Genomic DNA, 57671 nt, shown 5'->3' with positions numbered 1-57671 from the left:
ACGGGCGGGTCATCGTCGAGGGCTTTATCGACTTCGACTACGAGATCACCCTGCTCACCGTGCGCGCCTTGGGCGCTACGGGCGCGGTGGAAACCCACTTTTGCGAGCCCATCGGCCACATCCAGGTCAGCGGCGACTACGTGGAAAGCTGGCAGCCGCACCCCATGCCCAGCCTGGCGCTGCAACGCTCGCAGGCCATCGCCAAGGCAGTGACCGACAACCTGGGTGGCCAGGGGTTATTCGGCGTGGAGCTGTTTGTGAAGGGCGACGCGGTGTGGTTCAGCGAGGTCAGCCCGCGCCCGCACGACACCGGCATGGTCACGCTGTGCACCCAATGGCAAAACGAGTTCGAGCTGCACGCCCGCGCCATCCTGGGCCTGCCGGTCAACACGGCCCTCAAGTCGCCCGGTGCCAGCGCGGTGATCTACGGCGGTGTGGATGCGCAGGGCATCGTGTTCGACGGCGTGGCCGAGGCGCTGCGCGTACCCAACACCGATATCCGCCTGTTCGGCAAGCCCGAGAGCTTTGTGAAGCGCCGCATGGGCGTGGCCCTGGCCTTTGATGCCGATGTGGAAGTCGCCCGCACGCACGCCAAGCAAGCGGCAGCGCGGGTCAAGCCCCGCAGCGCTTGATGCCGTTCAACCAGTTGATTGCCTGGGCCGACGACTCGGCGCTGCGGATTTTGCTGTCTGCGGGTACGGCGATTGTGCTGGCGCTGGTGTTGCATGCCATCGGGGCGGCGCTGGTGCGCAAGGTCACGCGCAGCCTGCCACTGGCTTCGCGCATCGCCGATGCCTGCCATGCGCCCACGCGTTTTGTGCTGCCGCTGATTGCGCTGCAGGCGGTGTGGCAGATTGCGCCGCGCAACTTCCCGCTGATTGCCGAAGTGCGCCACGCCAACGTGCTGTTGCTGCTGGCCTGCCTGACCTGGCTGGGCCTGCGCGTGGTGCGCGGCACCGTCCAGGGGCTGGTCGCCCAGTACCCGCTGGAGGCCGAAGACAACCTGAACGCCCGCCGCGTGCACACCCAGGCCAAGGTGCTGGCCAATATCCTGGCCATCGGCATTCTGGTGACCGGGCTGGGGGCGATGCTGATGACCTTTCCCGAGGCCCGGCAGTTCGGGGCCAGCCTGCTGGCATCGGCCGGGGTGGTGGGCATCATCGTAGGCATGGCGGCGCGGCCCGTGCTGGGCAACCTGGTGGCGGGCCTGCAGATCGCCCTGAGCCAGCCACTGCGCATCGACGACGTGCTGATCGTGCAAGGCGAGTGGGGCCGGGTCGAAGAAATCACCGGCACCTACGTGGTGCTGAAAATCTGGGACCAGCGCCGCCTGGTCATCCCGCTGCAATGGTTCATCGAGAACCCGTTCCAGAACTGGTCGCGGCGCAACCCCGAGCTGATCGGCACCGTGTTTTTGTGGGTGGACTACACCACGCCCGTCCCCGCGCTGCGCACCGCGCTGGAGCGCATCTGCGACGCCTCGCTCGCCTGGGACCGCCGCTACTGCAAACTGGACGTGACCGACACCGCCGCCCACGGCATCCAGCTGCGGGTAGAGGTAACCGCCGCCAACGCCGACCTGCTGTGGCGCGTGCGCTGCGATGTGCGCGAGGGCATGGTGGACTTCCTGCAGCGCGAATACCCGCAAAACCTGCCCCGCATGCGCGCCGAGCTGCATCCTTCGCCCCAGATGGCGGAAGCGAAAAACTACTAAATTTATAGCACCTCACGCTGATGGAATAAGCACAAGAGGCCGAAATGTCCTAAAAATAGGGGATGACACCGCAAGGGCCCCCACGGTAAGCTCGGGGGAAGAATCTCTCTTGGAAGAACTGCCCCGATGATCCGTTTTGCGACCGCCAACCTGGCCCGTTTGGCATTGACCACCAGCCTGCTGTTCACACCCGCCTGGGCGGCCACCCCCGCCACCCCGTTCACGGCAGATGCCCAGGTCCAGGGCACGCCCCTGGTGCTCAACGGCGCAGGCACCCGCTACCGGGCGGTGTTCAAGGTCTACGACATGGCCTTGTACACCCCGCGCAAGGTTGGCACGCCGGACGAACTGCTGGCTTTGCCCGGCCCCAAGCTGCTGCGCTTCACCGCCTTGCGCGACATCCCCGGCACCGACCTGGGCCTGGCTTTCATCAAAGGCCTGTCGGCCAACGCCCCCAAAGAGCTGGCACTGAAGCACACCGTGTCGTCCAACCGCCTGATCGAAATCTTCTCGGGCCGCAGCAAGCTCAGCCCTGGCGACAGCTTCGCCATGCAGTTCATCCCCGGCCAGGGCACGCTGTTTTTCATCGGCGACCAGCCCCAGGGCAACCCGGTAGGTGATGCCGAGTTTTTTGCCATGGTGCTCAACATCTGGGTGGGCGGCAGCCCGGCAGATTACGGGTTGAAGGCGGCTTTGCTGGGGCAAGTGCCAGCCGCAAAGTAGCCAGGTTACCCCCGCACCAGCGCCAGGCCCAGCGCCGTCAGCGCCGCCACCTCCTGGTCGGTGGTGCCGGGCTCCACCACCAGGCCGGTGGCATCGGTGCAGGGGGCAATCACGTAGGGCGAGGCGGCGTGCAGCTTTTCTGCTGAGGCCAGCACCCAGGTTTCGGCCGACTGGGCCATCAGCGCACGCTTCACATGCGCTTCTTCCATGTCGCCGGTGCTCAGGCCCACGCGGGCGCTGATGCCGGTCACGCCCATGAAGTACAGGTCGGCGCGCACGCGGCCAATGGCTTCTACCGCCGCCGCGCCCACGGCCACCACCGAGTGCTTGAACAAGCGCCCGCCCACCAGTTGCACCTCGATGCGCGGGTGCTCCACCAGGGCCAGGGCGATGGTCGGGCTGTGCGTGACCACGGTGGCCTGCAAGGTGGGCGACAGGCGCAGGGCCAGCTGCTGGCAGGTGGTGCCGCCGTCGATGAACACCACCTGGCCGGGCTGCACCATGGCCGCAGCGGCGGCGGCAATCGCCTGCTTACCCGGCATCTGCAACTGGCTGCGCGCGGCAAAGTTGGCTACCGCAGGCGATGCAGGCAGGGCCCCGCCGTGCACCCGCTGCAGCAGCCCCTGGGCAGCCAGGGCGCGCAGGTCGCGGCGGATGGTGTCTTCCGACAAGCCCAGTGCCACGCTGAGGTCGGCGGCCACGATGCGGCCCTCGCGGCGCAGGGTGTCGAGCAGCAGGTGTTTGCGTTGTTGGGTCAGCATATTTGCACGATTATCATTGAAATTGCACGAAACTGCATGATTGCGCTAAACTTTCGGCACCACCACCGGAGCCCCCATGTACGCGCTAGACAGCATCCGCATCCTTGAACAAAAAGTTTTGTCGCACGACTGGTATTTGCTGAAGAAAAACACCTTCGAGCTGCGCCGCCGCGACGGCAGTTGGCAGCGCCAGAGCCGCGAAACCTACGACCGGGGCAACGGTGCCACCATCCTGCTGTACAACGCCGCCCAGGGCACGGTGGTGCTGACACGGCAGTTCCGCTTTCCCACCTATGTGAACGGCAACGCCAGCGGGCAGCTCATCGAAGCCTGCGCCGGCCTGCTGGACCAGGACGATGCAGCCACCTGCATCCGCCGCGAGGTGGAAGAAGAAACCGGCTTTCGCATCGACGGCGTGCGCAAGATTTTTGAGGCCTACATGAGCCCCGGCTCAGTGACGGAGAAGGTGTTTTTCTTCGTCGGGGCCTACACCGCCGCCGACAAGGTGTCGGACGGCGGTGGCGAGCACCACGAGGGAGAAGACATCGAGGTGCTGGAACTGCCTTTTGCGGTGGCGCTGGAGATGGTGGCCGACGGGCGCATTTGCGATGGCAAGACGATCATGCTGCTGCAGTACGCGCAACTGCAGGGACTGCTGCAAGTCGGCTAAATCACCGTCAACCCGGCCCCGCCACCCGACTGCACCAGCTGCCCCCGGCCCGCCTTTTTGGCCTCGTACAGCGCGGCATCGGCGCGGGCAATGAGGCCGGACAGGGTGGAGTCGCCATCCTTGAGCACACCCACCCCGGCGCTGTAGTCCAGGGGAAAGCCCAGCTCTTTCTCCGCCGTTTGCTGCAGCACGGTGCGCAGGCGCAGGTCGAAGCCGATGCTGGCCGAGCGGTGGGTGTTGGCCAGCACAATGCAGAACTCCTCGCCGCCCAAACGGCCCACCAGGTCGCCGGTGCGGCGGCTCTCGCGCAGCAGGCGGGCAAACAGCTTGAGGGCGGAATCGCCCATCTCGTGGCCATAGGTGTCGTTGACGCGCTTGAAGTGGTCGATGTCCAGCATCATCAAGGTCAGCGGCTGCTGGTAGCGCATGGCGTTGGCAAACATGGCCTCGGCACGCTCCGTCCAGCCGCGGCGGTTCAGCAGGCCGGTCAGGCCGTCGGTCATGGCCAGGCTGTGCAGGCGGGCCTTGGCCTCGTCGCGCCAGGCGGCCAATAGTGCCACCATGGCCGCGACAAAGACCATGTTCAGCACCAGCGCCAGGGCCAGATCCACCAGGTGCAGCACATCCGCACGCCACACGCCCAGCAGGCCGCGCACCAGCAGCACCAGCGCCAGGACCAGCAAGCACGTGCACAGCACCCAGCGCCAGGCGCGGCCCACGTGCCGCAGCGGGAACATGGTGGCCCCCGCCACCAGCACCAGCATGGCCGCCAGGCACAGGTGGGCCCAGCCCCACTGGAAGGCCGGGCTGCCCGCACCCAGCGAATGGCCCAGCACATAGCCCAGCGGCGTGGCCACCAGCAGGCTGCGCAGGCCGCGCTCGCTCCAGCGGTAGTCCAACCCGTAAAACACGCCTGGGCGGCGCGGCTTGCGCGACTTTTTGCGCTGGGTGGGCGGGCGCGTGCGGTGGCCCAGCCAACTGCCCAGCGCCCGGTGCCACAGCCACAGCCCCAGGCTGAAAAGCAGCAGGGCCAGCGGTGCCAATGCCACCGTCCAGGCGCTGCCTGCCGTAATGGCGGCCATGCCACCCAACAGAAAGGCCGCCAGCGCGATTTGCACACAGCGCGTGGGCGCACTGGCACCGGTGCCCATGATGGCCAGCAAAGCCAGCGATACCACGCCGACGTTGGCGGTGGCAATGACCAACAGGGTCTGTGGGTCGAGCTGCATCGGGGCGGTTACTGGAACGCCACTTCCGCAAAACTGCGCAGTTTGCGGCTGTGCAACTGGTTCATGCCCTGGGCGCGCAGCAGCTCGATCGCGCGGATGCCGATGCGCAGGTGCTGGTCTACCCGCTCACGGTAAAAGTGGTTGGCCATGCCGGGCAGCTTGATCTCGCCGTGCAGCGGCTTGTCGCTGACGCACAGCAGCGTGCCGTAGGGCACCCGGAAGCGGAAGCCATTGGCGGCGATGGTGGCGCTTTCCATGTCCAGCGCCACCGCGCGGCTCTGGCTGAAGCGGCGCTGCGGCTGGTTGTTGGGCAGCAGCTCCCAGTTGCGGTTGTCGGTACTGGCCACGGTGCCGGTGCGCATGATGCTCTTCAACGCCACGCCCTGCACCTGGGTGACATCGGCTACCGCCTGCTCCAGCGCCATTTGCACCTCGGCCAGCGCGGGGATGGGCACCCACAGCGGCAGCTCTTCGTCCAGAACATGGTCTTCGCGCACATAGCCGTGGGCCAGCACGTAGTCGCCCAGTTGCTGGGTGTTGCGCAAGCCCGCGCAGTGGCCCACCATGATCCAGGCATGCGGGCGCAGCACGGCTATGTGGTCGGTGATGTTCTTGGCGTTGGCCGGGCCCACGCCGATGTTGACCATGGTGATGCCTGCGCTGTCGGCGCGCACCAGGTGGTAGGCGGGCATTTGCGGCAGGCGCGGCGGTGCAGCCCCCAGGGCATCGCGCTCCTCGGCGGGCAGGCCCACGCGGCGGGTGATCACATTGCCGGGCTCCACAAAGGCGCAGTACTCGCTGGCGGGGTCGGCCATGGCGGCGTGCCCCATGCGCACGAACTCGTCGATGTAGAACTGGTAATTGGTGAACAGCACGAAGTTCTGAAAATGGTCGGGCCCGGTGCCGGTGTAGTGGCGCAGGCGGTGCAGCGAATAGTCCACCCGGGGCGCGGTAAACAGCGCCAGCGGCTGCGGGTCGCCAGGGCGCGGTTCGTAGGTGCCGTTGGCAATGCCGTCGTCCATCGCGCCCAGGTCGGGCAGGTCGAACACGTCGCGCATCAGCATGCGGCGGCTGGCATCCATGTGGCCTTCGACGTGGTCGTGCTCGGCAAACGAGAAATGCACGGGAATCGGCAGCGCGCTGGTGCCGATTTCCAGCTCGACCTGGTGGTTTTGCAGCAGCAGGCGGAACTGCTCCAGCAGGTAGCCGTTGAACAAATCGGGCCGCGTGAGCGTGGTTTCGAACCGGCCAGGGCCGGCCACAAAACCGTAGCTCAGGTGCGCACCCTCCAGGTCGGCGGCGCGGGCCACGGTCTCGGTGTGCAGGCGCACAAACGGGTAACAGGCCCGCACATGGCCGGGCAGGGTTTCACCGGCTACAAAGCGCTGCATAGCCGCCCGCAGATGCGCAATCTGCTGGTCGTAAATCAGGTGCACCTGGGCCAGTGCGGCAACCGGGTCGGTAAAACGGGTGGGGGCAATGAAGTCAGGTAGATAGGGCATATGCCTATTGTGCAGTGCTGGGTTCGCGCATGGTCACGAATTCTTCCGCTGCTGTGGGGTGGATGCCAATGGTGCTGTCAAACACCGCCTTGGTGGCCCCGGCCTTCATGGCCACGGCAAAGCCCTGTACGACTTCGCCCGCATCCGCGCCCACCATGTGCAGGCCGACCACGCGGTCGGTGGCATCGTCCACCACCAGCTTCATCAGCGTGCGCTCGGTGCTGCCGCTCAGCGTATGGCGCAGGGCCTTGAATTCGCTGCGGTAAATGCTCACCTGGCCAAACTGCTTGCGCGCCGCCGCTTCCGACAGACCCACGGTGCCGATGTTGGGGTGGGTGAATACGGCGGTGGGGATGAGTTCGTAGTCCATCTGCCGCGCGGTCTTGCCGGTTTTGGGGCCGAGCAAATGGTCAACCAGCACCATGGCCTCGCCCAGTGCCACCGGGGTGAGCTGGATGCGGGCGGTCACGTCGCCCAGCGCGTAGATGCTGGGCACCGAGGTCTGGTAGTGGGCATTGACCTCAATGGCACCGTCTTTGCCCTGCGCCACGCCCGCCGCCTCCAGGCCCAGGCCTTGCACGTTGGGCACGCGGCCAATGGCGTACAGCACCTGGTCTACCGTGAGCGTGTCGCCACCCACCAGCCGCACCTCCAGCCCGGCGGGGGTGTGCAGGATGCTGGCCACGTCGGTCTCCAGCCGCAGATCGACCCCGGCCTTGCGCACCTCCTGGGCCAGAAAGTTACGCACATCATCGTCGAAGCCGCGCAGCACCTGGGTGCCCCGGTACACCTGGGTGACCTGGGAGCCCAGGCCGTTGAAGATGCTGGCAAATTCGCAGGCGATGTAGCCGCCGCCCACCACCAGCAGGCGCTGGGGGAAGGGCTCCAGGTCGAACATCGCGTCCGACACCACTGCGTGCGCACCGCCGGGAATGCCGGGCACCGTGGGCGTGCCGCCGGTGGCCAGCAAGATGTTTTCGGCGGTGTAGGTTTGCTCGCCCACCCGCACCGTGTGCGCGTCCACCAGCGTGGCCCAGCCGGGGATGAGCTGTACGCCCGCACCCACCAGCAGTTGGCGGTAGATGCCATTGAGCCGGGTGATCTCGGTGGCGCGGTTAGTCTTAAGCTTGGCCCAGTCGAAGGTGGGGTGCTCCACCTGCCAGCCAAAGCCTGCTGCTTCTTCAAACGCCTCGGCGTAGCCCGCGGCAAAGCTGTAGAGCTTTTTGGGGATGCAGCCCACATTTACGCAGGTGCCGCCCAGGGCCCCGACCTCGGCCAGCGCCACCCGGGCACCGCGCTGGGCGGCCATGCGGGCGGCGCGCACCCCGCCGCTGCCGCCACCTACCACCACAAGATCAAACTGGAACGAGGACATAGAGGTTTCCTTTACGGTATTCGGGGATCTTATGTGCTATTAAATATATAGCCCTGGGTACACACGGTAACTGCGCTATCCCCCTTTTTGGGGACGCAGACGCAAAGACCCCACCAGAAACCGCAATAATGGATGGAATCCAATCCAACCCCGAAAGTTTTTAGTGAAATTCGCCCTGACCACTGCCGCGTTCTGTCTGCTTGCCACTACGGCCACCTGGGCCCAAACCAACGACGCGGCCACGGCTGCCAAAGAACCCGGTGCCACGGTCACCTCCAGCGGACTGGTGTACCGCTCCCTGAAAGACGGCACCGGCGCCAGCCCGTCCGCCTCCGACAAGGTCAAAGTGCATTACCGGGGCACCTTCCTCGACGGCAAGGAGTTCGACAGCTCGTACAAACGCAACGAACCCATCGAGTTCCCGCTGAGCGGCGTGATCAAGTGCTGGACCGAAGGCGTGCAGAAAATGAAGATCGGCGGCAAAGCCAAGCTCACCTGCCCACCGGCCATTGCCTATGGCGAACGCGGCGCAGGCGGGGTGATTCCGGCCAATGCCACCTTGCAGTTCGAAGTTGAGCTGCTGGGCATCAACGGTAAATAAGCCGGACCACGTTTTTCTGGATTCCCCATGGCACCCACCCGACCCAGCGCCTCCAACTTTGGAGCGTCCAATTTCAATACTTCCCAACCGGGGGCGCTGTCCAACTTTGGCAGCAAGGGCACCAGCGCGGCGCACGACCACATCGCCTTCATTGGCGGCGGCAACATGGCCAGCGCCATCATTGGCGGCCTGGTCAAAAAAGGTGTGCCCGCCAACCACATCGTGGTGATCGAGCCCTGGGCCGACGCGCGTGCCAAGCTGCTGGCCGACTTTGCGATTACCGCCCATGAGATGCCCGGCCCGGCACTGGACCAGGCGCGTACCGTGGTGTGGGCCGTCAAACCGCAGATGTTCAAGGACGCGGCCCTGCAAACCCGCTTCTACACCAAGAACGCCCTGCACCTGAGCGTGGCCGCAGGCATCCGCAGCGACAGCATCGCCCACTGGCTGGGGACAGAGCGCATCGTGCGCGCCATGCCCAACACCCCGGCGCTGATCGGCAAGGGCATGACCGCCTTGTACGCCCGCCCCGCCGTGTCCGACCCCGACCGCAAGCTGATCGACAAAGTGCTGTCGGCCACCGGCGAAACCCTGTGGGTGGGCGAAGAAGTGCAGCTGGATGCCGTCACGGCCTTGTCCGGCTCCGGCCCGGCCTATGTGTTTTTGTTCATCGAAGCCATGACCCAGGCCGGTGCCGACATGGGCCTGAGCCGCGACCAGGCGCACAAGCTGGCCGTGGGCACGTTTGTGGGGGCATCCGCCCTGGCCCGCCAGTCGAAAGAGCCGCCCGAAATATTGCGCCAGCGCGTCACCTCCAAAGGCGGCACCACGCATGCGGCCATCACCTCGATGGAGCAGGACGGCATCAAGAACATCATCATGCGCGCCGTGCACGCGGCCAAGCACCGCGCCCGTGAGCTGGGCGACGAGTTCGGCGACTGAATGCAAAAACCCCCGGGCATCGACGCTGCGGGGGGTTTATATCTTTTAGGCCTCTAGCGCTTATGGAATGGGCGGTAGAAGCTACTGAATGCATAGCACCCAGTAGCGGCTGGTTTACGCGGTGGCCAGCTGCCCGTGCGGGTCAATCACAAACTTCTTGGGCACACCGGCATCAAATTCGGCGTAGCCGCTGGGGGCCTGGTCCAGGGTGATGACCTGCACGCCCACGATGTCGGCGATGTGGATGCGGTCCCACAAAATCGCCTGCATCAGCGCACGGTTGTACTTCATCACCGGGGTCTGGCCGGTGTGGAAGCTGTGCGACTTGGCCCAGCCCAGGCCGAAGCGCAGGCTCAGGGCACCGCTCTTGGCGGCTTTGTCCACACCACCTGGATCGTCCGTCACGTACAGGCCGGGGATGCCGATCTTGCCTGCGGCGCGGGTGATTTCCATCAGCGAGTTCAGCACCGTGGCGGGCGCTTCGCCTTGCGAACCGGCGTGTCCGTGGCCACGGGCTTCAAAGCCCACGGCATCCACCGCGCTGTCCACCTCGGGTGTGCCCAGGATGGCGGCGATCTGGTCGGCCAGCGTCGCGTCCTGCGACAAATCGACCGTTTCAAAGCCCACCTTGCGCGCATGCACCAGCCGCGCCGGGTTCACGTCGCCCACGATCACCACCGCCGCGCCCAGCAGGCGGGCCGAAGCAGCGGCCGCCAGACCCACAGGACCGGCACCGGCCACGTACACCGTGCTGCCCGGGCCCACACCAGCCGTGACCGCACCGTGGTAGCCGGTAGGCAGGATGTCGGACAGGCAGGTCAGGTCGCGGATTTTTTCCATCGCGCGGTCGCGGTCGGGGAACTTCAGCAGATTGAAGTCGGCATACGGCACCATCACAAACTCGGCCTGGCCGCCGATCCAACCGCCCATGTCCACATAGCCGTAGGCACCGCCTGCGCGCGAGGGGTTGACGTTCAGGCACACGCCGGTGTGCTGCTCTTTGCAGGTGCGGCAGCGGCCACAGGCCACGTTGAACGGCACAGAGACGATGTCACCCTTTTTGAGGGTTTCCACATCGCGGCCCAGCTCCACAATTTCACCCGTGATTTCATGGCCCAGCACCAGGCCGGATTGGGCGGTGGTGCGGCCCCGCACCATGTGCTGGTCGGAGCCGCAGATGTTGGTGGTCAGCACGCGCAGAATCACGCCGTGCTCCGCCGCCTGGCCCAGCGGGTTGACTAATTTGGGAAAGGGGATGGATTGCACCTCCACCTGGCCTTGGCCTACGTACACGACACCTCGGTTGCTTGACATGGGTTTTGTCTCCTTGTTGGGCATGGGAATTGGGGGGACTTGCGCAGCCCCTCAGAAGCGGCTTGCAAGCCAGCATCTTGGAACAGTATCGACGCGGCACTGGCCAAATTGCGACACGCTTCGGTATTTGCAGGTCGGCCAAGGGTAAGCACGGGGGTCTGCGGGTTTACTATATTTTCAATAGCTACTCACGCCCATTGAATAAGCGCTGGAGGCTGTTTTGGCTTAAAAATGCTGCGGGGGCCTGCAGCTTTACAAGGGCTTTGCCTGCATGCCGCAAAGCCCGCACGCAGGCTATGTAAAGTAGGTCAAGGCGCTTTACTTGCCTCACTCCTTACATGCCCAAGCACAAACTTCTGCGTTACACCCTGCTGGTTCTGGCCCTGGTGGCCCTTGGCGTGGCCGCCAAGCTGGTTTTCTTCCCCCAGGCCAAGCCCCCCGCCTATGTGACCGCCACGGCCGAACTGGCCGACCTGGAGCAGGCGGTGCTGGCCACCGGCACGGTGCAGGCTTTCAAGCAGGTCAGCGTGGGGGCGCAGGCCTCGGGGCAGATCAAGTCGCTGAAGGTGGCCCTGGGCGACACGGTCAAGAAAGGCCAGTTGGTGGCCGAGATCGATTCGCTCACCCAGCAAAACAGCCTGCGCAATGCCGAGGCCGCGCTGGCCAATGTGCAGGCCCAGTTGCTGGCCAAGCAGGCCAGCCTGCAACAGGCCGAGCTGGCCTTTGCGCGCGAAAAAACCCTGCTGGCCGCCGATGCCAGCGCCCGCGCCACGCTGGAGGCCGCCGATGCCACGCTGAAAACCGCCCGCGCCGACGTGGCCGTGGTGCAGGCGCAAATCGCCCAGGCCAAGCTGACCGTCAACACCGCGCAATTGAACCTGGGCTACACCCAGATCCTCGCCCCCATCGACGGGGTGGTGGTAGCCATCGTGGCGCAAGAAGGCCAGACGGTGAACGCCAACCAGACCACGCCCACCATCATCAAGCTGGCGCGGCTGGACACGGTCACCGTCAAGGCGCAAATCTCCGAGGCCGATGTGGTGCGCGTCAAGCCGGGGCAAAAGGTGTACTTCACCATCCTGGGTGCGCCCAACCAGCGCTACACCACCACCCTGCGCACGGTAGAGCCCGCGCCCGACTCCATCCTGACCGACACCACGGCCAGCACCTCCACCAGTGCCAGCGCCATCTACTACAACGGCCTGCTGGACGTGCCCAACCCCGAGGGGCAGCTGCGCATCTCGATGACGGCGCAGGTCAGCATCGTGCAAAAAGAAGCCCAGCAGGTGCTGACCATCCCCTCGGCGGCTTTGGGCGAGCGCAGCCGTAAGAAGGATGCCAAGGGCAGTGAAGCCACCGTGCGGGTGGTCAACGCCGCGGGCCAGGCCGAGCCGCGCCAGGTCACCACCGGGCTGAACAACAACATCAACGTGCAGATTCTGGAAGGCCTGGCCGTGGGCGACCGGGTGGTGGTGAGCGAAGCGCCTGCGGCAGGGGCTGCGGGTAGCAGCAGCACAGGCAGCGCCCGCTCCGCCATGCGTCCGCCCCCGGGGATGTGAGCATGGAGTCCACACCCACCAGCCCCCTGCTGGAGTTGACCGCCCTGCGCCGGGAATTCCCCGCGGGCGAAGAAACCATTGCCGTCCTGAAAGACGTGAACCTGCGCATCCACGCGGGCGAGATGATTGCCATCGTCGGCGCGTCCGGGTCGGGCAAGTCCACTCTGATGAACATCCTGGGCTGCCTGGACCGGCCCACCACCGGCTCCTACCGCGTGGCCGGGGTCGAAACCGGCCAGCTGGATGCCGATGCCCTGGCCGCCCTGCGGCGCGAGCACTTTGGCTTCATCTTCCAGCGCTACCACCTGCTGGGCGACCTGAGCGCGCTGGGCAATGTGGAAGTGCCCGCCGTCTACGCAGGCAAAGATAGCGCCGCCCGGCATGAACGCGCCGCCGCCCTGCTGGGCCGCCTGGGCATGGCCGACCGCATGCGCCACAAGCCCGGCCAGCTCTCGGGCGGGCAGCAGCAGCGGGTGAGCATTGCGCGCGCGCTGATGAACGGCGGCAGCGTGATCCTGGCCGACGAGCCCACCGGCGCGCTCGACAAGCACAGCGGTGCCGAGGTGATGAAGATCCTGCAGGAGCTGCACGCCGAGGGCCACACCATCATCTTGGTGACGCACGACATGCAGGTGGCCGAGCACGCCCAGCGCATCATCGAAATCAGCGACGGCGAGATCGTGGCCGACCGCCAGATCCAGGCCGCCAGCGCCGCCCCGGTACTGCCCACGCCCCCCGCAGGCAGCGGTGGCCTCGGCGCTATGTGGGGCCGTTTCAGCGAAGCCTTCCGCATGGCGTTGCTGGCCATGCGGGCGCACCCGCTACGCAGCTTTTTGACCATGCTGGGCATCATCATCGGCATCGCATCCGTGGTGTCGGTGGTGGCGCTGGGCGAGGGCTCGCGCCTGCAGGTGCTGAAGAACATCAGCTCCATCGGTACCAACACCATCGAGATTTTTTCGGGCAGCGGCTTTGGCGACCAGCGCGCCGGGCGGGTGCGCACCCTGGTGCCCGCCGATGCGGATGCACTGGCCCAGCAGGTGTATGTAGACAGCGCCACGCCCATGGCCTCCAGTTCGGCCACGCTGCGTTATGGCAACGTGGCCGTGACCGGCAACATCAACGGCGTGGGCGAGCAGTACTACCGCGTCAAGGGCATCACGTTGGCGCAGGGCGCGTTTTTCGATGCCGCCAGCGTGGCCAGCCTGGCGCAAGAGGTGGTGATCGACGACAACACCCGCAAGCAGCTCTTTCCCACCACACCCAACCCGCTGGGCCAGGTGATTTTGCTGGGCAGTGTGCCGTTTCGGGTGGTGGGTGTGGCGCAAAAGAGCGAGTCGGGCTTTGGCAACCGCGAGGCGCTGAACGTCTACATCCCCTACACCGCCGCCATGCGCCGCGTGCTGGGCCAAAGCTACCTGCGCTCGATCTCGGTGCGGGTGAGTGACGATGCCTCCAGCGAAGCCGCCGAGGCGGGCATCAACCGCCTGCTCAAGCAGCGCCACGGCACGCAGGACTTCTACACCCTGAACACCGACACCATCCGCCAAACGATTGAGAGCACCACCCAGACCATGACCCTGCTGGTGTCGGCCATTGCGCTGATCTCGCTGGTGGTGGGCGGCATCGGGGTGATGAACATCATGCTGGTGTCCGTGACCGAGCGCACCCGCGAGATCGGCGTGCGCATGGCCGTGGGCGCGCGCCAGAGCGACATCCGCCAGCAATTCTTGATCGAAGCCGTGCTGGTCTGCCTGCTGGGCGGCGTGCTGGGCATAGGCTTGTCACTGCTGATCGGCTGGGGCTTTGGCCAGAGCGGCAGCAGCTTCCAGATGGTCTATTCCACGGCCTCCATGGCGGCGGCGTTTGCCTGCTCCACCCTGATCGGCGTGGTGTTTGGCTACCTGCCCGCCAGCAATGCGGCCCAGCTCAACCCGGTGGACGCACTTTCGCGTGAATAAAACGATGCACTCTTTCAAACCCTTGCTTCTTGCCGTGCTGGTCCTGTCGGGCTGCGCCACTTCGCAAGCCCCGTACACCGTTCCCGCTACCAGTCTGCCCGCCCAATGGCAGTACGGCACGGCCAGCACGGCCGCCAGCACCGATGCCTGGTGGAAGGGCTTTAACGACCCGGTGCTCGACCAACTCATAGACCAGGCCCTGCTGCGCAACAACAACCTGGCCGCCGCCACCATCAAGGTGCGCCAGGCCCAGCTGCAGGCCGGGCTGGCCGAGAACCGGCCCAACTTCAGCGGCAGCCTGAACACCGGTGCCAGCCGCGCCCTGGAGGGCAACGCGAACACCAGCCGCAGCAGCGGTGCCAGCCTGGGCGTGGGCTATGAGATCGACCTGTGGAACAAGCTGGGCAGCCAGCGCGACGTGGCCCTGTGGGAAGCCCGCGCCACCGAACAAGACCGGGCGGCGACCGCCCTGGCCCTGGTGGGCACCACGGCCCAGCTCTACTGGCAACTGGGCTACCTGCACCAGCGCCTGGCCGCCAACCAAAGCAACATCGCCACTGCCGAAAAAACCCTGCAACTGGTGCAAGTCCAGGCCAACGCCGGTGCCGTGGGCGGGCTGGAGCTGGCCGAAGCCCGCCAAAGCCTGCTCAACCTGCAGGCCAGCGACACCACCCTGCAACAGCAGGCGGTGGCCGCCAACACCGCCCTGGCCTTGTTGTTTGACACCGCCCCCGGCTCCCCACCGGCCCAGCCGCAAACCCTGCCCACCAGCACCCTGCCCGAGGTGGCTGCAGGCCTGCCCGCCGAGCTGCTGGCCCGCCGCCCCGACCTGCGCGCCGCCGAGCTGCGCCTGCGCGAGAGCCACGCGCAAATCACCGCCACCCGCGCCAGCTACTACCCGGCGCTGACGCTCACCGGCGCTTTGGGCACCAGCAGCACCTCGCTGCAGAACCTGCTGAGCAACCCGGTGGCCAGCCTGGGCTTGGGCCTCAGCCTGCCGTTTTTGAACCAGAAAGAGATGGACCTGAACATCCAGGTCGCCCAGGCGCAGAGCGAGGCCGCAGTGGTGAACTTCCGCCAGACCTTGTACACCGCGCTGGGCGATGTAGACAACGCCTTGTCCGCCCGCCAACAGTACCGCGCCCAGGCCGTGCTGCTGGCCCAGGTGCTGCAAGCCGCTACCGAGGCGGAGCGCCTGTATGGCGTGCGCTACCGCGCCGGAGCCGTGGCCCTGAAGCCCTGGCTGGACGCCCAAACCGCCCGCCGCAACGCCGAGATCGCCCTGGCCGAGAACCGCCTGAACCAGTTCACCAACCACGCCACCCTGGTGCTGGCGCTGGGTGGGGATGCGGTGCTGCCGGAGTGATGATTGCTACACTTTAGATAGCTTCTTACGCTGATGGAATAAGCACAGGAGGCTGATTTCTTATAAATCCACCTGCGCCAACACCAGCCCCACCATGGCCTGCGCCGCCACCGAGAGCGCCTCGCCCTTGCGCTGCGCCAGCACCAGGGGGCGGTGCAAGGCGGCGTCCCGCACCGGGCAGGCGTGCAGCCCGGCGCGCTGGAAGTGGAACAGCGTCAGCTCCGGCACGATGCTGATGCCCAGGCCCTGCGCCACCAGGGCGGCCAACGTGGCCAGGTGCTCTACCTCCAGCGCCGAGGTGGGCAGACCCTCCAGCCCAGGCACCTGCGCCAGGTGCTGGCGCACGCTGCTGTTGCGGGCCATGTGCAGCATCGGGGTGTTGTACTCGGCCAGTTGCTCCAGATGGATCTGCGTGTGCGCGGCCAGCGGGTGGTCGGGGCGGCAGACCAGCCAGTAGCGCTCGTCGCGCAGCACGCGGGTGTCGAATTCGCGCAAATCGCCCCCGGCGGTGATGGCAAAGTCCACCCGTCCCTCGCGCAGCAGCGCCAGGCTGGCAGCGGCCAGGGTGTCGAAGAGTTGGATGCTGATCTGCGGGTACTGGCGGCGGTAGGCAGCGATGGCGGGCGGCATCCACACCGCCGCCACCGAGGGCAGAGCCGCCACCGCCACCCGGCCCACCCGGCGCGCCGCCAGGTCTTGCAGGTTGCCCAGGGCGCTGCGCAAATCCTGCTCGATGCGGCCCACCTCGTCGGCAAACACCTGGCCTTCGGGGGTGAGCGCCACGTGGCGGGTCGAGCGCTCAAACAGCTTCAACCCCGCCGTGTCCTCAATGCGCCGGATGCGCTGGCTGAACGCGCTTTGCGACAGGTTGCAGCGCTCAGCCGCGCGGGTGAAGTGCCGCGTTTGCGCCAGGGCCATGAAGGCCTCCAGGTCGCGCACCGAGAAATTGATTGGCTTCATGGATGAATCAAGACGTTTTTCCCATTTTACAAATGAGAGGCGGGCCCCAATACTCCGCCCACTGCTTTGAAGAAGGACCACCATGCCCCTTGAAATTCCCCCGCCCCTGCGCATAGGCTGCGCCGCCGGGTTCTCCGGCGACCGGGTCGATGCAGCGCAGGCGGTGGTGGACAGCCTGATTGCCCAAGGCGGCCCGGCGTTCCTGATTTTCGAAACCCTGGCCGAACGCACCTTGGCCCTGGCCCAGTTGCGCCGCCGGATCGACCCGCAGGCCGGGTACGAGCCGTTGCTGGACGCGCTGCTGCGCCCGGTGCTGGCGCGCTGCCTGGCGCACGGCATCCGCATCGTGAGCAACTTTGGCGCGGCCCACCCGCTGGCGGCGGCGCAGCACATCCAGCGTATGGCGCACGAGCTGGGCCTGGCCGCACCGCGAGTGGCGGTGGTGTGGGGCGACGACGTGTCGGGGCCTGAGCATCAATCCGCTTTGCGTGCCGAGCTGGGGCCGGTGTTCGACACATTGGCCGTCGTCAGCGCCAATGCCTACATCGGGGCCGAGCCGATTGCCGATGCGCTGCTGGCGGGCGCGCAGATCGTGGTGTGTGGCCGCGTAGCCGACCCCTCGCTCACCGTGGGCCCGGCGCTGGCGCATTTTGGCTGGGCGCGCGACGACTGGCCCCGCTTAGGCGCAGCCACCATGGCCGGGCATTTGCTGGAGTGCGGCGCGCAGGTCTGCGGCGGCTACTTTGCCGACCCCGGCTTCAAAGACGTGCCCCACCTGGCCGCCGTGGGCTACCCCATCGCCACGCTGCAGGCCGATGGCAGCTGCCGCATCACCAAGGCCGATGGCACGGGCGGCCTGGTGACCCTGGCCACGGTGAAAGAACAACTGCTGTACGAGGTACACGACCCCGCCGCCTATCTGACCCCCGACGTGGTGGCCGACATCAGCGCCGCACGCGTGGACCAGACCGGCCCGGACGTGGTGGCCCTGCACGGTGTGCAAGGCCACGCCCGCCCCGCCGCGCTGAAGGTCAACGTCTGCTACGAGGGTGGCTGGCTGGCCGAGGGCGAAATCTCCTACGCCGGACCCCGCGCCGAGGGCCGCGCCCGGCTGGCCGCCGACATACTGCGCCAGCGCCTGCCGCAACTGGCGCTGCGGGTGGACCTGATCGGCGTGCTCAGCGTGCTGGCCGACGATAGCGGCAGCTTGCTGGCCCAAACCTCTGCGGGTAACGCGAGGGATGTGCGCCTGCGCGTCGCCGCCAGCCATGCCGACAAAGCCCAGGCCGAGTGCCTGTGCCGCGAAGTCACCGCCTTGTACACCTGCGGCCCGGCGGGCGGCGGGGGCGTGCGCACCACGCTCACCGCACGGCTCAACACCCTGTCGTGCCTGCTGCCCCGCAGCCTGGTGCCCACCGGATTCACCTTGCTGGAGGCCGCATGAACATCACCGTCCCGCTCTACCGTGCCGCCCACAGCCGCACCGGCGACAAAGGCAACCGCTCCAACTTGAGCGTGATCGCCTACCGCCCCGAACTGTTTGCCCTGCTGGAACAGCAGGTCACCGCCGAAGCCGTGGCCGCCCACTTTGCCCACAAACAGCCACACCACGTGGAACGCCATGTTCTACCTGCCCTGCAAGCCATGAATTTTGTATTGGACGAGGTACTGGACGGCGGCGTGAACGACGCGCTGAACCTGGACAGCCACGGCAAAGCCCTGTCGTTTTGGCTGCTGGATTTGCCACTGACAATCCCTTTAGCCCTACAGCCTTTTCTACAACCAGAAAATTAACCGAGACACCCTTATGCGCCGCACTTTCCTGACCCTTGCCGTCACCGCCCTGTTCGCCACCGCCAGCCAGGCCGACACCTTCCCCGACAAGACCATCACCTTCATCGTGCCGTTTGCCGCGGGCAGCGCCACCGACCAGCTGGCCCGCGCCCTGGCCCAGGCGGTCACGCTGGATGCCAAGGTCAGCGTGGTGGTGGACAACAAGCCCGGCGGCAACGCCTTCATCGGCGCGCAGGCGGCGGCCAAGGCCAAGCCCGACGGCTACACCGTGCTGATCGCCACCAACACCACCCACGCCGCCAACGAGCACCTGTACAAAAAGCTGCCCTACGACCCGGTGAAAGACTTTGAACCCCTGACCCTGCTGGGCCGGGGCGGCCAGATCATGCTGGTCAACCCCAGCCTGGGCGTGAACACCGTGGCCGAGTTCGTCAAGCTGGCCAAGTCCAAGCCCGGCAAGCTCAGCTTTGGCTCGGGCAGCTCGTCCAGCCGCATCGCGGGCGAGCTGTTCAAGCAAATGGCCGGGGCCTACATCGTGGCCATTCCCTACCGCAGCAATCCGCCCGCCGTGACCGACCTGATCGGCGGACAGATCGACGTGATGATCACCGACATGGCCACCGGCCTGCCCCAGGTCAAGGGCGGCAAGCTCAAGGCGCTGGGCGTATCCACCCTGCAGCGCAGCCCGCTGGCCCCCGACGTGCCCACCATCAGCGAGGCCGGGGTCAAAGGCTACGAGATGACCTACTGGTTTGCCGCCTACGCCCCCGCCGGTACGCCCGCGCCGATGGTGGCCCGGCTGAACGAACTGCTGGTCAAGGCCGCCAAGAGCAGCACCGCCGCCAGCTTCTACCAGGGCACCGGCACCGAAATCACCACCACCACACCCGACGGCCTGCGCAAGGTGCAGGCCGATGAATCGGTGAAGTGGGGCAAGATCATCCAGGCCGCGGGAATGCAGCCGGAGTAAGCGGCATTTGCTACGTTTTTAGTAGCTTCTTGCGCTTATGGGATGGGCGGTAGCGGCCTAAAAAGCGTCTTAAATCCAGCCCATATGTCGTCTGCTCGGCTTGTCAATGCCATCACCCTCATTAAGTTAAAGTTTGCACGCTGAAATAGGCTTTAAACCAAGGAATTAACTTTATGGCGGGTGAGTTACTGGACAGTAATCAACAGACTGGATGTGACGAGCCACTCCTACTTTGGGCTGTTCGTGATGCTAATCAACGAAAGTTCGTTCACATTGGCATGCTCACCCCGGCTGAGAAAGGTGCCGCCTGCAGATGTCTTTGCCGCAATTGCGGAGAACGCCTCATTGCCATCAATGTCGACAAACCTAAGTCCCACTTTGAGAGGCCACGCACCCAGCGACGGCATTTCAAGCACAAGCACCTAGATTCGGAACAAAGCAAATGTCTTAGTGCGGTCGCTCGGCTCTTAGCACTACAACTATTTGTCGAACAAGATGCCATTTACCTTCCGCCACGTCGCCGGATTGTTTCAAAGGTTTCTCCTACAGGGACCATTATTGAAGCCCACCAAGAGACTCCTGGTGGGTTTGCGGGGGTTAAGAGTCGGACTTGGATCGATGAAGTAAGCGCGCTACTGTTGCTAGAAGATGGTCGCGAATTACTCGTAACCGTGCGCACTCACCAAAACGTTAATGAGAACCGGCATTCGACATGCGTTCTATCTTTAGCCAAGGTTAGCGACCCCGAAATTGCCGGTTGGGACTCTGAAAAAATATTGCAGCATCTTCGCCTACCTATCTCTGGCATGAACTGGGAAAAGCATTGGAACGATGCCGAACTAGACGCACAGAAAGATAAAAACTTAGCTGAGCAAGAAGACTTATTTTTTGGTGGTATTCCCCATGAGTGGTTGGAAAATTTAAACGGGAAACAGGTCAGCGAAACAATCCTTCACTGGCTCATAAAGAAAGCCGTGGCAGAACAACGAACTCTTCGTGTGCCTGCATTTTCTATACATGTTCGCCAAGAAATGCCAGACGGAACTATCGCTGAAGAAGTGGCTAGCTGCGGGGAAGATGTTCTTGAACTGACCGAAGTTCGCCTCGAACGACGACTCAATGCGATGGTGCCAGACGTAATTTGCCGGGCACGCAGCATGGTATCCAATCGCCCGATTGTTGATCTGCTAATTGAGGCTGCAGTCACCAATTACATCAACGATGACAAGCGCCAGAAAATCATGGCATCTGGTGCCGCATGTATTCAGATTCGAGCCAACCTTTTTTCCGAAACTGGTTCGGTTCGTGTTTCAGAGATCTCGCGCACTGTCATCTCCGATACCTCCATTAAAGAATGGATCGTCCATCCTTGGATAGCAGATGAGGTGACAAAAGCAAAACGTCGCTTGGCAATTAAAGAAGGGCGAATTTACGCTCAAATTTCGATTCAAACCGCCGCAGAAAAAAAACGTACAGATGATAGAAATCGTTTGAAAGCTTGGCTGGGAAATGCCGAAGATTTATCCCTTGCAAAAGGCTATTTGAAAGCACTAAAGGCGTTTTGGGCTGGCCAGCCAGCCCTACAGTCTGGCGATGAACCCGTTTCTCTTGATGATTTGTGGCACGAACTGGACCGCCGTCAGATTGTCCGAGGCAACCGCCAGATGGTTGAAACCAAAGGGAGTCTGTTAAGCCAGTTAGCAAGCTTTAAAGAAGCGCCTTCAGAGCTTCACGTCAATGCTTTGCTTGACCTGCTCACCCAAGCCGTGGAACGGCTGTGGACGATGACATCCAACGCGCTCATAACTGTGTTTTTCCTAGAAGCCAATGAGACGTCGATGACTAGGCGACAAAACGAACAGTTTCAAGCATGCAATCTGAAGTTACGCGCCCTTGTCCAAAAGGGGGAGGAGCGTTCACGTCGATTCACCGAGCACGACCACTTGTACGCTTTACTTTTCCCCGAAATGGCTTCGCGCCTCAAATCGGACTACGGCACTGTCACTTACATGTCCAAGTTGCGTCAGGAACTTGCCGCGCAAGAAAACGAGAAGCAACGACGGCAGAAGCTTAGAAGTGATCGTGTCACGTTGGCTAAAAAACTCCGGAGTAAGAAAGTCCAGAATGAATTGAACCAGGCAATAGAAACAGAACTAGCGGCTGTCGCGGGAAAACTTCGGTGGATCAAATCTGTTGGGGACGATAAGGGGCCTGCTTTGTTATATGGGTTATACGGAGGCCAAGTTCGTTTGCAAAACATCGGTGCCATGGATGTTTTTAAAAAGGCAATAGACCACCGTACCAAAAACATCAGCGTAGATGCGGCCCTCAGAGCTATGTGCTTTAGGTATGCGCCCGATGTCGCCGCGTCGGTCAAATTGCTCCAATTGGCAAGAGTCTGCTCCACGCCAAAATGAGCAGTCTATGCCAAGTCCTTGTACGAAGTACGCTGGTGCATTCAAGCCATTGCCGCCAAAGCCTTCGCTGAAAACCGCCTGAACGAGCTGCTGGTCAAGGCTGCCAAGAACAGCACCGCCGCCAGCTTCTACCAAGGCACCGGCACCGAAGTCACCACCACCACGCCCGAAGGCCTGCGCAAGGAGCAGGCCGACGACTCGGTGAAGTGGGGCAAGATTATTCAGGCGGAGGGCATTGCGCCGGAGTAGGCGGAATTTGCTATTTTCTTAGTAGCATCTAGCGCTTATCCGATGGGCGGTGAGTGCCTAAAAAGCTTGTAACCCCCCCCCCGCCCGCCATATCGCGGCCTACAGGCCAAACGGCCAGATGTCCTGGACGGTTTTGGACAGGACTTGCTGGCGCTCGGCGGCGGGCAGAAAACCCAGGTTGCCGCGGTACACGGCGACCATCTTGTCGTAGGGCAGTTCACTCAGCGAGATCGGCCAGTCGGTGCCCCACATCAGGCGCTTGGCACCAAAGCGGTCGTAAACACGCTTCACCTGGTCGAAGGCATCGGCGTAGGGATAGGCCTGCTTGGACAGGCGTGGCACGTGCGAGATCTTCACGTACACCTGGGGGAAGCGCGACAGCGCCAGCAGGGGCTCCAGCAGCTGCGGCTGGTCGGGTGGCACATCGGCCATATGGTCGATGACCACGGTCAGCTCCGGGTTCTTCTCGATCAGCGGCACCAGGTCGGACATGCGCGCGCCCGAGGCCAGCACGGTCATAGGCACTTTCAGCGCGGCGCAGCGTCGCCACAGCGGTGCCATCAGCGGGCCGCGGATCCAGTCGCCATCGGCCTGGTCGGACGGGCTGAGGCGCACACCGCGGAAGCCCTGCTCCAGCGTGAGTCGACTCAGGTGGTCGGGTGCAGCGGGGTCCTCGGGGTTGACGCGGGCAATGCCGTGGAACTGGCCCGGATAGCGCTTGAGCACATCGGCCAGGTAGCTGTTGTCCCAACGGTAGTGGATGACCTGCACGATGACGGTGCGCGCCACGCCGTTGGCCTGCATCAGGTCCAGCAGCGTCTCGGCGCTGGCATCGAACTCCGGCGGTTTGCGGCCCTGGGCGAACGGGAAGGCCGGGTCGCGCTTCCACACATGGACATGCGAGTCGATGAGCAGGGGTACGGCATCTGCCGCTGCGGCCTGGGGCATATGCTGCACCCAGGGCGCGGCCAGGGATGCCGCAAGAACGCGGCGGCGGTTCAACATAGGAGTCACCTGGTCAGGCCGCCGCGACGGTGGTCTCGGCCATATCCCGGCTGTACGACCGGCTCGAATCCACCAGCATGCGGGTGTAGGCGTGCTGGGCAGCGTTGTTGCACAGGGCTTCGGTACTCAGGCTTTCCACAATGCTGCCGTGCTGCATCACCGCCACCTGGTCGCACAGGTGGGCCACCACGCCCAGGTCGTGGGTGACCATCAAATACGTCAGGCCGTCGCGCTCGCGCAGGTCGGCCAGCAGGTTCAAGATTTCGGCCTGCACCGACACGTCGAGCGCCGAGGTGGGTTCGTCCAGCAGCAGCACGCGGGGCTCCAGGATCAGGGCGCGGGCAATCGCTACGCGCTGGCGCTGGCCGCCGGAGAGCTGGTGCGGGTAGCGGAAGCGAAAGCTGCTGTTCAGCCCCACCTTGGTGAGGATGCTCTCAATCCGTTCGCGCTCCTGGTCCATGCCGTGGATGCGCAGCGGCTCGGCCAGCACGGTGTGGATGGTGTGGCGCGGGTGCAGCGAGCCATAGGGGTCCTGGAACACCATTTGCACGCCACGGCATTGGGCCAGTTTTTGGGCGCGGCTCAGCTTGTGGCCCAGGGCGCGGCCTGCGATTTGCAAGTTGCCTTCCCAATGCGTGTACTGCCCGGCCAGGCAGCGCAGCACGGTGGTTTTGCCCGAGCCGGATTCGCCCACCAGCCCGAAGGACTGGCCCTGGCGCACTTGCAGGTTGACGTTGTTGAGCACGTTGACGGACCCGAAGGCCAGGTGCAGGGCGTTGACATCGATCATGGTCATGGGGAAATCCTTAAGCAGTGAGCCAGGTGGGGTCGCGTTGCAGCACGGGCAGGCGCGTGCGACGCTGGTCCAGGCTGGGCAGGGCGCTGAGCAGGCCCCGGGTGTAGGGGTGCTGGGCGTTGTCCAGGTCGGCGGCGGCAATGCTTTCCACCACCCGCCCGGCGTACATCACCAGCACGCGGTCGCAAAAGTGGCGCACCAGGTTCAGGTCGTGGCTGATGAAGACCAGGCCCAGGCCGCGCTGGCCCACCAGGTCGTCCAGCACGGCCAGCACCTGCAGGCGCACCGACACGTCCAGGGCCGAGGTGGGTTCATCGGCAATCAAAATCTCGGGCTCGGTGATGAGCATCATGGCAATCATGATGCGCTGGCCCATGCCACCGGAGACCTCGTGCGGGTACAGGTTGAACACCCGCTGCGGCTCGCGGATGCGCACCGACTCCAGCATGGCCAGCGCCCGGTCGGTGGCTTCGGCACGCGATACCTTGTTGTGCGCCAGGTAGGCTTCGGCGATCTGCTGGCCCACGCGCACCACCGGGTTCAGCGAGTACTTGGGGTCTTGCATGATCATGGACATGCGCTTGCCGCGGATGGCCTGCATGGTCTTGGGGCTGGCGTCCAGCAGGTCGATGCCGTCGAAGGCCAACTTGCGCGCTTCGATCTTGGCGCTGCGCGGATGCAGCTTGAGCAGAGCCCGGCCCACGGTGGATTTGCCCGAGCCGGACTCGCCCACGATGGCCAGCTTTTCACGCGACAGGTTGAACGACACACCGCGCACGGCGTGCATGGGGCCGTCGGGGGTGGCGAAGTGGATGTGCAGGTCTTCGACTTGCAACTTGGGGGTGGTCATGATCGGCAATCCTTATTCGTTGCGGGGGTCGAGCACATCCCGCAGGCCATCGCCCAGCAGGTTGAAGGCCAGGCTGACCATCATGATGGCGGCACCGGGCGTGGCCACCAGCCACCAGCACTCCATCATGTAGCGGCGGCCACTGGAGATCATGGCGCCCCACTCGGGCATGGGCGGCTGGGCACCCAGGCCCAGGAAACCCAGGCCCGCAGCGGTCAGGATCACGCTGGCCATGTTCATGGTCAGGCGCACCACCACCGACGACATCAGCATCGGCGCGATGTAGCGCAGCAGAATGCGGCCGCTGGAGGCACCCTGCAGCTGGGCTGCCACCACAAAGTCGGCATTGCGCAGCGACAGGGTTTCGGCCCGTGCCAGCCGCGCAATCGGCGGCCAGGCGGTCAGCGCAATCGCAATCACCGCGTGGTCCAGCCCCGGGCCAAGCGCAGCCACGAAGGCCAGCGCCAGTACCAGACTAGGGAAGGAGATAAAGATGTCGGTGACGCGCATGAACAGGTTGTCCACCCAGCCACCAAAGTAGCCCGAGACGGCACCCACGGCCAGCCCCACCGGCCCCACGATCACCGTCACCAGGGCAATGATGTAGAGCGAGATGCGCGAGCCATGCACCAGGCGGCTGAACACGTCGCGGCCATATTCGTCGGTGCCGAACCAGTGGGCGTTGCTGGGGGCCTGCAGGGCCTGGGTCAGGTCTTGCTCCAGCGGGTTGTGGGTGGCAATCAGCGGGGCAAACAGGGCCACTATCAGCAGTGCGGCCACCACCACCAGACCCGCCACGGTCATGGGGTTGTGCAGCAGCCTTTGCAGGATGCGGCGGGCGCTTTGGCGCAGGGCTTGCGCCGCCGTTTGGGGGGTTGTGGACACGGTCTTGTCGGAGAGGGTCAGGGCAGCCATTAGCGGGTCCTCGGGTCAAACACGTGGTACAGGGCATCGGACAGCAGGTTCAGCGTGACGAAGATCACCCCCACCACCAGCACGCAGCCCATCACGGCGTTCATGTCACCCAGCAGCAGGCTGCTGGTCAGGTACTGGCCAAAGCCGGGCCAGGCGAATACGGTTTCGATCAGCACCGCGCCTTCGAGCAGGCCGCCGTAGGCCAGGGCCACGATGGTCAGCAACTGCACCAGGATGTTGCGAAACGCATGGCCCCAGACCACACCGCGCTCGGACAGGCCTTTGACCCGCGCCGTGGTGATGTACTCCTGCGACAACTGCGCCAGCATGAAGCTGCGCGTCATGCGGCTGATGTAGGCCATGGAGTGCAGGCCCAGGATGCAGGCGGGCAGCATCAGGAACTTGATGGCGTTGCGAAACACCTCCCACTCGCCCGCCAGGGCCGAATCCACCAGCAGCAGGCCGGTGCGCGGTGCCACCAGGCCGTCATACGCCAGGTCGATGCGCCCGGCTCCCCCGGCCCAGCCCAGCCAGGCGTAGAACACCAGCAGGCCCATCATGCCGAACCAGAACACCGGGGTGGAATAGCCAAACAGGCTGATGACGCGCACCACATGGTCGGCCAGGCGACCGCGCCGGGTGGCGGCATACACGCCCAGGGGCACGCCCAGGCCGGTGCCGAGGATGATGGCCATGGTGGCCAGCTCCACGGTGGCAGGCAGCACCCGGGCCAGGTCGTCGGTGACCTTGTGGCCGGTGAGCAAGGCGTTGCCCAGGTCGCCGTGCAACAGGTCGCGCAGGTAGTAGGCAAACTGCACCGGCAGGGGCCGGTCCAGGCCGAGCTGCTGGTAGACCTGGTCGTAGGTGGAGCGGTCTGCATCGGGGCCGACGATGGACAGCACCGGGTCCAGCGGCATGACGCGGCCAATCACAAAGGTCAGCAGCAGCAGACCCATCAGCGTGAGCACCACGCTCAGCAGGCGGTGGCCCAGAGCGCGCAAGGTGGATGTAGTCACAGAAGTTTCTCCTGGAGGGGCCGCTTTAGCGCTGCTTGCTCACATCGCGCAGCCGGGTGGTGGCCGAGGGGTGGCCCAGGTAGCCGCGCACGTCTTTGCGCAGCACCACGGTGTCCACCATTTGCGAGAACGGCTGGATCGCGCCCACCTGGGTCTCGTACAGCTTCTGGGCCTCCTGGTACTGGGTGGTCTGCTTGGCTTCGTCGCGCTCGACCTCGGCCTTTTCGATCAACTGATTCAGCTCGGGGCTGAAGAACGAGGTGCGCCAGCCCTGGAAGTTGGTGAGCTTGGCGGCATCGTTGTTGTCCGGGTTGTAGACCAGGGCGCGCAGGCTGGAGTGCGGGTGCGGCTCCACCCCGCCACCGCCCCGGCCCACGATGATCTCGAAGTTGCGCTCGCGCATGGCACCGTAGACCTGGTTGCCCGTGCCCGACAGCACGCTGGCTTCGATGCCGGCTTTGGCCAGGGTGGCCTGCAGGTTGGTGGCGATGTTGATGAACGGCGGGTCGGCCAGCACGCGGATGGTGGTTTTGAAGCCGTTGGGGAAACCGGCCTCGGTGAGCAGCTTCTTGGCCGCCGCCACATCCAGCTTGTAGCCGGGGTTGGGCAGGCTGGCGGGCAGGCCCATCTGCACCGGACGCTGTTGCGGCACGCCGTAGTGCGGCATGACGGTGGTGTTGATGCCGTCGTAGTCGATCAGGTTGCGCATCGCCAGGCGCACGCGCTTGTCGGCAAACTTGGGGTCTTTCATGCTCACGGCCACGTAGTACAGCGTGCCACGGCGCACCGGCTGCACCACGGCATCGGCGTTTTTCTTCATGGCTTCGACATCGGGCACCGACATGCCGGAGGCCACGTCCAGGTCGCCGCGCTCCAGCATCAGCCGCAGCGACTGGGATTCGGTCATGTGGCGCATGATGACGCGCTTGAGCTTGGCCGGGCCGCGCCAGTAGCCGTCAAAACGGTTCATCAGCAGGGCATCCTTGGCGCGCCATTCCACCAGGGAGAACGGGCCGGAACCGGCGGCATGGGTGGTCAGCCAGGCGGCCCCCATGTCACCATTTTTCTCGTTTTCCATGACCTTCTTGCGGTCGAGGATCACCGAGCTGACCGAGGTGGCCAGGGTGTAGAGCACCATCTTCGGGTCGGTGGCCTCGGGCAGGTCGATCACCAGGGTGGTGGCATCGGTGGCGCGCACGGCCTTGTCCACATTCTGGGCACTGAAGCCGTAGCTCTTCCAGGGCGAGGCCATGGCCAGGTTGAGCTTGAGCACGCGCTGCAGCGACCAGGCGGCGTCTTCGGCCGTCAGGTCGTTGCCCGACTGGAACTTCACACCCTTGCGCACCACCAGGGTGATGCTGCGGCCATCGGCGGCCACTTTCCAGCTCTCGGCCAGGCCGGGCTGCATCTTGCTGATGGTTTGCGGGTCGAGTTCGATCAGGTAGTCGTACAGGTTGGCGGCCAGCTCGACCACGTCGTTGCCGGTGGCCGCAGCCGGGTCCAGCGACAGCAGGTTGTTCATGCTGAAACCGACGATCAGCTGGTCGTCCGGGGTTTTGGCTTGCGCCACCGCCCCCAGGGTGCCGAGTGCCAGTGCAACTGCGACGGAAACGGCGCATTGGCGCAACAACTTGGTGTGGTTCATAGGTGTCTCCTCAAGGTGGATAGGGATGGCGCTACAGCAGGGTCTTAGTAGGCGTTGCGCGTGTGGGCTTCGATGTAGGCGAAGTTGATGTCTTCGCCCAGGCCCGGCAGTTGCGACAGGTGCACATAACCGTCGGCATCCATCGGGTCGGCCAGGGTGTTCAGGTAGGCGGGCACTTCGTCGTACTCCAGGAAGGGGTGCAACAGGCCGCGCTCGTACCAGCGGGTGTTCTTGATGGCGGCGCACACTGCCAGGTTGGCCGCGCCGTTGCCGTGCACTTCGCACTGCATGCCAAAGGATTCGGCCAGGTGCGCCACCTTGAGCGTGGGGGTGATGCCGCCCACGCCGGGCACACCGGCACGCAGGATGTCGCAGGCACCGGCCTTGACCCAGTCGGCCCGGCTGTGGTGCTTGCCCGACAGGCTTTCGGGCCCGACGATGGGAATGTCGAGCTGGTCGGCCAGCCAGGCGTACGAGGCCATGCTTTGCTCGTTCATCATCTCCTCGAACCAGGTGAAGTTGAGCTTCTCCAGGGCGCGGCCAATGGTCAGCGCGTCGATGCGGCTGTAGTTGTGGTAGCCATCCAGCATCAATGGAACGTTAGGACCGACAGCCTCACGTACCGCGGCGCAGGCCTGGATGTCCATGGGCACGCTAGGGGCAAAAGAGACGGGCGGCATCCAGGTGTGCAGCTTGATGGCCTTGTAGCCGCGCGCCACCAGCTTGAGGGCGAAGTCGCCATATTCTTGCGGGGTGGACAGGCCGCCTTTGAGTTCGTCACCGCACATGGTGCTGCCGTAGGCGGGCACCTTGTCGCGGTAGCCACCAATCAGGCGGTACACCGGCTGACCCAGAATCCGGCCTGCCAAGTCCCACAGCGCCTGGTCTACCGCAGCCAGGGCGCGGTCGGTCAGTTGCCCGGCGCTACCGCGCTGCCAGTGTTCCAGGCCATGCCAGAGCTGCTCGCGCTGGAACGGATGCTGGCCCACCAGCACCTTGCGCACAAAGGCTTCCAGCACATGGGGGCGGATCACCTCGGGCGGCGCAAAAGCGTAGCCGCTGTGCCCCTCGTCGGTGGTGATGGTCAACAGGGCCATCTTGCCCAGGCCTTCGGGTCCGGGGTGGGAATGGCCTGCCGTGTCTACCGACCGGCGGGTCGGGTAGGTGAATTCGGTGCCGTGTACGCTGGCAATTTTCATAAGATTCCTTTTATGTCATCGGTCGTCAGACTGGAATGAATTTTAGGCAACACGTCAGACGTGTTAAATCAGTAGAAACCCTTGAATGCTGGATTTATTCAACTGTCTCGCACACGCCATCAGTCGTCAGGCGAGATGCCGGTCCGCGTTATAGTGGCCAGCTCTCCCCATAGCCCCGCCCCACCATGCAAACCACCCCACCAGAGCATCCCACGCGGACCAAAAGCCAGCCGCAGCGGGTGGTGGACGGGGTTTCCGAGCGCATCCACAGCGGGGCCCTCAAGCCCGGCGACCGGGTGCCGTCCGAGCCGGGGCTGATGCAGGAATTCAATGTCAGCCGCACGGTGGTGCGCGAGGCCATGTCGCGCCTGCAGGCCAGCGGCCTGGTCGAAACCCGGCAAGGCGTGGGCACCTTTGTGCTGGCATCCGCCGCCCCCGAGCCCTTGCTGGCGATTGGCGCGCGCGACCTGCAGGTGCGCCAGAAGCTGGCCATGCTGGAACTGCGCATCAGCATCGAATCGGAAGCCGCCAGCCTGGCCGCCGTGCGCCGCCGCGAAGACCATCTGGCCGCGATGCGCGCCGCACTGGATGCGTTCGATGTGCAGCGCCGCGCGGGTGGCAGCACCACCGAGCCCGACTTCCAGTTCCACGTACAGATCGCCGCCGCCACCGGCAACGAATACTTCGAGGAAGTGCTGACCAGCTTGGGCAACGCCACCATTCCCCGGGCCGCGCCCCATGCTGCCGCCGGGCCTGCCAGCGACAGCAAACCCGCCGCGCGTTTCGGCGAAGCCCAGCCCATGTTGGAGAGCGGCAAGGCCATCACCCAGCGCGAGCACGAAGCCATTTTCGATGCCATCCGCCGGGGCGATGCCGCCGCCGCGCGGGCCGCGATGTTCATGCACCTGAGCAACAGCCGCGAGCGCATGCGCGCCAACACGGACAACAGCGGCCACTAGCCACCCGCTTCCAGCGGCACAGACGGCAAGACAGCGCAGAAAGCTGCGGGCAGTGCCCCGTTCCGCGCACTTAAAACTACAAATCTAGGGTTTTCACTGATTCCACAGGCAGGGTCTCTTTCTTACTATTCGCCAAGTCGTCTGACGACTGACGTATTACCGGTAAATTCCCCTTCACCACCCCAGGAGACCTGTCCCCATGCAATCCAAACTCATCACCGCGCTGGTTTTCGGCGCATTTGCCAGTGCCGCATCGGCCCAATCCAGCGTGACCCTCGGGGGCATCGTCGATGCCTGGGCGGGCCAGACCCGCAACAAGGTGGGCGGTGTCAGCACCACCAACAGCGTGCTGGACAGCGGTGGTGGACAAGCCAGCCGCTGGAACCTGCGCGGCACCGAAGAGCTGGGCGGCGGACTGAAAGCCAGCTTCATGCTGGACCAGGGCTTTGCGCTGGACAGCGGCACGGTGTCCACCGTGTCCACGTCTAATGTCGGCTTCAACCGGGGTGCCTATGTCGGCCTGTCCGGCGGCTTTGGCGAAATCCGCCTGGGCCGCATGCTGGGCGCGTTCGATGCCTTGCGCGGCTCCACCAACCACCTGTACGACTCGTCGGGCTTTGCCTCCACCGGGCAGGTCTGGGGCGCGGGCTCCACCGCCGCCAACGGCCTGGCGGCGGTGACCGGCAGCGACTACCTGGCCCGGGGCAACAACACGGTGATGTACATCACACCCGTGTTCGGGGCGTTCAGTGGCTCGGTCAGCACCAGCGCCAGCGAGGGCGCATCCACCGCCACCGCATCGCCGCGCATGGTCAGCGCCCATGCCAAGTACGCGCAAGGCCCGCTGCGCATTGGCTATGGCTACCAGTCCGAGCACTTCTCCACCGGCAAGAACCAGTTCCATATCGTGGCGGGCAACTTTGAATTTGGCCCTGCACAGATGGTGGGAGCCTTTCAGCGCCAGACCGATGGCCGCATCGCGGGCGACCAGACCTCGAACGAATGGGAACTGGGCCTGAACATCCCGTTTGGCCTGGCCTCGGCGGCCCTGGGCTACGCCAAGGCCACCACCAAGAACAGCGCCGGCCAGGAAGTGCTGGATGCCAAAGGCCTGAGCCTGATGGGCACCTACGACATCTCCAAGCGCACCCGTTTTTACGTGGCCGCCCGCCAGCTCAAGACGACGCGTGCCGACGGCAGCACCACGCTGGATGCATCCCGCTTCGGCTTGGGCGTGACGCACAAGTTCTGAGGCAGCGGGAAAATGCCCCTACTTCGGCACGAGTACCCACAGCTTTAGCGTCTGGTTGACACGTGACGCGAGGGCACCGGCTTCGGGGCCGGTGCCCGCGAAATAATCGGCACGCACGGCACCAAGGATGGCGCTGCCGGTGTCTTGCGCGAAGACGAGTTTTTGCAGTTGCAAAGCGCTGCCACTGGTCGCCAGCCACACCGGCGTGCCGTACGGAATGCTTTGCGGGTCCACCGCGATCGAGCGGCCCGGCGTGAGCGCGACACCTTGCGCGCCTTTGGGACCGAAGGCCGCATCGAATTCGCTCAAACCCTCTTCACGGAAAAAAATATAGCGCGGGTTACTCCACAGCAGCGACTGCAGGCGTTGCGGGTTCTGCGCCACCCAGGCTTTGGTCGACTCGGTCCACGGTGCAGCCATGTTGCCCTGGCCCTGGTCGCTGAGCCACTGCGTGATACTGCGAAACGGCTGGTCGTTGGTGCCGGCAAAGGCTACGCGCACGGTGCGCTGCGCGCCGTCGGGCTCGGTGATGGCCAGACGTCCCGAGCCCTGGATGTGCAGTGACATCGCATCGATCGGGTCGGCCACCCAGGCGATCTCGCGGCCTTGCAGTGCTGCGCGGGCCTCTGGTAGCGTGTCGATTTCCTGGCGCGTAAACCACGGCTTGCGGTTACCCAGGCCGACCGGCGGCCGGTACAGCGGCGTGGTGAACCCCGGTGCCAGTACACGGCTGGCGCGCAGCACCGGTTCAAAGTAGCTGGTGAGCTTGCCATCGGCAACACCTTGCAGCGACTCAACGCGGTAAGGCTGCAGGCGCGCCACCATCCAGGCGCGCTGCTCGTCGCCGTTGCCCAGGCTCAGGCGGCGCACCTCCTTGCACAGGGGGGCCTGCACCGGGCCAGGGCGCTCGCAGCTTTTGATCCAGGCGTTCCAGGCTTCATGCAGCGGGTCCTGGCCAAAGCCGGGCAGCTCGGCCCAGCGCACCGCCGTCCAGCGGCTTTTGCCCTGGGTGATGGGTGGCGGCAGCGGGCCGGTATCGCCGGGCACGGCATAGGGCGGGGCCTCAGGGAAACCCGGCGCGGTGGGCACCGCTGTGGGGGGAGATTCCGGGGCTTCGGGCATGCGGGTGGCGCAGGCGGCCAGGGTTCCTACAATCGCGGCCAGCAGGGTACGGCGTGCGCCGCGCGCCAGGGGAAAATCTACAAGGAGTCGGTGCATGGTGTTGTTGTTACTGGAGGCGCTGGGGGCGGGGGTGTTGCTGGTGCTGATTGTCTGGTGGACCATGTTCTCGGGCCGCAAAAACGGCGAAATTGTCCAGAAATCTGAAGAAAATCAGCCTCCCACGCCCAAGGAATAAGCACGAGAAGCTACATTTTTTGTAGCAAGTTGGCCAGTTCGACGGCCGACTTCACTTCCATCTTGTCGAACACCCGGCCCCGGTGTACTTCCACCGTGCGCACGCTGATGTCGAGCTGATCGGCAATCAGCTTGTTGGGCAGGCCTTGCACCACCAGGCGCATCACGTCGCGTTCGCGCTCGGTAAGTTCGGTCAGGCGGGTTTGCAGGTGCTGGCGGCTGTCGCGGGTGCGCAGGTTCAGGGCCGACTGGTTCAGGGCCTGCTCGATACGGTCGACCAGGGCATTGTCGGAAAACGGTTTTTCGCAGAAGTCGAACGCCCCGCGCTTGACCGCGTCCACCGCAGTCGGTACATCGGCGTGGCCGGTCAGAAAGATCACCGGCATGGGCAGGTGCAGCCCCCGGGCAATCAGCTTGTCAAACAGCGCCAGCCCACTGATGCCGGGCATGCGCACGTCCAGCAGCAGGCAGCAGGCCTGGCGCGGCACAAAGCCGGTGGCCAGCATGGTCTCGAAGGCCTCGGCGCTGGGATAGCCCTCGCTGAACAGGCCGCGCGAACGCAGCAGCCACGACAGCGCATCGCGCACGCTGGCATCGTCGTCAACGATGAATACGGTGGCATCTTGTACGGGTTGCATGCTTGTCTCTCATTCATCACGTTGATTCGGAGATCGGCAGGGTAAACCGAAACACGGTGCCCTGCGGCTGGTTCGCTGCGAAACTGAGCGAGCCGCCATGCTGCTCCACCACCGTGCGGCACAGGCTCAGACCCAGGCCCATGCCTTCGTCCTTGGTGGTAAAAAACGGCGTAAACAGGCGTTCGGCCACCTCGGGCGGGATGCCGGGGCCGCGGTCGGACACCGCAAATTCGACCCATCCGGCAGATTCCGCCAGCAAGGCCACCCGCAGCTCCAGCACGCGCTCGGCCACCTCGGGTGGCTCCATGGCCTGCATGGCGTTGCGGGTCAGGTTGAGCAGCACTTGCTCGACCATGGAGCGGTCACACAGCACCGGCGGCAGCGCCTCGGCCACGTCCAGTTGCACCTGCACCCGCAGTTTGCGGGCCTGCAACTGCACCAGCGGCAGGATGGCATCCAGCAGCACCTGGGGCTCCACGGGTTCGCGCACCTTGGCGCGGCGGCGCACAAAGTCGTGCACGCTGCGGATCAGCTTGCCTGCGCGCTCCACCTGTTCGGCAATGCGGCGCATGGCCATGGCCAGGTCGGTGGTATCCACCAAGGTGCCGCCGATCTGCAGGCGGTTCAGTGAACCGGTGGCGTAGCTGGAGATAGCCGCCAGCGGCTGGTTCAGCTCGTGGCTCAGCAGCGAGGCCATTTCACCCACCGTGGCCAGCCGGGCGGTGGCCTGCAGCCGGTCCTGGCTGGTGCGCGACAGCTCTTCGGCGCGGCGCTGCTCGGTCACGTCCACCACCGCGCTCATCCAGCCGGTGTGCGCGCCCTGGGCGTTGATCAGCGGAGCCTCCATCACCAGCACCGGAAAGACGCTGCCGTCCTTGCGCATGAACACCGAGCTGAAGCCTTCGCGCGCTGGCGCATTGCCCGCCATGCGGACTTCCTGGCGCTGCTGGTATTCACTGGCCAGATCGGGCGGCCAGTAGGGCGCGGGCATGCCGTGGCCCCACAGTTCGTCGGCCGTAAAACCCACCATCTGGCAAAACGCCGGGTTGACGTAGGTGATGCGGCCCTGCAGGTCACGGGCGCGCAGGCCGGTGAGCAGCGAATCCTCCATGGCTTTGCGAAACGCCAGCGCGTCGGCCAGGCCGCGCTCGGCCTGCAGTCGCAAGCGGGTGTCCTTGACCAGCAGCACAGTCACCGACACCAAGGCAATCGACATCAGTGTGACCAGGGCGGTCATCAGGTTGGGGTAGACGCTGGGGTCGCCATGCCAACTGTCCATGCGCAGCACCATGGTGTTGCCCGGCAGATTGACCAGTTGCTGGGCGGTAAACACCCGCGTGCCACGCCGGGCCGAACCATGCAGCACCAGGCGGGTGCCGTCGGGTTCGATGAACGACACCTCCTGGCTGCGGCTGAGCTGGCGGCCCACCATGTCGGCCAGCACATCGCCCAGGGCGTAGGTGGCCACCAGATAGCCTTTGAGCTGGCCCTGGCTGATCAGCGGCATGCACATTTCCATCACCTCCAGCCCCAAGCCATCCACCTGGGGCAGAAAATAGCTGCTGGAATAGGCTGGCCCGTTGGCGCGCTTGGCCACGGCACAGGCCAGGGTGACATCGGGCTCGGCATTTTTGCTGCCCAGCCACTCAAAGGCATAAGGCCGAAACGGGCTTTCAACATGTGCCAGCACGGCCAGATTGGGTTGCCGCCACTCCACCCGCAGCAGCTCGCGGTGGTGGCGCAAAAACTCGGTGGCATCGACCCGCCAGGAGCCGGGGCTGGGGTCGTTGAACTGCAAGGCCTGCAGACTTTGCACATTGCGCCCCAGGCCCAGGCGCACATCGTCTGCGGCGGCGGCAATATCGCGGTCCAGTGCGTCTTGCACCTGGCTGGCTTCAAACCGCCCGGCCAACCACACCAACGTGGTCAGCACCAGCGCCAGCAGCAACAGCATCACGCCCCACAACGACCAGCGCTGCCACCAGCGCAGCAAACTCCCCTGCGAGAGCGGCAGTGCGGCGCTCACAGAACGCGGTGCTCCAGGGCGGGCAACTGGGCGCGGCACTGCGCCAGGCGGGCGGCATCCAGCGTGCCCAGCACCACAGCCTCTCCTTCACCATTCGCCTCTGCCTGCTCGGCCAGCACCGTGCCCCAGGGGTCTACCAGCAGGCTGTGGCCCCAGGTGCGGCGGCCATTGGCGTGCAGGCCGCCCTGGGCCGGGGCCAGCACATAGGCCAGGTTCTCCACCGCGCGGGCGCGCAGCAGCAGCTCCCAATGCGCCTGCCCGGTGGTATGGGTGAATGCGCTGGGCACCAGCAACAGGTCGGCCCCCAGCGCGGCGTAGCGGCGGTACAGCTCGGGAAAGCGCAGGTCGTAGCAGATGCTCAGGCCGATGCGCCAACGCTGGCCGTCGCGTGCAGTCAGTTCAAACAGCACCGGCTCGGTGCCGGGCTCCAGCACCCGCGACTCGTCAAAGCGCTCCTGCCCGTTGTCGAAGCGGAACAGGTGGATTTTGTCGTAGCGGGCCACGCAGGTGCCGCTGGGGTCGAACACCAGGCTGCTGTTGCGCACCCGGCTGCCATCGCCTACGGTCAGGGGGAGCGTGCCGCCCACAATCCACAGGCCGAGTTGGCGTGCCGTATTGGCTAAAAACGCCTGGATCGGACCCACCCCCAAGGCCTCCTGGATCTGCAGCTTGTCGGTATCGCGCTGGCCCAGCAGGCAAAAGTACTCGGGCAGCACGGCCAGCTCGGCACCGCTGGCCGCGGCTTCGGCCAGCAAGGCAGCAGCGCGCTCCAGGTTGGCCTGCCGACTGGTGCCCGATACCATCTGGATGGCGGCTACTTTCACGGTGTGGGTTCCTTTTTGGTGGGGGCCTGGGCCTCTACTTTGGCACCGAACATCTTGTGCGGCACCTTGGTGATTTTGGGGTCGGCCCAGGTGCCGTCAATGTGGAACTGCTGGGTGGCCGCCTCGGCCAGAGGGCGGCTCAAGAACCACTGGGCTAAAAACGTGCCCAGGCCGATGGCGGGGTTGATCACGGCGGCCACCAGAGAGGCCGTACCGGCGTTGATCTCGGGCACCACCAGCACTTTCAGGTCCTGGGTTTCGCGGGCAATGTCGGCGCTACCCTCCATCATCACGGCAGCGTTCACGCCCTTCATTTTCAGGTTGTTGGTGCTGGCACGGCCCATCTCGACCTGCACGTCGCCGCGCACGGCATCGAATGCAAAGCCTTCGCTGAACACATCGCGAAAATCCAGCGCCAGGCGGCGCGGCAGGGCCTGCAGGTTCAGCACGCCCAGCAGCTTGGCCAGGCCAGGGTCGGCCTTGAGGAACTGGCCGTTGTCTACCGCCAGGTTGAACTGCCCACCCAGCGAGGCGGTGTCCAGCGCCAGCGGCGAACCGACCCAGCCCACCTGCCCGGTCATCTGGCCCTTGCCGCGCCGCACCACCCCCGGCATGCCAAAGCGGGCCAGCAACTGCCCCGCGTCGGCAATATCGAGCTGGAAGTTCAGCGTGGTGCGCCGGGGCGTCGTAGACCCGGTACGGCCCCCCAGGGCGACCCAGTTGCCGGTGGCGTTGAGCTGCGCGTCGGGGTTGGTGATGCTGAGCTTGTTCAGCCGCCATTCGCGCACGCCCGCGTCAACCAGCCCGACCCCGCCCACCCGGCCACCCCGGTTGACGGCATCGATCTCGACCCGGCCCAGCTTCTTGCCCTTGAGCTCCAGCGCGTCCACCACGATGTCCAGTGCGGGCACGGTGTCGGAGGGCTCATCCAGCAGGGTTTCCACCTCGGTGGCGGTGCTGGGGGCCAGGGTGAGGCGGGTCAGCCGGGCGAAGACCCGGCCCGCGTTGGAGTCGATGGGCTGGCGGTATTCCACATAGCCGTTGAGCTCTTGCGCATCGACGTTGGCGCGCCAGGTGCTGGCAAAGTGCGAGCCGCTGAGCACCAACTGGTGCAGGGTGCGCCCTCCCATCGTCAAGGCTTTGGCCTGCACCGCCAGGGTGGTAGGGGTGTAGCCGCTGGTGGCCGCTGGTGCAGTACCCGCTGCCGGTGCATCGGCAAGCTTGGCAGCCAGCGCCTGCCAGGCATCGGCGTTCAGGGTATCCACATGGATATTGGCCGACACGCCCTCGGCAGGCATCAGCAGCGCCTCGCCGGGCGGCAGACCCACGGCCACCGTGCCGCGCAACACACGCGGTGCCGCGCCGGAAATATCGCGCACATAGGCCACCGACGCGACCGAGCCGCTCGTACCCAGTTCAAGTGCCAGGCTGTCGCGTAAAGGTAAGTTATTGGCCGGCAGCAGGAGGTTGTCAAAACGCAAGGGCAGCACCGTGTCGGCGGCCTTGGCCAGCGGCGGGGGCAGGTTCAAGGCCACGCCCTGCAAATTGCTGGTGACGCTGACTTCCGACACGCCCTGGCGCGCGCCCACCACGGCGGTGTAGGCAGCGCTGCCGCTGGCGTAGTGGGCGATCTGCGCCGCCACCCCCAGCCCCGGCGACTGGCGCAACCCCTCGGCCGTGGCCACGCCCTGCACCCGCATCTGCACCTCGCCCTTGGCAGCATCGGCCATGCCGCCTTCGAACCGGGCATCGCCACCGAGCATGCGGGCCTGCCCGCCGACCACGGTAAAACCGGTGTCTGAGAAATTTACCACCCCGCGCGCGCGCGCCATCGCCGGGCTGCTGTGGGTGATTTGCACATCGTTGCCACCCAGCGTGATGCTGCCCTGGACCTTGCTCTTGTCGATGTCGGCAATCGGCAGTTGCAGGCGCAGCTGCAGATCGGCCGGGCCGCTGGCCGTGGCCTGGTCCAGTGCATGGCCGGTGAGCTCGCCCAGCGGCGACCGGTTGACCACACCCAGCATGTCGGCCAGCGGACCGCGCCCCTGGGCCTTGAACACCACCACGCTGTGGTCCAGGTCGGCAATCTGGGCTTCGGCCTGGGTCAGCTGGAAACCGGTGGCACCGGCCAGGGTGCCGGTGGCCCGGCGGATCTGCAAGCTATTGCCTTCAAACACCAGCTCGCCGGACAAACGCTCCAGCGCGGGCCAGGGCAAGGCCTTGGCGGGCTGCAGGCTGGTCGGCACGTAGGCGTAGGTGGCATCGCGCACCTCGGCCGCAATGCGGAACTCGCCCTGGCCGGGTTTCACGAACGGAAAGTCGTACAGATCGCCCTTGACGCGGAACTTCACCGGGCTGAGTCGGCCCACCAGCACCGCATCGCGCACGTAATGGCGCACCTCGGCATCCAGCTCCAGGGGCAGGTAGCGGTGCACCCGCGCGGCATCGCCCCGGCTCAGTTGGCCCTGCAGATCCAACACGCCTGGAATACGCGCCCGGCTGCTCGACTGCGCGGGGTCGCTGTTGTTCCACTTGACCTGCAGCAGGCCCTCGGCATCGGCGTTGGCAAAGCGCACGTCGCTGGCCTGCACCGCCAGGGTCTCGCCCTGCTGCTGCCAGGCCACCGTGGCCGAGAGCTGGTCCATGGGCACCACCGGCTCCTCGAACATCCCCGGCAGGTCCAGCGCTCCCTGGGTGACGCGCACGCTGGCCTTGCCTCCGGTCTGGGTGAGGTCGAAGTCCACCGCCGCGCCGCGCACACCGGGGCGGCCCAGCGGGGCCTTGTCTTTCGGGCTGGGCGCATCGGGCACGCCTGCGGCCACTTCCAGTCCGGTGATGCGGCCCTGGGCACTGTAGCTGCTGGGGTCGGCGAGAGGGCCATTCCAGCGGGAACTGATCTGCTCCACCAGGCCCTGGGGTTCGTGGGTGGCCAGCATGCGGTGGGTGGCCGGGCCCAGCGGCAGGCTATTGGCCATGTGGGCCAGCAGGGCCAGGTCCAGCCGGTCGGCGCGCAACTCGCCTTGCGCGGGCTGGCGGGGGCTGGCATCCTGCAGGCGCAGGCTCAGGTTGCCGCCGGGCCAGACGCGGGCATCGTCGGTGGTGAACTGCAGGCCCTCGGTGGCCAGTGCCAGGCTACCCGCCGATTGCTGCAGGGTGATGCGCCCTTGCAGCGACTGCAGCGCCAGCGGCTGCAAATCGGCGGCCAGGGTCGCCCGGGCATCCACCAGCGCCACATCGGCCGTGCCGCTGGTTACCTGGCCACGGCGGATGTCGGCCCACAGCCGCAAAGCCCCCACGCCCGCCACCACGTCCACGCCCACATCGGCATAGCGGCGCAGTTGCGACACATCCACGCGGGGCAGGCTGGCGTAGGCCGGGCCGTCCCAGTCCTGCCAGCGGCCGCGGTGGATGCTGAGCAAGGGCTGGCGGAAGCGGGCGCTGAGGCTGAAGCGGTCGCCCCAGTCGGCGGGGGGCGAAGCATCCAGGCGCATGTGGTGGCCCAGACCCTTGTTGCGCATCACAAAATCCACCGCGTCCAAGGCCAGCGGGGGAGCGGCGCGCTGCTCGTCGGTCCAGCGCACGGTGCCGCCGCGCACCACCAGCTCGCTTTGGGCAAACAGCCAGTCCAGGGCCCGGCCATCGCTGTTGCCGGTCTGCGAGATGTCCAGCCCGGCGATAAAGATGGTGCCATCGGCGCTGCGGCGCACGTCCAGCGCGGGCTGCTCGATCAGCAGGGTCTCAAACCCGCGCTTCAACAGCGACGCGGGCGACACCGTGGCCATGACCCGCGACAGCTTCAGGGCCTCGCGCCCCTGGCCGTCCAGCAGGGCCACATCGCGCAGCTCAAAAGAGGGGAAGAAATACTGTGATTGGGCGGAGATGGCACCGATGCGCACCGGCATCCCCAGCGCCTGGCTGGCGTAGGTTTCCAGCCACGGGCGAAAGTCGCCAATTCGCGGCACAATCCAGCCGTGTAAGGCCCCCCAGGCCAGGGCCAGCGCCAGCCAAGCCGCCGCCACCAAGCCCAGACTCCAGGATGCGGCTTTGGCGGCCCATCGGAGCAGGCGCGTGGACTCGGTGCTGGAAGGTGGCTTGGATTCAGTCATTGGACACATGGATGCAACCAGAATTATCACTCCCATGGCAGCCGCGCCCGCAGCAGGCCTTACCGTTCACGGTGTTACTTTGCTAAGCAGCCCCACCGCCACCGAGCCCTTGTCTGGCCACTCGCGTTTTGTGCAGCGCCTGCGCCGCCGCTATGCCGATCAGCTCAGCCTGTTGCCCCCCGGCCCACCGGAACGCGCCAGCATGGAGGCCACCCTGGCCACCCTGCGCGCCACCGGGCTGGACACCGGAGCCGCCCTGCGTAGCCTGCGCCAGCTGGTGATGGAGCGCCTGGTGGTACTGGACTGTGACCAGCAGGCCCCGCTGGAGGTGGTGACCCGGGCGGTGACCGAGCTGGCTGAAATCGCTCTGGATGCCGCCTGCACCCACGCGTTTGCGCAGCTCGACAGCCAGCACGGCGCGCCCCTGGCCCCGGACGGCAGCCGCGCCCAGATGTGGGTGGTGGGCATGGGCAAGCTGGGTGCGCGCGAACTCAATGTGTCCAGCGACATCGACCTGATCTACGTCTACAACTTCGATGGCGACACCGCAGGCCAGGCTCATCCAGACGGTGGGCCCGAGGGCCGGGGCCGCACCAGCAACCACGAGTACTTCTGCAAGGCCGTCAAGATCATCTACGCGCTGGTGGGCGGCACCACCGAGCACGGCTTTGTGTTTCGCGTCGATCTGGCGCTGCGCCCGCACGGCAATTCCGGCCCGGTGGCGGTGTCCACCGACGCGCTGGAGGGCTACCTGCAAGAGCAGGGCCGCGAATGGGAACGCTTCGCCTGGCTGAAAAGCCGGGTGGTGGCCCCGCGCAACTGCATCACAGACGCCAGCGCGCTGCGCACCGTGGTGCTGCCATTTGTGTTTCGCCGCTACCTGGACTACGGCGTGTTCGACGCGCTGCGCAAGCTGCACCAGCAGATCCGCGACCATTCGGCCAAGCGCAGTGCGGGCCGCCCCGAGCGGGCCAACGACGTCAAGCTGTCGCGCGGCGGCATCCGCGAAATTGAATTCACCGTGCAGTTGCTGCAGGTGGTGCGCGGCGGCCAGTTCCCCGAGCTGCGCACCCGCCCCACGCTGGCCGCGCTGCAGCGCCTGGCCCACGCCGGGCTGATGCCCCAGACCACCGCCGATGCACTGGCCCGCGCCTACACCTTTTTGCGCCAGGTAGAGCACCGCATCCAGTACCTGGACGACCAGCAAACCCATGTGCTGCCCACCGCCGATGCCGACCTGGCCTGGATCGCCCAGAGCATGGGCTACCCCAACTGCTGCCCCTTCCTGACCGAGCTGGACACCCACCGCGAACTGGTGGCACAAGAGTTCGACACCCTGCTGGGCGGCAAAAAAGAATGCAAGGGCTGCAACGGCAAAGCGGCCAAACCCGGCCACAGCGGGCCGGGCGACCTGTCGGGCGCGCCCGACCTGGCCACGCTGGCGGAGCGCCTGGACGAGCCCCTCAAGGGCCGCCTGCTGCGTTGGTCCACCCACGCCCGCGTGCTGGCGCTGAGCGACGTGTCCAGCGCCCGGCTGTCGCGGCTGGTGCAGCGCACCCTCGGCTGGCTGGGAGAGGGCAGCACCAGCCTGGACGGCGTACTGCGCTGGATGGACTGGATCGAACCCCTGCTGCGCCGCGACCACTACCTGGCCCTGCTGCTGGAGCGCCCCTCGGTGCACCAGCGCCTGCTGCGCCTGCTGGCCACCGCCAAATGGCCGGCCCGCTACCTGCAACAGCACCCCGGCGTGATCGACGAGCTGGCTGCAGAGACCATGCTGGCCGAACGCTTTGACCCCGCCGCGCTGGAGGCCGAGCTGGAAGCCCGCCGCAACTCACTGCGCATCACCCAGGAGGACGACGAAGAAACCCTGCTCAACCTGCTGCGCCGCGCCCACCACGCCGAGCTGTTCCGCACCCTGGCGCGCGACGTGGAAGGCCGCATCAGCGTAGAGCAGGTGGCCGACGACCTCAGTGCCCTGGCCGACGTGGTGCTGCGCGTCACCGCCCGCTGGTGCTGGCAGCGCCTGCCCACCCACCACCTGGACGAACCGCGCTTTGCCGTCATCGGCTACGGCAAGCTGGGCGGCAAGGAGCTGGGCTACGGCAGCGACCTGGACATCGTGTTTGTATATGACGACGAAGACGAACGCGCCCCCGAGGTCTACGCCCAGCTGGTGCGCAAGCTCATCAACTGGCTGAGCGTCAAAACGTCTGAGGGCGACCTGTTCGAGATCGACACCGCCCTGCGGCCCAACGGCAACTCCGGCATGCTGGTCACCACCTTGGCCGCCTACGCCAGCTACCAGGAAGGCCGGGGCAGCAACACCGCCTGGACCTGGGAGCACCAGGCCATGACCCGCGCCCGCTACGTGCTGGGTCCGGACGACATGGGCCAGCGCTTTGACGGCGTGCGGCAAAACGTCATCACCGCCCCGCGCGACCTGCCCGCCCTGCAGGCCGAGATCGTCGCCATGCGCAACAAGGTCCGCGCCGCCCACCCGGTGCGCGGTGACAACTTCGACGTGAAGCACAGCACCGGCGCCATGGTGGATGCCGAGTTTGCCGTGCAGTACCTGGTGCTGGCCCACGCCGCCCAGCACCCCAGCCTGCAAGACAACGTAGGCAACATCGCCCTGCTGCGCCGCGCCGAAGCCTGCGGCCTGCTTCCCCCCGGCGTAGGCGAGGCGGCAGCCAACGCCTACCGCGAACTGCGCAAAGCCCAGCACCAGGCCCGCCTGAACGAAACCCCCACCCAGGTCGCCCCGCCGCTGCTGCAAAAAGAGCGTGAGGCCGTGCTGGCGCTGTGGAAAGTGGTGTTTGGGTAGTCGCTATTGAATTGGTAGCTTTTCGCGCCCATGGAATGGGCGGTAGAGGCCGATTTTCCTTGTAAAAACTAACCATGCTCCAGCCCACCGACTACGCCACCTGGCTGGCGGACCTGAAAACCCAGATCCGCACCGCCCGCCTGCAGGCCAGCCTGGCCGTCAACCAGGAGCTGGTGCTGCTGTACTGGCGGATGGGGCGGGAGATTCTGGAGCGCCAGGACACGCAAGGCTGGGGTGCCAAGGTCATCGAGCAACTGGCGAAAGACCTGCGGGCGGAGTTCCCCGACATGCGCGGGCTATCACGCACCAATCTGCTGTACATGCGGTCTTTTGCTGCGGCATGGCCCGATGAGGCATTTGTCCACCAGCTTGGTGGACGAATACCCTGGAGGCACAACTGCACCCTCCTCGACAAACTCAAAGACCGCGCCACCCGCGAGTGGTACATCCGCAAAACCATCGAAAACGGCTGGAGCCGGTCGGTGCTGGAGCTGCAAATCGAAACCGCCGTGCACCACCGCCTGGGTGCTGCGCAAAACAACTTTGCCCGCACCCTGCCTGCGCCACAGTCCGACCTGGCCCGCGACCTGCTGAAAGACCCGTACGCCTTCGACTTTTTGGGCATCGCCGACGCGTCCAGCGAGCGCACAATCGAGAAAGCCCTGACCACCCACCTGCGCGACTTTTTGCTGGAGCTGGGAGTGGGTTTTGCCTTTGTCGGCAGCCAGTACAAGCTCGACATCGAGGGCGACGAGTTCTTTATCGACCTGCTTTTTTACCATACGCGCCTGCACTGCTACGTGGTGATCGAGCTGAAAAACACCGAGTTCCGCTTCGAATACACCGGCCAGCTCAACGGCTACCTGGCCGCGGTGGACGACCTGGTGCGCGATCCGGCCCATGACGCGCCCACCATCGGCATGGTGCTGTGCAAAAGCAAAAAGAAGACGATGGTGGAATACGCCCTGCGCGGCGTGCAGACCCCCATGGGCGTGTCCACCTACCGCACCACACCCGAGCTACCGCAGGAAATCTCTGCGCTGCTGCCCAGCATGGAAGCCCTGGTGGCACAGCTGGATGCCGGGGACCGCACCCCGGACCCAGCCCATCCGCTGACATAAACCGACACAAACCGATACCCCCTTGAGAAGACGCGCCTTGCCGACCCTGGCACGATGACCCGTTCTCTTCGCCACGGCATCCCCACCATGGGGGACAAAGCGCAGGTCTGTCATGCGCAGGCCAGGGTTCGCCCGATACGATAGCCCCCGCCCTTACCTCTGGAGCCCCCTGCATGCCTCTGCCCCGCTGGCCACTTCTGTGCCTCCTGCCCCTGTGGCTGGCCGCCTGCGCCACCACACCGCCACCGGCCACCGTGCCTGCCCAGGCCGCCGCGCAATGGACGGCACCGCTGCCGCACCAGGGGAACATGGGGGATTTATCGGACTGGTGGCAGCGGCTGGACGATCCGCTGCTGGTGGCGCTGATTGCGGCGGCGCAGGATGCAAGCCCCACGGTGGCCTCGGCGGCTACGCGCATTGCCCAGGCACGGGCCACGGCGGTGGGCGCGGGGGCGGCGCTGGGGCCCACACTGGACGCATCGGCCAGCGCCAGCCGGGGCCGGTCGCAGCCCAACGTGCCCGTAACCACCACCGCGCAGGGCGGGCTGCAGGCAGCGTGGGAAATCGACCTGTTTGGCGCGAACCGGGCTGCCGCCAATGCCGCCCAGGCGCGCCAGCAAGGGGCCCAGGCCCAGTGGCACGACGCGCGGGTGGCGGTGGCCGCAGAGGTGGCCAGCCAGTACGTCACCGTGCGGGCCTGCGCCCTGCTGCGCGGGCTGGCGGGGGAAGACGCCAAGTCGCGCCAGGAAACGGCCCGCCTGTCAGGCCTGAGCACCCGCGCAGGCTTTACCGCCCCGGCGGTGGACGCGCTGGCCCGCGCCAGTGCCGCGGAGGCCAACAACCGGGTGGTGCAGCAACTGGCCCAGTGCGACGTGTACCTCAAGGCCATCGTCGCCCTGACCGGTGTGGCCGAGGCAGATTTGGCACAAAAACTGGCCTCTGCGCCCATTCCATCGGCACAACAAGCTCTTTTTTCCATAGCATCCATTCCCGCGCAGGCCCTGGCCCAGCGGCCCGACATCTTCAGCGCCGAGCGCGACGTGACCGCCGCCAGCTATGACGTGGGCAACGCCCAGGGCCAGCGCTACCCCCGGCTGACGTTGAACGGCGCGATTGGTAGCCTGCGCAGCGGTGGGCAGACCCTGGGCACCTGGTCCATCGGCCCACTCGCCGTATCGGTGCCCCTGTTTGACGGCGGGCGGCGCAGTGCGGACGTGGATGCCGCCCAGGCCCGCTACACCGAGGCGGTGGCCGTGTACCGCGCCAAGGTGCGCCAGGCCGTGCGCGAGGTGGAAGAAGCCCTGGTCAACCTGCGCAGCGCCGATGACCGCAACGCCGACACCCAGGTGGCCGCCCAGGGCTACCAGGCCGCATTTGCCGCCACCCAGGCCCGCTACACCGCCGGCCTGGCCAGCCTGCCCGAACTGGAGGACTCGCGCCGCACCGCGCTGGCCGCCGACACCAACGCCATTGCCCTGCAGCGCGAACGCCTGCTGGCCTGGATCAGCCTGTACCGCGCCGTAGGCGGCGGCTGGACCGGCCCCCAGTAAACCTTGACGGACTCCTCTTCATGCAAAAAAATGCTATTTATTCCGTAGCTGCTCTCGCCCTGTCCATCAGCGCTATCGGCCTTTTTTCCTTAAATTCCCAGGCGGCGGACGAAACCAAGGCCGCCGCGCCCAAGCCCGCCCTCACCGTCACCACCGTGCAGCCGCAGCGCAGCCCCTGGGCGGTGCAGCTCAGCGCCAACGGCAATGTGGCCGCCTGGCAAGAGGCCAGCATCGGCAGCGAAGCCAGCGGCCTGCGCCTGCTGGAGGTGCGCGCCAACGTGGGCGATGTGGTGCGCGCTGGCCAGGTGCTGGCCACGTTTGCGGCAGAGAGCGTGCAGGCCGACGTGGCCCAGGCGAAGGCGAATGTGCTGGAGGCGGAAGCCAATGCCCAGGATGCCAGTGGCAACGCCGCCCGCGCCCGCACGCTGCAGGCCACCGGGGCCCTGAGCGAGCAGCAAATCACCCAGTACCAAACCACAGAGCAGGTCGCCAAGGCCCGCGTAGCCGCCGCCAAGGCCACGCTGGTGGTGCAGCAGCAGCGCCTGCGCCACACCCAGGTGCTGGCGCCCGACAGCGGAGTCATCAGCGCCCGCAGCGCCACCGTGGGCGCGGTGCTGGGCAGCGGCACCGAACTGTTCCGCATGGTGCGCCAGGGGCGGCTGGAGTGGCGCGCCGAGGTCACCGCCGCCGAGCTGGAGCGCATCAAGGTCGGCACCATCGCCCAGGTGCGCACGGCGCAGGGCACGCCGGTGCAGGGCAAAGTGCGCATGGTGGCCCCCACGGTAGACCCGCAAACCCGCATGGGGCTGGTGTATGTGGATTTGCCAGCGTCCAGCCTCAAGCCGGGGATGTTTGCCAGCGGTGCGTTCGCACTGGGCCAGACCACCGCGCTGACCGTGCCGCAAACCGCCGTGGTGGTGCGCGATGCCTTCAGCTTTGTCTACCGCGTGGGCAAAGACCAGCGCGTGGCCCAGATCAAGGTGCAAACCGGGCGGCAGCTGGGCGACCGGCTGGAGATCACCAGCGCGCTGGAGCCGGATGCCGTGTTGGTCGCCAGCGGGGCGGGCTTTTTGAACGACGGCGATCTGGTGCGGGTGGTGCAGGATTCCAAGCCCAATGTGCCTCCAGCGCAAGTAACACCGGCACAAGCAGCTAGCAAATAGGTAGCAGGCCATGAACGTTTCCTCCTGGTCCATCAAGAACCCGATTCCGGCGGTGATGCTGTTTGTGCTGCTGACCTTTGCCGGGCTGCTGTCCTTCAACGCCATGAAGGTGCAGAACTTCCCCGACATCGACCTGCCCACGGTCACCGTATCCGCCAGCCTGCCCGGCGCGGCCCCGGCCCAGCTGGAAACCGAGGTCGCCCGCAAGCTGGAAAACTCCATCGCCACCGTGCAGGGCCTCAAGCACATCTACACCTCGGTGCAGGACGGCAGCGTCACCGTCACCGCCGAGTTCCGGCTGGAGAAGCCGGTGCAAGAGGCGGTGGACGATGTGCGATCCGCCGTGGCCCGCGTGCGCAGCGACCTGCCGGGCGACGTGCGCGACCCCATCGTCAACAAGGTGGACATGGCGGCGCAGCCGGTGCTGGCCTTCACCATCCGCAGTGCCAAGCTGGACCCCGAAGCGCTGTCGTGGTTTGTGGACTTTGAGGTGACCCGCAAGCTGCTGGCGGTGCGCGGCGTGGGCGCGGTAAACCGCGTGGGCGGGGTGACCCGCGAGGTACAGGTGGCGCTGGACCCGCTGAAGCTGCAGGCCCTGGGTGCCACCGCTGCCGACATTTCGCGCCAGCTGCGGCTGGTGCAGCTCGACAGCGCCGGGGGCCGCGCCGACATCGGTGTGGGCGAGCAACCCGTGCGCACCCTGGCCACGGTGCAAACCGCCCAGGAGCTGGGGCAACTGCAACTGGCGCTGAGCGATGGCCGCCGCATCCGGCTGGACCAAGTGGCCACCGTGACCGATACGGTGGCCGAGCAACGCTCTGCGGCCCTGCTCAACGGCCAGCCGGTGGTGGGCTTTGAGGTGGCGCGCAGCCGCGGCGAGAGCGAGGTGGCGGTGGGTGCCGCAGTGCAACAGGCGCTGGCCGAGCTCAAGCTGCAGCAACCCGACATGGAGCTCACCGAGTCCTTCAACTTTGTGGCCCCGGTGGAAGAGGAATACACCGGCTCCATGCACCTGCTGTACGAGGGCGCGATCCTGGCGGTGGCCGTGGTGTGGCTGTTTTTGCGCGACTGGCGGGCCACTTTTGTGTCGGCGGTGGCGCTGCCGCTGTCGGTGATTCCGGCCTTCATCGGCATGTATTTGCTGGGCTTTTCGGTCAACGTGATCACGCTGCTGGCGCTGTCGCTGGTGGTGGGCATTTTGGTGGACGACGCGATTGTGGAGGTGGAAAACATCGTGCGGCATCTGCGCATGGGCAAGAGCCCGTACCAGGCGGCCATGGAGGCGGCGGATGAGATCGGCCTGGCGGTGGTGGCCACCACCTTCACCCTGGTGTCGGTGTTTTTGCCCACCGCCTTCATGAGCGGCATTCCGGGCAAGTTCTTCAAACAGTTTGGCTGGACCGCCTCGCTGGCGGTGGTGGCATCGCTGGTCGTGGCGCGGGTGCTCACGCCCATGATGGCGGCCTACATCTTGAAGCCCATTGTCGGGGCCGAAAAAGACGCGGGCTGGATGCGCGTGTACATGCGCTGGGCCACCTGGTGCCTGAAGCACCGGGTGCTGACCATGGTGGGGGCCACGGTGTTTTTCTTTGGCTCCATCGCGCTGATTCCGCTGCTGCCCACAGGCTTCATCCCGCCCGACGACAACTCGCAAACCCAGGTGTACATCGAGCTGCCGCCCGGCTCCACCCTGGCGCAAACCAAAGTGTCTGCCGAGCAGGCGCGCACGCTGATTGCCCAGGTAGCGCACGTCAAAAGCATTTACACCACCATTGGCGGCGGTAGCGCAGGCGGCGACCCGTTTGCCCCCGCCGGAGCCGCCGAGGCACGCAAGGCCACGCTGACCATTCTGCTCAGCGACCGGGGCGATCGCCCCCGCAAGCAGGGCATTGAAAACAATATCCGCACCGCGCTGGAGCCGCTGCCCGGCGTGCGCAGCAAGGTGGGCCTGGGCGGCTCGGGCGAAAAGTACGTGCTGGTGCTGTCTGGCGAAGACCCGGTCGCCCTGCAGGCCGCCGCGCAAGCGGTGGAGAAAGACCTGCGCACCATCCCCGGCCTGGGGCAGGTGGCATCCACCGCCAGCCTGATCCGGCCCGAGATCGCGGTGCGGCCCGACTTTGCCCGCGCCGCCGACCTGGGCGTGACCAGCAGCGCCATCGGCGAAACGCTGCGCATCGCCACCGTGGGCGACTACGACATTTCGCTGCCCAAGCTCAACCTGTCGCAGCGCCAGGTGCCCATCGTGGTCAAGCTCGACGACGCCGCCCGCAAAGACTTGAGCGTGCTGGAACGCTTGACGGTGCCGGGAAGCAAAGGCCCGGTGATGCTGGGCCAGGTGGCCACGCTGGAGACCAACGGAGGCCCCGCCGTCATCAGCCGCTACGACCGCACCCGCAACGTCAACTTCGAGATTGAGCTCTCAGGCATGCCGCTGGGCGATGTGAAAGCCGCGGTAGAAAAACTGCCTGCCATGGCCCAGCTGCCGCCCGGCGTGAAGGTGGTGGAAATTGGCGATGCCGAGGTGATGGGCGAGCTGTTTGCCAGCTTTGGCCTGGCCATGCTCACCGGCGTGCTGTGCATCTACATCGTGCTGGTGCTGCTGTTCAAAGACTTCCTGCACCCTGTCACCATTCTGTGCGCGCTGCCGCTGGCGCTGGGCGGGGCCTTCGTAGGCCTGCTGATCGCGCAAAAGAGCTTCTCCATGCCCTCGCTGATCGGCCTGATCATGCTCATGGGCATTGCCACCAAGAACTCGATTCTGCTGGTGGAGTACGCCATCGTGGCCCGACGCGACCACGGCATGACCCGGGTGGAAGCGCTGCTGGACGCCTGCCACAAACGCGCCCGCCCCATCATCATGACCACCCTGGCCATGGGCGCGGGCATGCTGCCGATTGCGCTGGGCTGGGGCGCAGCGGACAGCAGTTTCCGCAGCCCGATGTCGGTGGCGGTGATTGGCGGGCTGATCACGTCTACGGTGCTGAGTTTGCTGGTGGTGCCTGCGGTGTTTACCTACATCGACGACCTGGAGCACTGGTTTAAGCGGATGGGGGCGAAGCTGCGGGGGAAACCGGCCCCGGCACCGCAGGCCAAGACGCTATCGCAATAAGAGCTGCTCACGCTTATGGAATAAGCGCTGGCGGCCTTTTTGTCTAAGGCGATGCTGAACAAAGACTCGAACGCCCTTTGGGACAAGGGCCAGGTTGTGACGGTGGGCGCTCCGAATGCCTAGCGGATCCACGCATCGCGTATGGCGCGCAGGTGGCGCCAGTCGGTCCCGCAGCAGCCGCCCAGTACATTCAGCCGCGGCAAGGCGCCTTTGAGTCCACGGTACCGTTGGGCCAGGTCTTTAGGGTCGCCTATGTCCAGTTCGGTTGAGTCATCGAGCTCAGCGTGGCTCTTCGTCGAGGCGTTTGCACGGACACCTTGGATGCGCGCAATCCAGGGCTCGCCCACCGGCAAGGCATTTTCGAAGTGCCGCGGATGCGCGCAATTGATGGCAAAGTACGCTGGCGGCGCATACGCGTCTACTTTCCCTATCGCATCACCCAACGATTCGCCGCTTGGCAATCGGCCGTCTGTTTCTACAGTGAAAGAAATGGCCACGGGCAAACCCACCCGCTGTGCCGCGATGGAAATGCCCAGGGCCTCGGCGGCTGTGGTCATCGTGACACCGGCAAGCATGTCGACCCCGCCTGCGGCAAGCGCCTGCGCCTGCAGGAGGTGGTAATCGGCAGCTTCGTCCACACTGTTGGGGGCATCGGCAACGTAGCCGTCGCCCCGCGGGCCTATGACCCCGCTTACGACGATGGGCCCGCTGAGGCGTGGTGCCCAGCGTGAACGCATCGCGCACATCATCTGCGCCGCCTGGGTGTTCAATGCTTTCAGGCGGGTGGCATTGATGCCCATGAGAGCGGCCCAGTCGGAACTGGCGCGCCACGTGGGTGTTTCAAGTATGAAACCAGCGCCTGGCATCTCACCGCAGAGTTCAAGGTATGGAACGTAGTAACTTTTCAGTCGCTCTTGGCCAAGCTCATCTTCCAGCAGCGTAAAGGCCGCAAAGTGTGGCAATGCAATGTTGTCAAGGAAAACGAGCGAGGTCTCGAGGCCGCCATCGCTCAAGAAGATTCCCCCCGTGAGTTGGGGAAGTGCATGGGTCATGCTCCACCTCTTTCCATCGATTGGATCTAATGTTCGGGTGCAACGATACTCCGGCGCGCACGCTTGGGCAATCCTGCATATGCGCTATCGTAAAAGGAGCTTCTTGTGCTGATGGAATAAGCGCAAGCAGCCTTTTTCGATCTAATCTTTTGGAGCGGCTTGCCCCCGTGCCGCAGCCAGGCAGTCCTGTATCGCGGCAATGAGCCGCTCGGACACCAGCTTCACGATGGGGCCGGGCGGCTTGGTGGCATCCACGGCCACGCTGATCTCCTGGGGTTCAGCCCCCCGGTCGCGGATGGGGATGAAGACCAGCGTTCCGGTGGCCAGCTCCGCCGCCACGTCCAGCTCGGACGTGAACACCACATGGTTGCCGCCCAGCGCAAGCTGCTTGACCAGTTGTAGCGAGTTGCTCTCGGTGTAGCGGCGCGGTTCCTTGAACAGCCAGTGGTACTGCGCCTCCAGATAACGCCGGATCGTCAGCGCCTTGCTCTGCAGCGCCACCGGGTGGGCCATGGCCTCCTGGAAACTCACCGTCTCGCGCTGCGCCAGCGGGTGGCCCGGTGCCACCACGCAGCCCAGCGGCAGCGCGCTCTTCCACAGCACCAGCAGCTCCCGGCGCGGTTTCAGGTTGAAGATGGCGGCCAGGTCGGCCTGGCCGGTCAGCAGGGCGGCCTCGGCATCGTCGGGGGTGGCCAGCGCGATGGACAGGCTGACCAGCGGATGCTGCGCACCCACCTCCCGCACCAGGGCGGGCATGACGCTGGTGGCATGGCTGTCCATGGCCACCAGCGACACATGGCCCTGGTGCACGCCCTGCAGGCGCCGGATCTCGGCAACCACCCCGCGTTCGTCCTGCAGCCAGTGGCGCGCCAGCGTGATGAGTGCATCGCCCGAGGCCGTTAACAGCATGCCGCGCGGCAGCCGCTCGAACAAGGGCACGCCGAGTTCCTCCTCCAGGTGCAGGATCTGCCGGTTGATGGCCGAAGCCGCCACGTGCAGCTCGCGCGCGGCCTTCTGGATGGAGCCCGAGCGCGCAACCTGGTCGGCGTAGCGCAGTCCGGCGGGAACGAGCGAATGGCGCATGGCGGGAAAGGAAGGAAGTGTGGGCAGAGTGTACTGATTTTGCGTATGCAGCGTTGCAAAAACGGTGATGGACGGCAATGATTTGCATCCCTAACATCCGCTCCATGACAACACCATTCACCCTGCAACACCTCAATACCTGCGCACCCGAGGCCTTTTGCGCCGCCCTGGCCGACATCTGGGAGCACGCGCCCTGGGTGGCACGCGGCGTGGTGGGCCAGCGCCCTTTTGCGACGGTTGATGCCTTGCACACCGCGATGGTGGCGGTGGTGGCCGCGCTGGACGAGCCCGCACGCGTCGCCTTCTATGCCGGACACCCGGAGCTGGCCGGTGACGATGCCCGCCGGGGCACCATGACCGATGCGTCGATTGCCGAGCAGGGCACGCTTTCGCTGGCACGGCTGGATGCCGCCGAGGCAGAGCGCTGGAGCGACCTCAACCAGGCCTACCGGGCGCGCTTCGGTTTCCCGTTCATCCTGTGCATCCGCCGCCACACGCGGGAGTCGGCCTTGCAGGCTTTTGAGCAGCGCCTGAAGCAGGACCGCAGCACCGAGCTGGCCACCACGCTCGGCGAAATCGCCGCCATCACCCGCCTGCGACTGGAGCGACTGGTGCCTGATGTTGCGCATGCGGCCCGCCACGGCGAATCCATTCCTTCTTGACATCTTTCTTAATCTACCCACCGGAGTTATCCATGACCACTCGTCGCAACATTTCCCTCCTGGCGTGCGCGCTGGGCCTGCTGGCCGCCGCCCTGCCCGCCAGCGCCCAGGGCAGCTACCCCGACCACCCGGTGAAACTGCTGGTGGCACTGCCCGCGGGCGGCGGCGTGGACATCATCGCGCGCCTGATCGGCCAGAAGCTGGCCGCCGCCACCGGCCAGCCCTTCGTGGTGGACAACCGGGCCGGAGCCTCTGGCCGCATCGGCCTGCCGGTGGTAGCCAAGTCCGCGCCGGACGGCTACACCTTGATGGCCTCCCCCGCCTCGTTCCTGACCACCAACAAAAGCATCTTCAAAGAGCTGCCGTACGACCCGCAGGCAGACTTCGCTCCCATCACCAAGCTGGCCAACCAGTCCATGGTGCTGGTGGTCAAGGACAAGCAGAAGTTCGCCAGCGCCAGCGCGCTTCTGGCCGCCGCCAAAGCCAAGCCCGGTGGCCTGAACTACGCCAGCTCAGGCGACGGCAGCCCCCAACACCTGGCCGCCCTGATGTTCGAGACCCGGGCGCAAGTGCGCATGACCCATATCCCCTACAAGGGCGGCGCGCTGGCCATTACCGACCTGCTGGGCGGCAACGTAGATCTGCTGTTCGCGCCCCTGCCCGAGGCCCTGCCCTACCTCAAGACCGGCAAGCTGACCGCGCTGGCACTGATGAGCGACAAGCGCTCGGCACTGATCGCCGACGTGCCCACGATGCGCGAAGCAGGCATCCCGAACATGGTCATGCAGACCTGGATCGGCCTGCTGGCTCCCGCGGGCACGCCGCGCCCCCTGGTAGACCAACTGAACCGCCAGGTGCACGCCATCCTGCAGAGCGAGGACGTGAAGAAACAACTCTACGAAATCGGCATGGACCAGGCCCCCACCACCCCCGAGCAATTCCAGCAAACCATCGCACAAGAGATCGCGCTGCATGCTGAGCTGGTGAAGGCTTCGGGGCTGGTGCCGCAATAAAGAGCTTGCGCCGCCGTAATGCGGCGGCCAGCAACGGCCAGAGATCCATCGCCCAGCGACGGACCGCGGCGTGGCCGACACCGAGACTGCGTTCCTGCAACATGTCCGATGCCGGGAACCCATTGCAATTTCTAACTGCCCAAGTTCAATCTTGCTGAAGATCATTAGGCGGCAGGCTTGGACAGTCGAATGAAATGCTTCATGAACGATGACGTTAGCTCAAACACGAACTCGACCTCAGCGACGATCACGGCATCGTCGTGCTTTATGAAGGTGTTCTGGTACTTCGAGAAATACTCGACCAATTTCTGGAACATGTTCGCCAGCTCCTTCGATCCGCCGCGGTCGCTGACGAATGTGCCGACGGCTTGAATCTGGTTCTCCAGCGATCTGCCGTTACCGAAGATGCCGTGCAGAAGCTTTTCCAGCGCGAGCCGCAGATCGTCAAGCGTATTGCGCCGAAAGATACCGTTATCGTGCTTTAGCAGAGCCTCGACAAACAGCTTCTGCGATTCCGGGTAGTCGGAAAGCCAGTGCCGCGTCTCGACCAAGAGGGTACGGTGCATGTCCGTCAACTGGTCTTGGTCGGCGCACTCGGCGAACTCGACGAAAAGCTTCGTTTTCAGCTTTACGATGTCTGGCCGCTCTCCCAGCGGGTCTACGCGGTCGCAGAGTTCACGGACGATCTGGTATTGCTGCTTTGGCTCAAACCGGGCAAGGTTGTCCAACAGCATGGTACGTTTGTTCGGTGCGTCGTTAGGGTAGCGCGCGTACGGCACATTCACGCCAAAGTCGTACGCATACGCGACCGTTAGCTCAACAGCTTGGCCACCCGAGAGACCGCCGCCGCCTTCGTCTGCGTTCGTGGTCAGCAGCTTCGCAGCTTGCAGGAGGAAGGCCATGGTGATTGTGTGCGTCATAAATACAATCGTACTGTGCAGTTCTGAAGCGACTGCGCAGGCAAGCAAAGCTCGCTAAACCTCGTTCGTGTTCGCTCTCGGCTTTCCTTCGAACGTTGGCCGGGGTGCCGCCGATCTCCGCTCTCGCGGCGAAGCTTACGTTCACTTAGGCATCCAGAAAAATCTAATGCGGGGCCGACATTCAGCTCTACCTGCCTAAGCGTAGTCGTACACCGCAACTAGGCGCAGGGAGTCATGTTGCACTGTGAAGCACAAAACACAAGCTCTAGCAAGCGACGCGTAAGGCCAACTCCCATCAAAGCGGGCGCAACCAGTTGCTATATTTAAAGTAGCTTGTCACGCCGATGGAATAAGCAATGGAGGCTAATTTCTTATCCAAGCCCAGGATTCGACTCCTCTCATGCCCCAAGGCCTCTTCGTCTGCTGCCCCCATCTCCTTTTCCCCATCAAAAACCCCAAGTAAGTAGAAATAAATTAACTATTTGCTTCAATGGATCATAATTTCAGAATATTTTTACTCCCACCTGGATAAACACAATGCTAGTCGAGTTCCGCACCAAGAACTTCCGCAGCCTGCGCGACGAGCAGGTGCTTAGTCTGGTGGCGTCCACGGACAAGACCTTGCTGGACACCCATGCCTTGGCTACCGGGCTGAAGGCGGCGCCGCATGTACTCAAGAGCGCGGTGGTGTACGGTGCCAACGCCAGTGGCAAGTCCAACCTCGTCAAGGCGCTGCAATTCATGCGTGGTGTGGTGCTGCAGTCGGCGGCGCTGCAGCCGGGGCAGGCTTTTGACCGGCTCCAGCCCTTCAAGCTGGATGCCACATCGGGCAGCCAGCCCACCGCGTTCGAAGTCACCTTTGTCCTGGGCAGTGTGCGCTACCAGTACGGGTTTGCCATGGATACGCAACGCATCGTGAGTGAGCAACTTTTGGTCTACAAGGCGTTCAAGCCGCAACGCTGGTTTGAGCGCCACTTCGATGCCGAGAGCGGCAAGGATGTGTACGAGTTTGGCTCGGGCCTGAAGGGCGCCAAGAACCTGTGGGAGGGTGCAACCCGGCCGAATGCCTTGTTCCTGTCGGTGGCCGTGCAGCTCAACAGCGAGGCGATGCGCCCGGTGTTTGACTGGTTCGCCAACCGGCTTGTGATCTTCAACGAGCAAACGCCTTTGTCGCCGCAGTTTTCAGTGCAAATGCTCAAGCACGAGGCACAGCGCAAAGCGATTTGCGCGTTTCTGCAGGCGGCGGACACCAGCATTGCCGACATTGAAGTGGCCACCCAGCAGGCCATGGTGCACACCATCAATTTCGATCTGGCTACCGGCAAACGCGAGGAGACAGCCGGTGAGCAGGCGGTGGAGGAAGTGAAGTTTCACCACGCCACCGAGCAGGGCAAGGCGGTCTTTGACCTGGCAGACGAATCCAGTGGCACCCGCAACCTGTTGTTCCTCACCGGGCCGATCCTGGACATCCTGAACAAGGGGCTGACGCTGGCGGTGGACGAGCTCGACACCAGCCTGCACACGCTGCTGGTGCAGGCTTTGGTGCGCTTGTTTCACCGGCCTGAAGCCAATACCGGCGGCGCACAGCTCGTCTTTACTACGCACGACACCTCGCTGCTCGATGCCTACGGCCTGTTCCGGCGCGACCAGGTCTGGTTTGTGGAAAAGCGCCCGGACCAAAGCTCGTCGCTGTACCCGCTGCTGGACTTCAGCCCGCGCAAGAATGAAGCGCTGGAGCGCGGCTATCTGCAAGGGCGCTACGGCGCGCTGCCGCTCCTGCGCAACCAGGCTTTGGGGGTGACGCTCTGATGGGGCGCGCCAACCAGGCCAAAGACCGGCAGTTGCGTCGCAAGACGGGCAAGGAGGCGCAACGTGCCAGTTACGCCCGCATCCTGGTCGTGACCGAGGGCAGCAAAACCGAGCCGCTGTATCTGGAAGAGATCCGCGCTGCGCACCATCTGCATTCCGCCAATGTGGAAGTACAGCCGGGTCAACTGGGCACCGCGCCCATCCAGGTGGTGCGCTACGCCCAGCAACTGTTTGAAGAAGGTGATCTACGCAAAGGCATTCGCGCCAAGAGCTTCGACCAGGTCTATGCCGTGTTTGACCGCGACGACCACGATAGCTATTTCAACGCCCTGGATGTGGCCAAGTCGCTGGATGGCAAGCTGCGCAATGACGAGAGGCAGCCCGTTGGCTTCAAAGCCATCGCCTCGATTCCCTGTTTCGAGCTGTGGCTGTTGTTGCACTACGAGGATATTCAAGCGCCGATGCACCGCCATGCGGTAATGGACCGATTGAAGCAGCACATCCCCGGCTACGACAAAGGTACAGGCGGTGCGTTTGCTACCACCCGCAACCGGCTGGATATGGCGACGCAGCGGGCGCAGGCACTGGCAGCGAAGTTCAGCCCTTACACCGATCCCGAACCCTTCACCGCCCTGCACGAACTCGTCACGCTGCTGACCACGCTACGC

General features: G+C 65.2%; 47 protein-coding genes (2 of these 47 only partly in view). 26 read left to right on the top strand and 21 right to left on the bottom strand.

Annotated features, from left to right (window positions below; all coding sequences use genetic code 11):
• From purT to AC097O_RS15665, 3 genes are all read left to right on the top strand, one after another.
• Positions 1-632: the 3' portion of a formate-dependent phosphoribosylglycinamide formyltransferase gene (purT, locus tag AC097O_RS15675; protein WP_479593846.1), read on the top strand. 571 nt of this gene lie to the left of the window's left edge; 632 of the gene's 1203 nt are visible here — the last part of the coding sequence; the start codon falls outside the window, past its left edge; its stop codon occupies positions 630-632.
• A complete protein-coding gene (locus tag AC097O_RS15670; RefSeq protein WP_479593844.1) occupies positions 632-1714 on the top strand; it encodes a mechanosensitive ion channel family protein in 1083 nt (360 codons plus the stop codon). The genes purT and AC097O_RS15670 overlap by 1 nt, the downstream gene beginning before the upstream one ends.
• Positions 1715-1840: 126 nt before the next feature.
• On the top strand, positions 1841-2437 hold the full coding sequence (locus tag AC097O_RS15665; protein WP_479593841.1) for a chalcone isomerase family protein: 597 nt from the start codon (positions 1841-1843) through the stop codon (positions 2435-2437).
• 5 nt (positions 2438-2442) lie between these two features.
• Here AC097O_RS15665 and AC097O_RS15660 read toward each other — a convergent pair whose 3' ends face one another.
• Positions 2443-3198 carry a DeoR/GlpR family DNA-binding transcription regulator gene (locus AC097O_RS15660; protein WP_479593837.1) on the bottom strand — a complete coding sequence of 252 codons (756 nt, stop codon included), beginning with the start codon at positions 3196-3198 and terminating at the stop codon, positions 2443-2445.
• Positions 3199-3274: 76 nt separating this feature from the next.
• Here AC097O_RS15660 and nudK point away from each other — a divergent pair, with 76 nt between their 5' ends.
• The gene (nudK, locus tag AC097O_RS15655) at positions 3275-3868 is read left to right on the top strand and encodes a GDP-mannose pyrophosphatase NudK (RefSeq protein WP_479593833.1); all 594 of its coding nucleotides are present in this window, start codon (positions 3275-3277) and stop codon (positions 3866-3868) included.
• Here nudK and AC097O_RS15650 read toward each other — a convergent pair.
• From AC097O_RS15650 to gorA, 3 genes are read right to left on the bottom strand one after another with little or no spacing between them, the layout of a single operon-like run.
• A complete protein-coding gene (locus tag AC097O_RS15650) occupies positions 3865-5097 on the bottom strand; it encodes a GGDEF domain-containing protein (RefSeq protein WP_479593830.1) in 1233 nt (410 codons plus the stop codon). The genes nudK and AC097O_RS15650 overlap by 4 nt on opposite strands.
• Positions 5098-5105: 8 nt before the next feature.
• Positions 5106-6599, bottom strand: coding sequence for an AMP nucleosidase (locus AC097O_RS15645; RefSeq protein WP_479593827.1), 1494 nt, complete (start codon positions 6597-6599; stop codon positions 5106-5108).
• Positions 6600-6603: 4 nt separating this feature from the next.
• Positions 6604-7974: a glutathione-disulfide reductase gene (gene gorA / locus AC097O_RS15640; protein WP_479593824.1), complete on the bottom strand. Its 1371-nt coding sequence runs from the start codon at positions 7972-7974 to the stop codon at positions 6604-6606.
• 163 nt (positions 7975-8137) lie between these two features.
• On the opposite strand from gorA, the gene AC097O_RS15635 reads away from it, so the two are divergent.
• Entirely contained in the window at positions 8138-8575 is a 438-nt protein-coding gene (locus AC097O_RS15635; RefSeq protein ID WP_479593822.1) for an FKBP-type peptidyl-prolyl cis-trans isomerase, read from the top strand.
• A 27-nt stretch (positions 8576-8602) separates the two neighbouring features.
• Entirely contained in the window at positions 8603-9517 is a 915-nt protein-coding gene (proC, locus tag AC097O_RS15630) for a pyrroline-5-carboxylate reductase (RefSeq protein WP_479593818.1), read from the top strand.
• Between the two features lie 114 nt (positions 9518-9631).
• Here proC and fdhA read toward each other — a convergent pair whose 3' ends face one another.
• Positions 9632-10831 carry a formaldehyde dehydrogenase, glutathione-independent gene (gene fdhA, locus AC097O_RS15625; protein ID WP_479593815.1) on the bottom strand — a complete coding sequence of 400 codons (1200 nt, stop codon included), beginning with the start codon at positions 10829-10831 and terminating at the stop codon, positions 9632-9634.
• A gap of 338 nt (positions 10832-11169) precedes the next feature.
• Here fdhA and AC097O_RS15620 point away from each other — a divergent pair, with 338 nt between their 5' ends.
• The 3 genes from AC097O_RS15620 to AC097O_RS15610 are packed head-to-tail and all read left to right on the top strand — an operon-like array spanning position 11170 to position 15717.
• A complete protein-coding gene (locus tag AC097O_RS15620; protein ID WP_479593812.1) occupies positions 11170-12390 on the top strand; it encodes an efflux RND transporter periplasmic adaptor subunit in 1221 nt (406 codons plus the stop codon).
• A gap of 2 nt (positions 12391-12392) precedes the next feature.
• Positions 12393-14351, top strand: a complete 1959-nt coding sequence (locus tag AC097O_RS15615; protein WP_479593810.1) for a MacB family efflux pump subunit — start codon at positions 12393-12395, stop codon at positions 14349-14351.
• A gap of 4 nt (positions 14352-14355) precedes the next feature.
• Positions 14356-15717, top strand: a complete 1362-nt coding sequence (locus AC097O_RS15610) for an efflux transporter outer membrane subunit (RefSeq protein ID WP_479593808.1) — start codon at positions 14356-14358, stop codon at positions 15715-15717.
• 60 nt (positions 15718-15777) lie between these two features.
• On the opposite strand, the gene AC097O_RS15605 is transcribed toward AC097O_RS15610, so the two are convergent.
• Entirely contained in the window at positions 15778-16677 is a 900-nt protein-coding gene (locus AC097O_RS15605; protein WP_479593805.1) for a LysR family transcriptional regulator, read from the bottom strand.
• 82 nt (positions 16678-16759) lie between these two features.
• Between AC097O_RS15605 and AC097O_RS15600 the strand changes: the two genes are divergently transcribed.
• From AC097O_RS15600 to AC097O_RS15580, 5 genes are all read left to right on the top strand, one after another.
• Entirely contained in the window at positions 16760-18121 is a 1362-nt protein-coding gene (locus AC097O_RS15600; protein ID WP_479593803.1) for an acyclic terpene utilization AtuA family protein, read from the top strand.
• Positions 18118-18471 (top strand): AtuA-related protein, encoded by a 354-nt coding sequence (locus AC097O_RS15595; RefSeq protein ID WP_479589274.1) that lies wholly within the window; start codon positions 18118-18120, stop codon positions 18469-18471. Before AC097O_RS15600 ends, AC097O_RS15595 begins: the two co-directional genes overlap by 4 nt.
• Before the next feature lie 13 nt (positions 18472-18484).
• A complete protein-coding gene (locus tag AC097O_RS15590) occupies positions 18485-19441 on the top strand; it encodes a Bug family tripartite tricarboxylate transporter substrate binding protein (protein WP_479589273.1) in 957 nt (318 codons plus the stop codon).
• A gap of 173 nt (positions 19442-19614) precedes the next feature.
• Positions 19615-21858: a hypothetical protein gene (locus tag AC097O_RS15585; RefSeq protein ID WP_479593801.1), complete on the top strand. Its 2244-nt coding sequence runs from the start codon at positions 19615-19617 to the stop codon at positions 21856-21858.
• An 18-nt stretch (positions 21859-21876) separates the two neighbouring features.
• The gene (locus AC097O_RS15580; RefSeq protein WP_479593799.1) at positions 21877-22107 is read left to right on the top strand and encodes a hypothetical protein; all 231 of its coding nucleotides are present in this window, start codon (positions 21877-21879) and stop codon (positions 22105-22107) included.
• A 99-nt stretch (positions 22108-22206) separates the two neighbouring features.
• Here AC097O_RS15580 and AC097O_RS15575 read toward each other — a convergent pair whose 3' ends face one another.
• The 7 genes from AC097O_RS15575 to AC097O_RS15545 are packed head-to-tail and all read right to left on the bottom strand — an operon-like array spanning position 22207 to position 29533.
• Positions 22207-23112 carry an amidohydrolase family protein gene (locus AC097O_RS15575; RefSeq protein WP_479593797.1) on the bottom strand — a complete coding sequence of 302 codons (906 nt, stop codon included), beginning with the start codon at positions 23110-23112 and terminating at the stop codon, positions 22207-22209.
• 13 nt (positions 23113-23125) lie between these two features.
• Positions 23126-23902, bottom strand: a complete 777-nt coding sequence (locus AC097O_RS15570) for an ABC transporter ATP-binding protein (protein ID WP_479593871.1) — start codon at positions 23900-23902, stop codon at positions 23126-23128.
• A 16-nt stretch (positions 23903-23918) separates the two neighbouring features.
• The gene (locus AC097O_RS15565; RefSeq protein WP_479593795.1) at positions 23919-24758 is read right to left on the bottom strand and encodes an ABC transporter ATP-binding protein; all 840 of its coding nucleotides are present in this window, start codon (positions 24756-24758) and stop codon (positions 23919-23921) included.
• A 12-nt stretch (positions 24759-24770) separates the two neighbouring features.
• Entirely contained in the window at positions 24771-25673 is a 903-nt protein-coding gene (locus AC097O_RS15560; RefSeq protein WP_479593793.1) for an ABC transporter permease, read from the bottom strand.
• Positions 25673-26689 carry an ABC transporter permease gene (locus AC097O_RS15555; protein WP_479593791.1) on the bottom strand — a complete coding sequence of 339 codons (1017 nt, stop codon included), beginning with the start codon at positions 26687-26689 and terminating at the stop codon, positions 25673-25675. Before AC097O_RS15555 ends, AC097O_RS15560 begins: the two co-directional genes overlap by 1 nt.
• A 25-nt stretch (positions 26690-26714) precedes the next feature.
• Complete coding sequence (locus AC097O_RS15550; RefSeq protein ID WP_479593789.1) at positions 26715-28334, bottom strand: ABC transporter substrate-binding protein; 1620 nt, start codon at positions 28332-28334, stop codon at positions 26715-26717.
• Between the two features lie 44 nt (positions 28335-28378).
• The gene (locus AC097O_RS15545; protein ID WP_479593787.1) at positions 28379-29533 is read right to left on the bottom strand and encodes a mandelate racemase family protein; all 1155 of its coding nucleotides are present in this window, start codon (positions 29531-29533) and stop codon (positions 28379-28381) included.
• 185 nt (positions 29534-29718) lie between these two features.
• Here AC097O_RS15545 and AC097O_RS15540 point away from each other — a divergent pair, with 185 nt between their 5' ends.
• Both AC097O_RS15540 and AC097O_RS15535 read left to right on the top strand, forming a co-directional pair.
• Positions 29719-30492, top strand: coding sequence for a FadR/GntR family transcriptional regulator (locus tag AC097O_RS15540; protein WP_479593785.1), 774 nt, complete (start codon positions 29719-29721; stop codon positions 30490-30492).
• Positions 30493-30691: 199 nt separating this feature from the next.
• The gene (locus AC097O_RS15535) at positions 30692-31744 is read left to right on the top strand and encodes a porin (protein ID WP_479593783.1); all 1053 of its coding nucleotides are present in this window, start codon (positions 30692-30694) and stop codon (positions 31742-31744) included.
• Between the two features lie 18 nt (positions 31745-31762).
• On the opposite strand, the gene mltA is transcribed toward AC097O_RS15535, so the two are convergent.
• Positions 31763-33028: a murein transglycosylase A gene (gene mltA, locus AC097O_RS15530; RefSeq protein WP_479593780.1), complete on the bottom strand. Its 1266-nt coding sequence runs from the start codon at positions 33026-33028 to the stop codon at positions 31763-31765.
• Here mltA and AC097O_RS15525 point away from each other — a divergent pair.
• Positions 32961-33101 (top strand): hypothetical protein, encoded by a 141-nt coding sequence (locus tag AC097O_RS15525; protein ID WP_479593778.1) that lies wholly within the window; start codon positions 32961-32963, stop codon positions 33099-33101. The genes mltA and AC097O_RS15525 overlap by 68 nt on opposite strands.
• Positions 33102-33111: 10 nt before the next feature.
• Here AC097O_RS15525 and AC097O_RS15520 read toward each other — a convergent pair whose 3' ends face one another.
• The 4 genes from AC097O_RS15520 to AC097O_RS15505 all read right to left on the bottom strand — a co-directional run bounded on the left by AC097O_RS15520 (position 33112) and on the right by AC097O_RS15505 (position 40694).
• Positions 33112-33738: a response regulator transcription factor gene (locus tag AC097O_RS15520; protein WP_479593776.1), complete on the bottom strand. Its 627-nt coding sequence runs from the start codon at positions 33736-33738 to the stop codon at positions 33112-33114.
• A gap of 16 nt (positions 33739-33754) precedes the next feature.
• Positions 33755-35692 (bottom strand): sensor histidine kinase, encoded by a 1938-nt coding sequence (locus AC097O_RS15515; protein ID WP_479593870.1) that lies wholly within the window; start codon positions 35690-35692, stop codon positions 33755-33757.
• 68 nt (positions 35693-35760) lie between these two features.
• Complete coding sequence (locus AC097O_RS15510; protein WP_479593773.1) at positions 35761-36588, bottom strand: carbon-nitrogen hydrolase family protein; 828 nt, start codon at positions 36586-36588, stop codon at positions 35761-35763.
• Positions 36585-40694 (bottom strand): YhdP family protein, encoded by a 4110-nt coding sequence (locus tag AC097O_RS15505; RefSeq protein ID WP_479593770.1) that lies wholly within the window; start codon positions 40692-40694, stop codon positions 36585-36587. Before AC097O_RS15505 ends, AC097O_RS15510 begins: the two co-directional genes overlap by 4 nt.
• 34 nt (positions 40695-40728) lie before the next feature.
• Here AC097O_RS15505 and glnE point away from each other — a divergent pair, with 34 nt between their 5' ends.
• The 5 genes from glnE (at position 40729) to AC097O_RS15480 (ending at position 50464) form a co-directional block, all read left to right on the top strand.
• Positions 40729-43521 (top strand): bifunctional [glutamate--ammonia ligase]-adenylyl-L-tyrosine phosphorylase/[glutamate--ammonia-ligase] adenylyltransferase, encoded by a 2793-nt coding sequence (glnE, locus tag AC097O_RS15500; protein ID WP_479593768.1) that lies wholly within the window; start codon positions 40729-40731, stop codon positions 43519-43521.
• A 74-nt stretch (positions 43522-43595) separates the two neighbouring features.
• A complete protein-coding gene (locus tag AC097O_RS15495) occupies positions 43596-44642 on the top strand; it encodes a PDDEXK nuclease domain-containing protein (RefSeq protein WP_479593766.1) in 1047 nt (348 codons plus the stop codon).
• A 173-nt stretch (positions 44643-44815) separates the two neighbouring features.
• A complete protein-coding gene (locus AC097O_RS15490; RefSeq protein ID WP_479593764.1) occupies positions 44816-46192 on the top strand; it encodes an efflux transporter outer membrane subunit in 1377 nt (458 codons plus the stop codon).
• Between the two features lie 20 nt (positions 46193-46212).
• Complete coding sequence (locus tag AC097O_RS15485; RefSeq protein WP_479593761.1) at positions 46213-47355, top strand: efflux RND transporter periplasmic adaptor subunit; 1143 nt, start codon at positions 46213-46215, stop codon at positions 47353-47355.
• Positions 47356-47365: 10 nt separating this feature from the next.
• Complete coding sequence (locus AC097O_RS15480; RefSeq protein WP_479593757.1) at positions 47366-50464, top strand: efflux RND transporter permease subunit; 3099 nt, start codon at positions 47366-47368, stop codon at positions 50462-50464.
• A 119-nt stretch (positions 50465-50583) separates the two neighbouring features.
• On the opposite strand, the gene AC097O_RS15475 is transcribed toward AC097O_RS15480, so the two are convergent.
• Positions 50584-51516 carry a homocysteine S-methyltransferase family protein gene (locus tag AC097O_RS15475; RefSeq protein WP_479593755.1) on the bottom strand — a complete coding sequence of 311 codons (933 nt, stop codon included), beginning with the start codon at positions 51514-51516 and terminating at the stop codon, positions 50584-50586.
• Between the two features lie 141 nt (positions 51517-51657).
• A complete protein-coding gene (locus tag AC097O_RS15470) occupies positions 51658-52599 on the bottom strand; it encodes a LysR family transcriptional regulator (RefSeq protein ID WP_479593753.1) in 942 nt (313 codons plus the stop codon).
• Positions 52600-52703: 104 nt separating this feature from the next.
• Between AC097O_RS15470 and uraD the strand changes: the two genes are divergently transcribed.
• Positions 52704-53261 carry a 2-oxo-4-hydroxy-4-carboxy-5-ureidoimidazoline decarboxylase gene (gene uraD / locus AC097O_RS15465; protein WP_479593750.1) on the top strand — a complete coding sequence of 186 codons (558 nt, stop codon included), beginning with the start codon at positions 52704-52706 and terminating at the stop codon, positions 53259-53261.
• Between the two features lie 32 nt (positions 53262-53293).
• Entirely contained in the window at positions 53294-54274 is a 981-nt protein-coding gene (locus tag AC097O_RS15460) for a Bug family tripartite tricarboxylate transporter substrate binding protein (protein ID WP_479593748.1), read from the top strand.
• A 164-nt stretch (positions 54275-54438) separates the two neighbouring features.
• Here the strand turns inward: AC097O_RS15460 and AC097O_RS15455 are convergent, their stop codons facing one another.
• A complete protein-coding gene (locus tag AC097O_RS15455; protein WP_479593746.1) occupies positions 54439-55176 on the bottom strand; it encodes a hypothetical protein in 738 nt (245 codons plus the stop codon).
• 555 nt (positions 55177-55731) lie between these two features.
• Between AC097O_RS15455 and AC097O_RS15450 the strand changes: the two genes are divergently transcribed.
• Both AC097O_RS15450 and AC097O_RS15445 read left to right on the top strand, forming a co-directional pair.
• Positions 55732-57003 carry an AAA family ATPase gene (locus tag AC097O_RS15450; RefSeq protein ID WP_479589113.1) on the top strand — a complete coding sequence of 424 codons (1272 nt, stop codon included), beginning with the start codon at positions 55732-55734 and terminating at the stop codon, positions 57001-57003.
• Positions 57003-57671 carry the 5' portion of an RloB family protein gene (locus AC097O_RS15445; protein ID WP_479593744.1) on the top strand. 6 nt of this gene lie beyond the right edge of the window, so only the first 669 of its 675 coding nucleotides appear in the window; its start codon is at positions 57003-57005; its stop codon lies off the right edge, out of view. Before AC097O_RS15450 ends, AC097O_RS15445 begins: the two co-directional genes overlap by 1 nt.

Source organism: Rhodoferax sp. LS1P39 (assembly GCF_056521425.1).
The sequence above is the reverse complement of the archived record's forward strand: the minus strand, read 5'-3'. Positions and strand labels throughout refer to the sequence as shown.

Coding starts and splice junctions, on each gene's coding strand:
- AC097O_RS15670 (WP_479593844.1), top strand. CDS start 632: ATGCCGTTCAACCAGTTGATTGCCTGGGCCGACGACTCGGCGCTGCGG.
- AC097O_RS15665 (WP_479593841.1), top strand. CDS start 1,841: ATGATCCGTTTTGCGACCGCCAACCTGGCCCGTTTGGCATTGACCACC.
- AC097O_RS15660 (WP_479593837.1), bottom strand. CDS start 3,198: ATGCTGACCCAACAACGCAAACACCTGCTGCTCGACACCCTGCGCCGC.
- nudK (WP_479593833.1), top strand. CDS start 3,275: ATGTACGCGCTAGACAGCATCCGCATCCTTGAACAAAAAGTTTTGTCG.
- AC097O_RS15650 (WP_479593830.1), bottom strand. CDS start 5,097: ATGCAGCTCGACCCACAGACCCTGTTGGTCATTGCCACCGCCAACGTC.
- AC097O_RS15645 (WP_479593827.1), bottom strand. CDS start 6,599: ATGCCCTATCTACCTGACTTCATTGCCCCCACCCGTTTTACCGACCCG.
- gorA (WP_479593824.1), bottom strand. CDS start 7,974: ATGTCCTCGTTCCAGTTTGATCTTGTGGTGGTAGGTGGCGGCAGCGGC.
- proC (WP_479593818.1), top strand. CDS start 8,603: ATGGCACCCACCCGACCCAGCGCCTCCAACTTTGGAGCGTCCAATTTC.
- fdhA (WP_479593815.1), bottom strand. CDS start 10,831: ATGTCAAGCAACCGAGGTGTCGTGTACGTAGGCCAAGGCCAGGTGGAG.
- AC097O_RS15620 (WP_479593812.1), top strand. CDS start 11,170: ATGCCCAAGCACAAACTTCTGCGTTACACCCTGCTGGTTCTGGCCCTG.
- AC097O_RS15615 (WP_479593810.1), top strand. CDS start 12,393: ATGGAGTCCACACCCACCAGCCCCCTGCTGGAGTTGACCGCCCTGCGC.
- AC097O_RS15610 (WP_479593808.1), top strand. CDS start 14,356: ATGCACTCTTTCAAACCCTTGCTTCTTGCCGTGCTGGTCCTGTCGGGC.
- AC097O_RS15605 (WP_479593805.1), bottom strand. CDS start 16,677: ATGAAGCCAATCAATTTCTCGGTGCGCGACCTGGAGGCCTTCATGGCC.
- AC097O_RS15600 (WP_479593803.1), top strand. CDS start 16,760: ATGCCCCTTGAAATTCCCCCGCCCCTGCGCATAGGCTGCGCCGCCGGG.
- AC097O_RS15595 (WP_479589274.1), top strand. CDS start 18,118: ATGAACATCACCGTCCCGCTCTACCGTGCCGCCCACAGCCGCACCGGC.
- AC097O_RS15590 (WP_479589273.1), top strand. CDS start 18,485: ATGCGCCGCACTTTCCTGACCCTTGCCGTCACCGCCCTGTTCGCCACC.
- AC097O_RS15585 (WP_479593801.1), top strand. CDS start 19,615: ATGGCGGGTGAGTTACTGGACAGTAATCAACAGACTGGATGTGACGAG.
- AC097O_RS15575 (WP_479593797.1), bottom strand. CDS start 23,112: ATGTTGAACCGCCGCCGCGTTCTTGCGGCATCCCTGGCCGCGCCCTGG.
- AC097O_RS15570 (WP_479593871.1), bottom strand. CDS start 23,902: ATGATCGATGTCAACGCCCTGCACCTGGCCTTCGGGTCCGTCAACGTG.
- AC097O_RS15565 (WP_479593795.1), bottom strand. CDS start 24,758: ATGACCACCCCCAAGTTGCAAGTCGAAGACCTGCACATCCACTTCGCC.
- AC097O_RS15560 (WP_479593793.1), bottom strand. CDS start 25,673: ATGGCTGCCCTGACCCTCTCCGACAAGACCGTGTCCACAACCCCCCAA.
- AC097O_RS15550 (WP_479593789.1), bottom strand. CDS start 28,334: ATGAACCACACCAAGTTGTTGCGCCAATGCGCCGTTTCCGTCGCAGTT.
- AC097O_RS15545 (WP_479593787.1), bottom strand. CDS start 29,533: ATGAAAATTGCCAGCGTACACGGCACCGAATTCACCTACCCGACCCGC.
- AC097O_RS15540 (WP_479593785.1), top strand. CDS start 29,719: ATGCAAACCACCCCACCAGAGCATCCCACGCGGACCAAAAGCCAGCCG.
- AC097O_RS15535 (WP_479593783.1), top strand. CDS start 30,692: ATGCAATCCAAACTCATCACCGCGCTGGTTTTCGGCGCATTTGCCAGT.
- AC097O_RS15525 (WP_479593778.1), top strand. CDS start 32,961: ATGGTGTTGTTGTTACTGGAGGCGCTGGGGGCGGGGGTGTTGCTGGTG.
- mltA (WP_479593780.1), bottom strand. CDS start 33,028: ATGGTCCACCAGACAATCAGCACCAGCAACACCCCCGCCCCCAGCGCC.
- AC097O_RS15520 (WP_479593776.1), bottom strand. CDS start 33,738: ATGCAACCCGTACAAGATGCCACCGTATTCATCGTTGACGACGATGCC.
- AC097O_RS15515 (WP_479593870.1), bottom strand. CDS start 35,692: ATGCTGTTGCTGCTGGCGCTGGTGCTGACCACGTTGGTGTGGTTGGCC.
- AC097O_RS15505 (WP_479593770.1), bottom strand. CDS start 40,694: ATGACTGAATCCAAGCCACCTTCCAGCACCGAGTCCACGCGCCTGCTC.
- glnE (WP_479593768.1), top strand. CDS start 40,729: ATGGCAGCCGCGCCCGCAGCAGGCCTTACCGTTCACGGTGTTACTTTG.
- AC097O_RS15495 (WP_479593766.1), top strand. CDS start 43,596: ATGCTCCAGCCCACCGACTACGCCACCTGGCTGGCGGACCTGAAAACC.
- AC097O_RS15490 (WP_479593764.1), top strand. CDS start 44,816: ATGCCTCTGCCCCGCTGGCCACTTCTGTGCCTCCTGCCCCTGTGGCTG.
- AC097O_RS15485 (WP_479593761.1), top strand. CDS start 46,213: ATGCAAAAAAATGCTATTTATTCCGTAGCTGCTCTCGCCCTGTCCATC.
- AC097O_RS15480 (WP_479593757.1), top strand. CDS start 47,366: ATGAACGTTTCCTCCTGGTCCATCAAGAACCCGATTCCGGCGGTGATG.
- AC097O_RS15475 (WP_479593755.1), bottom strand. CDS start 51,516: ATGACCCATGCACTTCCCCAACTCACGGGGGGAATCTTCTTGAGCGAT.
- AC097O_RS15470 (WP_479593753.1), bottom strand. CDS start 52,599: ATGCGCCATTCGCTCGTTCCCGCCGGACTGCGCTACGCCGACCAGGTT.
- uraD (WP_479593750.1), top strand. CDS start 52,704: ATGACAACACCATTCACCCTGCAACACCTCAATACCTGCGCACCCGAG.
- AC097O_RS15460 (WP_479593748.1), top strand. CDS start 53,294: ATGACCACTCGTCGCAACATTTCCCTCCTGGCGTGCGCGCTGGGCCTG.
- AC097O_RS15455 (WP_479593746.1), bottom strand. CDS start 55,176: ATGGCCTTCCTCCTGCAAGCTGCGAAGCTGCTGACCACGAACGCAGAC.
- AC097O_RS15450 (WP_479589113.1), top strand. CDS start 55,732: ATGCTAGTCGAGTTCCGCACCAAGAACTTCCGCAGCCTGCGCGACGAG.